This is a genomic window from Pseudomonas sp. H1_D05, assembly GCF_054682705.1.
In genome coordinates this window covers 1-57,671 of the sequence record NZ_CP162825.1, presented here as the reverse complement: position 1 = coordinate 57,671, position 57,671 = coordinate 1, and the positions used below count along the sequence as shown (strand labels likewise).

Sequence of the window (57,671 nt, the reverse complement as noted above, 5' to 3'; positions counted from 1 at the left end):
AGGTGCGGCACGAGTCGACCATGCAGCCGACGCCGACCAGATCGCCTACTTTGTGTCGGGTGACGTTCGCACCAACGGCGGTGACTTTTCCGACGATCTCGTGGCCGGGCATCAACGGGTAAACGGCGATACCCCATTCGTTGCGCGCCTGGTGGATGTCGGAGTGGCAGACGCCGCAATAGAGGATCTCGATCGCTACGTCGTCGGCACGAGGGCTGCGGCGTTCGAATTTCATCGGGGCGAGGGGGGTGGTGGCCGATTGGGCGGCATAACCGATGGCGGTATACATGTGAAACCTCGCAAAAGCAGGAACAAGTGAGGCGGCGCATTCTGGGCGCCGACTGTCGGTCCGGCCATGACGATTCCTCCGGGTCTCATGCCTAATCCTCCGGCATGCGGGTTTGATCGGTCGCATTGGCAAAAGGATCTGCGATGATGCTTTCATCCCTTATTTTCGTGATTTTTTGTGAAGAACAATTCGATGCAGTTGACCCGTCATCTTGATGCCAATGCCCGGCTGGTTTCGCTGATTGAACCGCTGGCGCTGCGCGATGGTTACAGCCAGACCGGGCTGCCGGGTGTGCAGGTGTTGCGTGCCAGTTGCGACGTTGCCCGTGGCCCGCACATTTACGAGCCGAGCCTGATGATCATCGCCCAGGGCAGCAAACTTGCGTTTCTCGGGCCGCGCACCATGGAGTACGGCGCCGGGCACTATCTGATTCAGGCGCTGCCGGTGCCGTTCGAATGCGAGACGTTTGCCTTGCCGGATGCGCCGTTGCTCGGTGTTTCGGTGGCGATCGACCGGGTCTTGCTCGGTGAGCTGGTGCTGGCCATGGGGCTGGCGCCGGGCCGGCATATCCCGGCGCAGACGCCGGAGTCGATGACCTCGGTGGTGCTCGACGATGACATGCGCGGCTGTGTCGAGCGTTTGCTCAGTTGCCTGCACGATCCGCTGGAATGCCAGATTCTCGGGCCGGCACGGGTGCGTGAGTTGTTGTTCGTGGCGTTGCGCGGGCCGCAGGCCGATGTGTTGCGGGCATTGGTCGAGCAGCAAGGGCAATTCGCGCGGGTGGCGGCGTCGATCAGTCATCTGCATGCGCATTACACCGAGCCGTTGAACGTTGAAACGCTGGCCGGTTGCGCGAACATGAGCGTGTCGACCTTTCATGAGCATTTCAAACGCAGCACGTTGTTGTCGCCGGTGCAGTATCTGAAGCGCCTGCGGTTACTGAAGGCGCAGACGTTGTTGGTCGCCGAAGGCCTGGGTGTGGCGCAGGTGGCGCATCGGGTGGGGTATCAGAGTACGTCGCAATTCAGCCGCGAGTACAAGCGCTACTTTGAGCGTAGTCCGGGTGACGAACGCGCTGCCTGATTAGACGATAATCCCCTGTGGGAGCGAGCCTGCTCGCGAATGCGGTGCATCAGTCGACATCATTTTTATATGACACACCGCTTTCGCGAGCAGGCTCGCTCCCACAGTTGTTTTGTGGTGTCAGAGGAGTTTTGGGCAACAAAAAGGCCCCCGATTCGGGAGCCTTGATGTTCAGCGGTTCGACTTACATATTTGGGTAAGTCGGGCCGCCAGCGCCTTCCGGCGTGACCCAGGTGATGTTCTGCGAAGGGTCCTTGATGTCACAGGTCTTGCAGTGCACGCAGTTCTGCGCGTTGATCTGGAAGCGCTTCTCGCCGTCTTCCTTGGTGATCACTTCGTACACACCGGCCGGGCAGTAGCGCTGCGCCGGCTCGTCGTACAGCGGCAAGTTCTTGCTGATCGGGATGCTCGGGTCGGTCAGCTTCAGGTGGCACGGCTGCTCTTCTTCGTGGTTGGTACCGGAGATGAACACCGAGCTCAGTTTGTCGAAGCTGAGTTTGCCGTCGGGTTTCGGGTAGTCGATCTTCTTGCAGTCGGCGGCGAGCTTGAGGCAAGCGTAATCCGGCTTGGTGTCGTGCAGGGTGAACGGCAGTTTGCCGCCGAAGATGTTCTGGTCCAGCCAGTTGAAACCGCCGCCGACGATGGCGCCGAACTTGTGGATCGCCGGGCCGAAGTTACGGCTGGCGAACAGTTCGTCGTAGAGCCAGCTCTTCTTGAACGCGTCGACGTAAGTGGTCAGCTCTTCAGTGCCGTCCTTTTCCGCGAACAGCGCGTCAGCCACCGATTCAGCGGCGAGCATGCCGGACTTCATCGCGGTGTGGCTGCCCTTGATCTTGGCGAAGTTCAGGGTGCCGAGGTCGCAACCGATCAACGCGCCGCCCTTGAAGACCATTTTCGGCAGCGAGTTCAGGCCACCTTTGCAGATCGCGCGCGCGCCGTAGCTGATGCGCTTGCCGCCTTCCAGGTACTGCGCCAGCACCGGGTGATGCTTGAGGCGCTGGAACTCGTCGAACGGCGACAGGTAAGTGTTGCTGTAGGACAGGTCAACGATCAGACCAACCACCACCTGGTTGTTTTCCAGGTGATAGAGGAACGAGCCACCGGTGTTTTCGGTGCCCATGATGTCCAGCGGCCAACCGGCGGTATGCACCACCAGGCCTGGCTGATGTTTGGCCGGGTCGATTTCCCAGATTTCTTTCAGGCCGATGCCGTAGTGCTGGGCGTCGGCATCGCTGTCGAGGTTGTAGCGCTTGATCAGTTGCTTGCCGATGTGGCCACGGCAGCCTTCGGCGAACAGCGTGTACTTGCCACGCAGTTCCATGCCTGGGGTGTACAGGCCTTCTTTCGGGTTGCCTTCGCGGTCGACGCCCAGATCACCAGTGATGATCCCGCGCACCACGCCTTGTTCGTCGATCAGCGCTTCCTGAGCGGCGAAACCCGGGTAGATTTCCACGCCAAGGTTCTCGGCCTGCTGGGCGAGCCAGCGGCACAGGTTGCCGAGGGAAATAATGTAGTTGCCTTCGTTGTGCATGGTCTTGGGCACAAAGAAGTCTGGAATCTTCTGCGCGTTTTCGGCGTTTTTCAGCACGAAAATATCGTCGCGGGTCACTGGCGTGTTCAGCGGCGCGCCAAGTTCTTTCCAGTCCGGGAACAGTTCGTTCAGAGCGCGTGGTTCGAATACGGCACCGGACAGGATGTGTGCGCCGACTTCGGAGCCTTTTTCGACCACGCAGACGCTGATTTCCTTACCGGCTTCGGCGGCCTTCTGCTTCAGACGGCAGGCGGCGGACAGGCCAGCGGGGCCGGCACCGACGATGACCACGTCGAATTCCATGTATTCGCGTTCCACAGGCTATCTCCTACTCAAGGCTCAACAGTTTTTTTTCTAATTTGGAGGTTTGATGTCGCATCCGCTATTCCTTTACGTTAACGTCAAGGGGAATATTGGAGACCGACCTTTCTCTCTAGGCGGCGCATTATATCTACACCACTCCGAGCGTCCAATACAAACGTTTGTTTGAATCGGCTCCAGCCCAGAGAAATCAAAGAAGCGCGGCTTATGAATGGTCATTTTGCTGTATTGACCGGAATAGGCGTTCCGGTCAAGATACGGGCGGTTTTGCGCTCGTCGTAGGCAGACTGGCGGTTTCAAGAGCACGTCTAAAGACAGGGCACAGGCAGTAGAAGGTGATGCGCAGCGCAGTCCGGCGCGCAGTTTACACAGCGTGAAGATCAATGACTCGTCGGTCACCCCTGACGAACGGTCGCAGGTCCTCACACTGTGCAGCCACCAGACACCCAAGTCGGCGTTTTTAGAGGTGCCCTTTAGCCTGATGAGCATCAACCGCCAGGTTCGCCTAGGCGACTTTCTTTTCACCGGAGAGTAACGAGGAATCCATGAAGGTTCTTGTAGCTGTCAAACGCGTTGTGGATTACAACGTCAAGGTTCGCGTCAAGGCGGACAATTCCGGCGTCGATCTCGCCAACGTCAAGATGTCGATGAACCCGTTCTGCGAAATCGCAGTGGAAGAAGCCGTACGCCTGAAAGAGAAAGGTGTTGCGACTGAAATCGTCGTCGTCTCCATCGGCCCGACCACCGCTCAGGAGCAACTGCGTACCGCACTGGCTCTGGGTGCCGACCGTGCCATCCTCGTCGAATCCGCTGAAGATCTGACCTCGCTCGCCGTGGCCAAGCTGCTCAAGGCTGTGGTCGACAAGGAACAGCCGCAACTGGTTATCCTCGGCAAACAGGCGATCGATAGCGACAACAACCAGACCGGCCAGATGCTTGCTGCACTGAGCGGCTACGGTCAGGGCACGTTCGCCTCGAAAGTCGAAGTCTCCGGCGACAGCGTTGCCGTGACCCGTGAAATCGACGGCGGCGCGCAGACGGTTTCCCTGAAACTGCCGGCAATCGTCACTACCGACCTGCGTTTGAACGAGCCGCGCTACGCGTCCCTGCCAAACATCATGAAAGCCAAGAAGAAGCCTCTCGAAGTGCTGACTCCGGACGCTTTGGGCGTTTCCACCGCCTCCACCAACAAGACCCTGAAAGTCGAAGCGCCGGCTGCACGCAGCGCGGGCATCAAGGTTAAGTCGGTAGCTGAATTGGTCGAGAAACTGAAAAACGAAGCGAAGGTAATCTAAATGACTATCTTGGTTATTGCTGAACACGACAACAAAGTGCTGGCCCCGGCCACACTGAACACCGTGGCTGCTGCGGTCAAAATCGGCGGCGACGTCCACGTTCTGGTTGCAGGTCAAGGCGCTGGCGCCGTGGCTGAAGCCGCAGCGAAAATCGCTGGCGTGAGCAAAGTCCTGAATGCTGACAACGCGGCTTACGCGCATCAGCTGCCGGAAAACGTTGCTCCGTTGGTAGCTGAGCTGGGCGCTGGTTACAGCCACATCCTGGCTGCCGCCACCTCCAACGGCAAAAACATCCTGCCGCGCGTTGCTGCGCAGTTGGACGTTGACCAGATCTCCGAGATCATCTCGGTCGAAAGCGCTGACACGTTCAAGCGTCCGATCTACGCCGGTAACGCTATCGCTACCGTGCAGTCGACCGCTGCGATCAAAGTGATCACCGTGCGTGCCACCGGTTTCGACCCGGTTGCCGCTGAAGGTGGTTCGGCTGCTGTTGAAGCCGTTGCTGCTGCGCACAACGCCGGCACTTCCAGCTTCGTCAACGAAGAACTGGCCAAGTCCGATCGTCCTGAGCTGACCGCTGCCAAGATCGTCGTTTCCGGCGGCCGCGGCATGCAGAACGGCGACAACTTCAAGCATCTGTACGCTCTGGCCGACAAGCTGGGCGCTGCGGTGGGGGCTTCGCGCGCCGCCGTCGACGCAGGTTTCGTACCGAACGACATGCAGGTCGGTCAGACCGGCAAGATCGTTGCGCCACAGCTGTACATCGCCGTCGGTATCTCCGGCGCGATCCAGCACTTGGCCGGTATGAAAGACTCCAAAGTGATCGTTGCGATCAACAAGGACGAAGAAGCGCCGATCTTCCAGGTGGCCGATTACGGTCTCGTGGCGGATCTGTTCGAAGCCGTCCCTGAGCTGGAGAAGCTGGTCTAATCCAGCGGCTTCACTTATAAAGAGCCCGGCCTTTTGGTCGGGCTTTTTTTTGTCTCGGATTTGAGTGGGAGCGTTTTGCCATGGATCTGCGTTGCGGATGGTTGTTGGGGTTGGCCCTGTTGCCGGGGTTGGCGATGGCCGCGGGCAAATGCGAGCGCCTCGTCGTCACCGGTAGCCCGGATGCGCCGCCGTACCTGTGGCAGGACCCGCAGAATCCCAAGCAGTTGATCGGTGCCAGCGCTGATCTGCTGCAACAAGTCGCCAAAGACCTCGGCATCAAAGTCGAATTGCTCTACGCCGGCAAACGTTCGCAAGCCCTCGATGAAGTGCGCAGCGGGCGCATGGACATGCTCGCCGACGCGCCGCTGACCCTCAATGAGCTGGAAAACCTCGACTACATCCATCCGCCGTTGCTGGAAAACGACTATCTGGTGTGGACCCGCAAAGGCTCGACGCTGGTCTACAGCGAGGCCAAAGACCTGCACGGTCACGTCGGTGCGTTGTCGGAAAAGTCTCGTATGACCCAGGCATTTGGCACTTTCGCCGAGCAGAATCTGACCCTGACCCGGACAGCCAACCTCACTCAGGCGCTACAGAAATTGCTCTTGGGCGAAGTGGAATATGTACTCGCCGGCCGCTACTCGGGCATGGCCGCCGCGCAGGCATTGGGTATGGCCAATGACCTGTTGGTGTTCGAGCAACCGGTCGACCGGCCGGGGCTGTTCCTCGCGGTTTCGCATAACTCGGCATGCAACGATCCGTGGTTGCGCGGACAGTTGGCCAAAAAGATGACAGAATTGCCCGCGTCCGGACTGACGGAAGCCGCGCTGCAACGCAACATCGAGCGCTGGAAGGCGCAGCAGCAACAGCCGCCACAACCCGTCAGTGCCCCAAAACAGTAGGGATTCTTAGTGAGTATTCGACCTCTTTTCGCGGCTGTGGCCGTTCTGGCCCTGGCCGGTTGCGCGACCGATCCGGCACCCAATGAACAAATGCGCCTGACCGAGCAAGCCATCACCCAGGCCAAGGCTGTTGGCGCCACCGCCGACGAAGTGCCGGAAATGAAACTGGCCGAAACCAAGTACAACCGCGCCAAAGGCAACATGGCTGACCAGTCCTATCGGAACGCGCGTATGCGTTCGGAGCAGGCTGAACTGGATGCACGTCTGGCCGAAGCCAAAGTGCTGACGCAAAAAAGTCAAGAACAGGTGAATGTGCTTAACACCCGCATCGTCCGTCTGCGCAAGCAACTGGGAGATGCCCAATGAGTCTCAAGTCGAAAGTTGTAGGCGGCCTGATCCTCGCCGGTTGCGTCAGCCTGTACGGCTGCGCCGGTCAACACAGCGAATCCGCTCTGCAAGAAGCCAGCGCCGACTTCCAGAAGGTCAAGGAAGACTCCAACGTGCTGCGCATCGCGCCGAAAGATGTGATCCGCGCCGGTGAGTCGCTGGCCCGTGCCGATCGCCTGTCGACCTATTGGGGCAGCGGTTCCGATGTTGTGCACTACGCCTACCTGAGCCAGCGTTACAGCGAAATTGCCCGCGAGCACACCAATCAGGTGCTCAACGAAGAGCGCGCTGCGAAACTGGAACTGGAGCGTCAGCGCTTGCAACTGGCCCTGCGTGAATCGAAGTTGCTCAGCGTGCAGCAACAGGGCAAGTGGCTGGAAGAACAGATCGTTGCACTGGCCACCACGCAGACCGACCGTGGTCTGGTGATGACCCTCGGCGATGTGCTGTTCGACACCGGTGAAGCGGAGCTAAAAAACTCGGCCAATCGCATCGTGCTGAAGATTGTGCAGTTCCTGCAACTGAACCCCAAACGTGTAGTGCGCATCGAGGGCTACACCGACAGCACCGGCGGCAAGCAGGAAAACCTCAAGCTATCCCGTGATCGCGCGCAAGCGGTGGCGGACGTGCTGATGGACCTGGGCATCGACGACAAACGCATTCAGGTCGAAGGCTACGGCGACGAATACCCAGTGGACGCCAACGCTTCCGAGCGTGGGCGGGCACAGAATCGTCGGGTTGAAATTGTCTTCTCCGATGAAAAAGGCCAGCTCGGCGCCGCCCGCTGAGGGTTGCGTCTCTGGAAAGCCCGGGCTGTCATGCAGTGCCGGGCTTTTTTACGTCTGTCGATTGGCTCGCAATCCGTACAGTAGGGGGCAGACACCGCACTGTATGGTCGAGTAATGTGGCAACTGTCCCAGTACACTTCTAAACTGTTCCGGTATTGTTTCACACAAGAATAAAATGCCCGTGAAATCGAGTGCTGCGTCATGACCAATCTCTTGCTCTACCAACGTATTGCTCAGCAACTGGCCGAAGACATCCGCCGTGGGGTCTATCAACCGGGGGAGCGCGTGCCTTCGGTGCGCAAGATGAGTTCGCAGCTCAACGTCAGCCATGCGACGGTGTTGCAGGCTTACGCCAATCTCGAAGATCAGGGGCTGATTCGGGCGCGCCCGCAGTCCGGTTATTACGTGCACCAGACGCCGGCACTGACGGCGCCGACACCGGACATCGCCCGTGTCGAGCGGCCGGGGCTGGTTACCCGCAGCAGCATCATTCAACAGGTTCTGGTCGAATCACGCCGCGAAGGTGTGTTCCCGCTCGGTGCGGCCGTGCCGAGTGTCGATTACCTGCCAGTGCGCGCACTGCATCAGCAACTGGCCAAGGTCACCCGCTTCCATAGTCCGCGTGCTTTCAGCTACATGTTCAGCCCCGGTTTTGAGCCGCTGCGCCGGCAAGTGGCGATCCGCATGCGCGACGCCGGTGTGGTGGTCGATCCGTCGGAAGTGGTCATCACCCACGGTTGTGTCGATGCCTTGCAGATGTCGTTGCGTGTGCTGACCCGGCCGGGCGATCTGATCGCCGCCGAATCACCGACCTATTACGGTTTGCTGCAATTGGCCGATCTGCTCGGCTTGAAGGTCATCGAAATCCCTAGCGATCCGGCCACTGGCATGAGCCTCGAAGCGCTGCAACTGGCCGCCAACCAATGGTCGATCAAAGCGCTGGTGCTGACCACGCGCCTGAGCAATCCACTGGGCGGCACCATGCCCGAAGAGCGGCAGAAACAGTTGCTGCGTCTGGCCTCGGACTTCGACATCCAGATTGTCGAAGACGACATCTACGGCGAGTTGATGTTCGAGCAGGGCAAAACCAAAGCGCTCAAGGCTTATGACCGACTGGATCGGGTGATCTACTGTTCGAGCTTCTCCAAAACCTTGTCACCTGGTGTGCGCATCGGCTGGATGATCGCTGGCAAATATCAGCAGGAAATCCAGCGCCTGCAGACCTTCAGCACCCACTCGGCGTGCAGCGTGACGCAGATGGCGATTGCCGCTTATCTGGAAAACGGCGGTTATGACCGGCATTTACGGTACATCCGCCAGGAATACCGAAAAAACCTCAGCGCGTTCCAGTTGGCGGTGCAGCAGTACTTCCCCGAAGGCACGCAAATGACCCGGCCTACGGGCGGTTTCATCCTCTGGGTGAGCTTGCCGGGTAGGGTGAATACTCAGGAATTGCATGTGCGCGCCCTGCAGCAGGGCATCAGCATTGCGCCGGGACTGATCTTCAGTAATACCGAGCAGTTCAACCACTGTATTCGCCTGAACTGCGGGATTCCGTGGAACCGCGAGGCGGAGCGGGCGTTGATGACCCTTGGCTTGCTGGCGACGCAACTGTGTCAGGAAACCGCTGGCGGATTCTGAACGAGCGGTGGCTGATGCTTGTCTTGTGGCGCCCAACAAGCGAGCATATGGCCATCTGCCGTTTGCCACTGTTGGGTTCATGAAAGCGATTGCTCCTGCCGCTTGGGTTTTGCTGGGTTTGCTGATGATCGGTCATGCGCCTGGCGTCGTGGCCGCTGCGGCTCAGGAAAAACCGGCGGCGATGAGCCCGGCGAAAAAAAACACGCCAGCGCAGAAGGCAACTCCGGCGAAGAAACCTCAGCAAAAAATCATCAAGAAGCGCAAGCCAGTCGCCTCGAAATCGAAACCCGCCAGTGAAGTGGTAAAAACCAAGTTGCCGTCGGCCAAACTCGATTTGAGCCTGCCCAAAGACATGGTCGAGGAATTGAAGCCCAAGGGCACGGTTGAATTGCCCAAGCGCGAGCCGATCCTGCCGCAGATGTTTGGCGAGAAGAACAACGGCTTCCAGCTCAACGGACGTTTGCTCAGCAACGAAATGCAGTTGCAACTGCGCAACGAAGAGCGCCGTGAAGTCGAAGGTGCGGCGCTGGATTTTGAATTCAAGCAGTGACTGCAGGCCATCTGTGACCCGCAGACCAGACGCTTTGTCGGAGACTGGTCAGTCACATTCAGTTATCGGTAAAAACCCCGGTTCAGGGAATTTAAAACAGCCGTTTTAGCGGTTACTCTGTTCCGCGTCCCTTTTACACATCGCCCGTCGCGAGGAATTGTTCGTCATGAAATGCCGTGAAGGCTGTGGCGCTTGCTGCATTGCCCCTTCCATCAGTTCGCCAATTCCCGGCATGCCTGATGGCAAACCTGCCGGCGAACGTTGCGTGCAACTCTCGGTCGAAAACCTGTGCAGCATTTTCGGCCGCCCCGAGCGCCCGGCAGTCTGTTCCGGCTTTGCGGCGGATGTCGAAGTCTGTGGCAGCAGCTCGGAAGAAGCGATCAGGCTGATTGGCTGGTGGGAGCAGATGACGGCGGCGTGATGTGTCAAACGAACGGAACTTCAACAATAAGGAATAAGACTATGGGTTCGCTGCATCGTATCGCTGTGTTGTGTGGTTTGACCGCTGTGCTGGCTACCTCCGTCGCTCAGGCTGAAGACTGGAAAGTCGCCAAGAACGAGGACGGCATCAAGGTGTCCCTGAGTGAAGTGCCAGGTTCGGACTACAAGTCCTACCAGGGCGTTGCGCTGATGAAAACCACCGTCGCCAAACTGCGCGCACTGCAGGAAGACGTCTCCGGCGCGTGCGCCTGGATTCACGAATGCAAGACCCAGAAACTGCTCAAGCACGAGGGCGATCAGAGCTGGACCTACACCCAGTTCAACACGCCTTGGCCGGTGACCCCGCGTGATTCGGTGCTGCACATCACCACCGTTGAAGGCGCCGATGGCAGCCTGACCCGTAACCTCGAAGGTCTGCCCAAGTACATTCCGGAAGAGAAAGGCTTTGTCCGTGTAGCGCAGGTCAAAGGCTTCTGGAAATTCGTACCCAAAGGTGATCAGGTTGAAGTGACCTATCAGGTGCATACCGAGCCGGGTGGTAGCGTGCCGTCGATGATTGCCAACAAGTTTGTCGTCGATGCACCGTTCAATACCCTCAAAGCCTTGAAAGAACGCGCCGAGAAGTAATCTCGCGTTGCAACAAAACGCCCCGATCGATTCGGGGCGTTTTGTTTTGTATCTATATTGTGTTTCCAGATATGCGTTGCACGAAATTTTCACAAAGTGTTCCTGACAATTCGCCCGCGCTGTTTGCACGCTGCCCCGGTTCGCGGCTGCACTAAATGAAAGTGTCGGGCGGCAGGGCAGTAATCAATGGCAATGGTGCGGGTGATCGTGCAACATTTGCGCACCGCGCAAGCCCCGGGGTCTGGAATGACCAATAGAGGGCCTGGCGCCGCTGTATTTTTGCAACTTCAACTTCCAATGGGTCCTAAAACGACATGGCAAACCCGGACGCCCTGAATCAGCAGCGATCTTCTGCTCGCCTGCTGCAACCGACCGTCAAATCGCATCTGGCCTACACGCTGCTTTGCGCGCTGGTCATGATGGTGATGTTTTCCGTGCTGCGCCTCGCGCTGCTGGTCTACAACCGCGAGATGATCCTCGACACCCCGGCTTCGACCTTCCTCGAAGCCTTCGCCAACGGCCTGCGTTTCGACCTGCGCCTGGTGGTTTACGTGTGCATTCCGCTGGTACTGGCGCTGTTCAGTGCCCGCGCCATGGCCGCACGCGGCTTCTTCCGCTTGTGGCTGACCATCGCCTCAAGCATCGCGCTGTTCCTCGGCCTGATGGAGATGGACTTCTACCGCGAGTTCCACCAGCGCCTCAACGGCCTGGTGTTCCAGTACGTGAAAGAAGACCCGAAAACCGTGATGAGCATGCTCTGGTACGGTTTTCCGGTGGTGCGCTACCTGCTCGCGTGGGTGATCGGCACCGTCATTCTGACCCTCGCGTTCAAAGGCGCCGACCGTGCCACGCGTCCGCGCGGCCCGTTCAGCGGTGGCAGTGTCGGTACCCGTCAAGTTGCGCCGTGGTACACCCGTCTGGCGGTGTTCGTGGTCTGCCTGTTGATCTGTGTAGTTGCCGCCCGCGGCACCTTGCGTCAAGGCCCGCCACTGCGCTGGGGTGACGTGTACACCACCGACTCCAACTTCGCCAACCAGCTCGGCCTCAACGGCACGCTGTCGCTGATCGCGGCCGCCAAGGACCGTATGGGCGAAGACCGCAACAACATCTGGAAAGCTACACTGCCGCAGGAGCAAGCGCAGAAGGTCGTGCGCGATATGCTGCTGATGCCGGACGACAAACTGGTCGATGCCGATATCGCCGCCGTACGCCGTGAATACACGCCACCGGCCGACAAGACCCTGCCGATCAAGAACGTTGTCGTGATCCTGATGGAAAGCATGGCCGGTCACTCGGTCGGTGCGCTGGGTGCGCCGGGCAACATCACGCCATACCTGGACAAACTGTCAAAGGAAGGCTTGCTGTTCGACCGCTTCTTCTCCAACGGTACGCACACCCACCAGGGCATGTTCGCGACGATGGCCTGCTTCCCGAATCTGCCAGGTTTCGAATACCTGATGCAGACCCCGGAAGGCAGCCACAAGCTCTCCGGCCTGCCGCAGCTGCTCAGCGCGCGCAAGTATGACGACGTCTACGTGTACAACGGCGACTTCGCCTGGGACAACCAGTCGGGCTTCTTCAGCAACCAGGGCATGACCAACTTCGTTGGTCGTAACGACTTCGTCAACCCGGTCTTCTCCGACCCGACCTGGGGCGTGTCCGATCAGGACATGTTCGATCGTGGTCTGATCGAGTTGAAGAAGCGTGAAAACGGCAAGCCGTTCTATGCCTTGCTGCAAACGCTGTCCAACCACACGCCATACGCCTTGCCGACGCCATTGCCGGTCGAGCGTGTGACCGATCGCGGCAGCCTCAACGAACACTTGACCGCCATGCGCTACTCCGACTGGGCGCTGGGTCAGTTCTTCGAGAAGGCGCGCAAAGAGCCGTACTTCAAGGAAACCCTGTTCGTCATCGTCGGCGACCACGGCTTCGGCAACGAGCGCCAGATCACCGAAATGGACTTGGGCCGCTTCAACGTGCCGATGCTGATGATCGCGCCTGGTATTCAGGAGAAGTTCGGCACCCGTGACCACACCGTGGGGACGCAGATCGACATTGTGCCGACCATCATGGGCCGTCTCGGTGGCGAAGTGCGTCATCAGTGCTGGGGCCGTGACCTGCTCAATCTGCCGGAAGGCGACACCGGTTTCGGGGTGATCAAGCCGTCGGGCAGCGAGCAGACCACTGCCATCGTCACCGCCGACCAGATTCTGGTCCTGCCGAAGGACAAGGAAATGGGGCCGAAGATCTGGCAATACCAGTTGGGTGCCAATCCACATGCCGAGATCGTTCCGAATGCACCGCGCACTGCCGAGTTGAAACTCAAACTCGAAGCGTTCCTGCAAACGGCGACCAAAAGCCTGATGGACAACACTGCCGGTGTCATCAACGGCAAGCCTGATTGATCGCTTGCCGACAGTAAAATCCACGCAATAAAAAAGAGGCCCTGAACAGGGCCTCTTTTTTTTGCGCTTGAAGCGTTATATCCGACCGAGTAACAGCAGCACCAACAGCACCACCAACACCACGCCGATAATGCCCGAAGGACCATAACCCCAACTTCTGGAGTGCGGGAAGACCGGCAGACCACCGATCAGCAACAGGATCAGGATAATGATTAGAATTGTGCCCATGTCGATTTCCTTGTTGATAGCGTTCGAGAAGTCTTGGTATTCAAGGGCGACTGGAGACTAAGTAATTCCAGACGGCTTACAAATTCCGACCGGTGTGCATGAAAGAAAATTCAATGTTTTTTTAATGTATTTGGATCGCTCGCTTATTTCCTTTACAGCGAAAAGTTCGCCGCTTCGTTTCACTCGACAGCGCCTGCAGGAACCCATGTAGGAGCTGCCGAAGGCTGCGATCTTTTGATCCTCCATTCAGCAACTTGATGGAGCGTGGGCGCGCGCCGATCCTTCGCTACACTCCGCGCATCTTCCCCGGAACAACAAGGCTGTCTGCTATGCAAAATCGCATGATGATCACTGGTGCGGGCTCGGGCCTGGGTCGCGAAATCGCGCTGCGCTGGGCCCGTGAAGGCTGGCAACTGGCCTTGTCCGACGTCAGCGAACCCGGTCTGCAGGAAACCCTGAAAATGGTCCGCGAGGCCGGTGGCGACGGTTTTACCCAGCGCTGCGATGTACGTGATTACAGCCAGCTCACCGCGTTCGCTCAGGCCTGTGAAGAAAAGCTCGGCGGCATCGACATCATCGTCAACAACGCCGGCGTGGCCTCGGGTGGCTTTTTCAGCGAACTGTCGCTGGAAGACTGGGACTGGCAGATCGCGATCAACCTGATGGGCGTGGTCAAGGGCTGCAAGGCGTTCCTGCCACTGCTTGAACAAAGCAAAGGCAAAATCATCAACATCGCCTCCATGGCGGCACTGATGCAAGGCCCGGCGATGAGCAACTACAACGTGGCCAAGGCCGGCGTGGTAGCACTGTCGGAAAGTCTGCTGATCGAACTGGCGCAGCAGGAAGTCGGCGTGCACGTGGTCTGCCCCTCGTTCTTCCAGACCAACTTGCTCGATTCGTTCCGTGGGCCGACCCCGGCGATGAAAGCGCAGGTCGGCAAGTTGCTGGAAAGTTCGCCAATTACGGCGGCGGATATCGCTGACTACATCTATCAGCAAGTCGCCGCTGGCGAGTTCATGATCCTGCCCCACGAACAAGGGCGCATGGCCTGGGCGCTGAAGCAGAAGAACCCGCAACTGCTCTACAACGAAATGACTTCAATGGCGGAGAAGATGCGCGCCAAAGCCAAACAGAACAACGGCTGACCTTGCCCGTTGCAGACAGCGTCGTTAGGGTGGCCGCACTGGTCACCTTGTCGAGACGCATCAATGCTCAATTACCTGTGGTTCTTTCTCGCGGCGCTGTTTGAAATCGCCGGATGTTTCACCTTCTTCATGTGGCTGCGTCAGGGCAAAAGTGCCTTGTGGGTGATTCCTGCGCTGCTCAGCCTGACCCTGTTCGCACTGTTGCTGACCCGTGTTGAAGCCAACTATGCCGGTCGTGCCTACGCCGCTTATGGCGGCATCTACATTGTCACTTCGATTGGCTGGCTGATGGTGGTCGAGCGCGTGCGTCCCTTGGGTTCGGACTGGATCGGCGTGGCGCTGTGCGTGATCGGCGCCAGCGTGATTCTGTTCGGGCCACGCTTTTCTGCTGCCTGAAGGTCTTTTGTGGGAAGCGTCTGACAGCTCAGAGCGAGCATGGGTGTAAGGCAAAACTGATTTGCTCGCCGTGCATTGAAGAGGCGCGGCAAGCCGCGCATCTTCAGGGTTCGCTAACCCTGAAGGACGAATCTCATGCTTGTACTCAGCCGTGTCGTTGGTGAGTTGATTTCAATCGGTGATGACATCACCTTGCGCGTTCTGTCAGTGAACGGTGCCAGTGTGCGATTTGGCGTCGAGGCGCCACAAAAGGTCAACGTGCACCGCGCGGAGGTCTATGAGCGGATTCAGCGCAAGCAAGCCACGCAGAAAGTTCGCTGAGGATTTCAGTCGAACAGGTGCTTGGGCACGTCGTGCTTGAGCATCAACTGGCACTGCTCGCTTTCCGGGTCGAAGACGATCAGCGCCTGGCCTTTGGTCAATGCCTGACGCACGCGCAGCACGCGGGTTTCCAGCGGCGTGTCATCACCGTTGTCGGTGCCGTCGCGGGTGACGAAATCCTCGATGAGGCGGGTGAGGGTGTCGACTTCAAGTTGATCGTGGGGAATAAGCATGGGCACCTCGGCTGAATCAATGGCGGGATGCTACGGCGATTGCGGTTTGCCTGCCAGTTTTGTGTTGCCTGTACCGACCTCATCGCGAGCAGGCTCACTCCTGCAGGGGAACGCATTCCAAAGGTAGGCCTTCGCCTGCTCGCGATAGCGGTATTCCAAACAACGATGATCTAACTATCGTTACGCTGGCCCACCAGACTGTCCACCGACGGCACTCGCGTATCGCTCTCCATCTGCGTGTCATGTTCAATCTGATGACTGAAGCGATCGAGCGAGGCATTGGCCGGCGCCGCATCGCTGGCGAATACCGGCGGGCTCAGAATATAAGCGCCCAGCAAACGACTCAACGCCGCCAGACTGTCGATGTGCGTGCGCTCATACCCATGGGTCGCATCGCAGCCAAACGCGAGCAGGGCGGTGCGGATGTCGTGGCCGGCGGTCACCGCCGAGTGCGCATCGCTGAAGTAATAGCGGAACAGGTCGCGGCGCACCGGCAGTTCGTTTTCACCGGCCAGACGCAGCAAATGTCGCGACAGGTGATAATCGTACGGGCCGCCAGAATCCTGCATCGCCACACTCACCGCATGCTCGCTGGAGTGCTGTCCGGGAGCGACCGGCGCGATGTCGATGCCGACGAATTCGCTGACGTCCCACGGCAGCGCCGCCGCCGCGCCGCTGCCGGTTTCCTCGGTGATGGTGAACAGCGGGTGGCAGTCGATCATCAGCTCCTGGCCGCTGTCGACGATGGCTTTGAGTGCCGCGAGCAGCGCCGCAACGCCGGCCTTGTCATCGAGGTGACGGGCGCTGATGTGACCGCTTTCGGTGAATTCCGGCAGCGGATCGAATGCCACCACGTCGCCGATGCTGATGCCCAGCGAATCGCAGTCAGCCTTGGTCGCACAGTAGGCATCCAGACGCAGTTCGACGTGATCCCAACTGATCGGCATTTCATCAACGGCAGTGTTGAAGGCATGCCCGGACGCCATCAACGGCAAGACACTGCCGCGAATCACGCCGTTGTCGGTAAACAGGCTGACGCGGCTGCCCTCGGCAAAGCGGCTCGACCAGCAGCCGACCGGGGCGAGGGTCAAGCGGCCGTTGTCCTTGATCGCACGAACGGCGGCGCCGATGGTGTCCAGGTGCGCGGAAACGGCGCGGTCGGGGCTGTTCTTCTTGCCTTTGAGCGTGGCGCGAATGGTACCGCGTCGAGTCATTTCAAAGGGAATGCCGAGCTCTTCCAGACGCTCGGCGACGTAACGCACGATGGTGTCGGTAAACCCGGTGGGGCTGGGAATGGCGAGCATTTCCAGCAGGACTTTTTGCAGGTAGTTGAGATCCGGTTCGGGGATTTGCGTGGTCATGGAAACTCCTGATGGGTTGAGCGCTGATCGTTCCCACGCTCTGCGTGGGAATGCAGCCGGGGACGCTCTGCGTCCCAAGAGTGGACGCAGAGCGTCCGGTGAGGCGTTCCCACGCAGACGGTTCGACGCCTCGACGTGGGAACGATCAGGAAAGGGTTAAATAGCCGGCTGACTGTGCGGAAACAACAAATCGACAAAGCGCTCCGCCGTCGGCTGCGGCTCATGGTTGGCCAGACCGGCACGTTCGTTGGCCTCGATAAACACGTACTCGGGTTGATCCGCCGCCGGCACCATCAAGTCGAGGCCGACCATCGGAATGTCCAGCGCCCGCGCCGCCCGTACCGCTGCATCGACCAGCGTCGGGTGCAGGATTGCGGTGACATCTTCCAGCGTGCCGCCGGTGTGCAGATTCGCCGTACGCCGCACAAACAGGTGCTCGCCGGCCGGCAGAATGCTGCTGTAGTCATAACCGGCCGCATGCAGGGTGCGCTGGGTTTCGTGATCCAGCGGGATCTTGCTTTCGCCACTGGTCGCCGCTTGCCGACGACGGCTCTGCGCCTCGATCAACGCGCCCACCGAATGCTGGCCATCGCCGACCACTTCCGCCGGCTTGCGAATCGCCGCCGCCACCACTTCAAAGCCAATCACCAGAATCCGCAGATCAAGCCCTTCGTGGAAGCTTTCGAGCAGCACGCGGCTGTCAAATTGCTTCGCCGCTTCGATGGCTTGCTGCACCTCTTCGATGCTCTGCAAATCCACCGCCACGCCTTGGCCCTGTTCACCGTCGAGCGGTTTGACCACCACCCGTTGATGCTCATCGAGGAAGGCCAGATTGTCGTCGGCATTACCGGCCAGTTGCTGCGAGGGCAGGTTCAGTCCGGCGCCTTTGAGCACTTTGTGGGTCAGGCTTTTGTCTTGGCACAGGCTCATGCTGATCGCGCTGGTCAGGTCGCTCAACGATTCGCGGCAACGTACGCGACGCCCGCCGTGGCTGAGGGTGAACAGCCCGGCATCGGCGTCATCCACCTGCACGTCGATACCGCGTCGATGAGCTTCTTCAACGATGATCCGCGCATACGGGTTGAACTGCGCCTCCGGCCCCGGGCCGAGAAACAGCGGCTGGTTGATGCCGTTTTTGCGCTTGATGGCGAAGGTCGACAGATTGCGAAAGCCGAGCTTGGCGTAGAGGTTTTTCGCCTGCCGGTTGTCATGCAGAACCGACAGATCCAGATAGCTCAAGCCGCGACTCATGAAGTGCTCGATCAGGTGCCGCACCAGCACTTCACCAACACCCGGCCGCGAGCATTGCGGATCAACCGCCAAGCACCACAGGCTGCTGCCGTTTTCCGGGTCGTTGAAAGCCTTTTGATGGTTCAGGCCCATGACGCTGCCGATCACCGCGCCGCTGTCTTCATCCTCGGCCAGCCAGTACACCGGGCCGCCCTGATGATGCGGAGTGAGCCGCGTGGCATCGATCGGCAACATGCCGCGCGCCTGATACAACAGATTGATCGCCTGCCAGTCCGCCTCACTCTGCGCGCGGCGAATACGAAAGCCGCGAAACACACGGGTGGCCTGGCGGTAATCGCTGAACCACAGGCGCAAGGTGTCCGACGGGTCGAGAAACAGTTGCGTCGGTTCCAGGCCGAGGATCTGCTGCGGCGCCGCGACGTACAACGCGATATCACGCTCGCCGGGCTGTTCTTTGAGCAGCTCCTGTGCCAGCGATGCCGGGTCGGGAAACGTGTGGCCGATCAGCAACCGGCCCCAGCCGCAATGGACGGCGATAGGGTCGGCGGCCAACGTGCTGCCGTCTTCGGCCAGACGCGCCTGCAAGCGTTCATAGGACGGCGTCTGACCGCGTAGCAGCCGTTGGTTGATGGCTGTGGCGTGGGGTTTCATCGATCAGATTCCTTGTTCACTGAGCCACAGGTTCAGGGCAGCCAGTTGCCACAACTTCGAACCGCGCAACGGCGTCAGTTGGCCTTGCGGATCGGTCAGCAATTTGTCGAGCATGGCCGGATTGAACAGACCGCGATCCTGACTCGGATCGAGCAGCAACTCGCGCACCCAGTTCAGCGTGTCGCCCTGCAAGTGCTTGAGGCCCGGCACCGGGAAGTAACCTTTTTTACGGTCGATCACCTCACTCGGGATGACTCGGCGCGCGGCTTCTTTGAGCACTTGTTTACCGCCGTCAGGCAGCTTGAATTGGCCAGGCACTCGGGCCGAGAGTTCCACCAGCCGATAGTCGAGAAACGGCGTACGCGCCTCCAGACCCCAAGCCATGGTCATGTTGTCGACGCGTTTAACCGGGTCGTCGACCAGCATCACCGTGCTGTCCAGACGCAGGGCTTTGTCCACCGCCGCCTCGGCGCCGGGCTGGGCGAAATGTTCTTTCACAAAGTCGCCGGCAGCATCGTTCGCGGTCAGCCATTTCGGCTGCACGGTGGCGGCGTAGTCGTCGTAGCTGCGGTCGAAAAATGCGTTGCGATACGCCGCGTACGGATCGGCCGCGCCGTCGACTTGCGGGTACCAGTGATAACCGGCGAACAACTCGTCAGCACCCTGGCCGCTCTGCACCACTTTGCAATGCTTGGCCACTTCGCGCGACAGCAGATAGAAGGCGATGCAGTCATGGCTGACCATCGGCTCGCTCATCGCGCGGAACGCGGCGGGCAATTGCTCGATGATCTCTTTCTCGTCGATGCGCAGTTGATGATGCTGAGTGCCGTAGTGTTTGGCGATCAGATCCGAGTACTGGAATTCGTCACCGCGTTCGCCGCCGGCATCCTGGAAACCGATGGAAAAGGTCGAAAGGTTGTCGACGCCGACTTCACGCAACAGGCCGACGAGCATGCTCGAATCGACGCCGCCGGACAGCAGCACACCGACATCCACTGCCGCGCGTTGACGAATCGCCACCGCTTCGCGGGTGCTGTCGAGGACGCGATCAACCCAATCTTCGAGGGTCAGATTTTTCTCATCATCGTGTGGGCCGTAAGGCAGCGTCCACCAGGTTTTCTGTTCGGTGCGGCCATCGGCTTCAACGCGCATCCAGGTCGCCGGTGGCAGTTTTTCAATGCCGGCCAGCAAGGTGCGCGGCGCCGGAACCACGGCATGGAAGTTCAGGTAATGATTGAGCGCCACCGGATCGAGGATCGGGTTGATGTCGCCGCCCTTGAGCAACGCTGGCAACGCCGAGGCAAAGCGCAGACGCTGGCCAGTACGCGACAGGTACAAAGGCTTCACGCCGAGACGGTCGCGGGCGATGAACAGGCGTTTGGCGTCGCGTTCCCAAATGGCAAACGCGAACATGCCATTGAGCTTCGGCAGCAGCGCTTCGCCCCAGGCGTGGTAGCCCTTGAGCAGCACTTCGGTGTCGCCACCGGAGTAGAACGCGTAACCCAGCGCTTCAAGTTCGGCGCGCAATTCCGGGAAGTTGTAGATCGCGCCGTTGAAGGCCAGGGACAAGCCCAGCTGGCTGTCGATCATCGGCTGCGCCGAGCCGTCCGACAGGTCCATGATTTTCAGGCGACGGTGACCCAGGGCAATCGGCCCTTGGGCATGGAAGCCCCACGCGTCGGGGCCGCGAGGGGCCAGGTGATGGGTAATTCTCTCGATCGCTGCAAGGTCTGCAGGTTGTTGATCAAAACGTAACTCGCCAGCTAATCCGCACATATAGTCCTTACCGGTTTTTCCGTTGGGGAGGGTGTTTCTTCAGCGGCCGAAATGGCCGGTACTCAGAAACTGACCCGGTGCGGTTGTGGGAGTTTTAGAACGATAAGTTATAAGAGGCACCGTCAGACCAGTGGGCCACCGTCATGGCCCGTGGTCTTCAGTTCATTTGCCGCGAATCAACCGACGTAACGCAAAGCGGTTGGGGTGACAGGCTTCCGCGACACTGCGTGGCAGCGGCAGAGGTTCATTGTCCAGCCATGCGGCGAGCAGTTCGCCGGACAATGGCGCGGTGATCAGCCCGCGAGAGCCGTGGCCGCTGTTGACGTATAAACCGTCCAGCCAAGGGCAGGCGATGTCCGGCACTTGGCGGGCGTCTTTGCTCAGCGCCGAGTAGGTGTCGAGGAACGCTTCGCGGTCGGCGAGGGGGCCGACAATCGGCAAATAGTCAGGGCTGGTGCAGCGAAAGGCTGCGCGGCCCTGAAGATTTTCGACCGGCTGTTCACTGATGTGCAGACGCGTAACCAGATCGCTTGAGATCTCTTCGAGCATCGCCAGATTGCCCACGTGTTCGGCGGTGGTCGGCGTCAGGTCATCGCTGTTGAAGTCGAAACTGGCGCCGAGCGTGTGTTCGCCCAGACGGGCGGGAGCGACGTAGCCTTCGGCGCAGACCACAGTGGCCAGTGCCTGGCTTTCTGCGGTTTGGGCGAGACGGGTGATCTGCCCGCGAATGCGCTTGAGCGGTAACTCGGCGCTCTGCGCAAAACATTTGATGTCGGCGGCACCGGCCAACACCACGACCGGCGCGCTGGCGAGCAAGCGGTCACCGTCGCGGGCTTGCCACTGGTCATCGACCCTGCGCAGTTGCAGTGCTTGGCAATGATTGAGCAGTTCGATGTTCGCCTGCGCCGCTTGCGCCTGACACAACGCCGGCGGATGCACCCAACCGCCTTCGGGATAGTACAAGCCGCCATGGGCCAGACCGACCCCGGCACGGGCCTGCGCCTCGGGCTGATCCAGCCACTGCAACAGGTCTTCCGGGAAGGCTTCGGCCAACTGGGCGTGACGCTCGGCTTCCTTGGCATTGAACGCCAGTTGCAGCACGCCGCAAGCGTCCCAGTCGGTGCCGCGTTGCAGGGTTTCCAGCAGGCGTCGGGTGTAACCGAAACCGCTGACGATCAGTTGCGACAGTGCCGTGCCGTGGGCGGACAATTTCAGGTACAGCACGCCCTGCGGATTGCCCGAGGCTTCTTGCGCCACCGCCGCATGGCGTTCGAGCAACGTCACCTGCCAGCCACGTGCGGCCAGGCTGGACGCCGTGGCGCAGCCGGCGAGACCGGCGCCAATCACCAGCGCTCGACGTTCAGCCGCGATCGGTGCAGGACGAGCGAACCAGGGTTTTTCCGGTGTCGGCGGCGTCACTTCCGCCGGCCAGCCGAGAAACTCGCCACGGAGGATTTCCCACTTGTGACCGATGCCCGGCGTGCGCTTCATTTTGAACCCGGCGGCGTTGAGCAAACGGCGGACCCAACCGGTACTGGTGAAGGTGCTGATGGTTGAGCCGGGCGCTGCCAGTCGCGCCAGCTCGACAAACAGTTCGGCAGTCCACATGTCGGGGTTTTTCGCCGGGGCGAAACCGTCGAGAAACCACGCATCAATCTGCGCGTCGAGTTGCGGCAGTTGTTCCAGGGCATCGCCGATCAACAGCGTCAGCGTCACGCGGCCGTGGGCCAGGGTGATGCGCTGAAAGCCGGCATGGATCGCCACGTAATGCCGTAGTAACTGATCGGCCAGTGGCTTGAGTTCCGGCCATAGGGCAAGCGCACGTTTCAGGTCGGCAGGGCTTAGCGGGTATTTTTCGACGCTGACGAAATGCAGGCGCGCACCCGCCATGGCGTGCTGCTCGAACAACTGCCAGGCGCAAAGAAAATTCAGCCCGGTGCCAAACCCGGTTTCGCCGATGACCAGTCGCCCACCCGCCGGCAGCGCGGCAAAACGCTCGGCCAGGCGGTTCTGTTCGAGGAACACGTAACGGGTTTCTTCCAGCCCTGACTGGTCGGAAAAGTACACGTCATCGAATACCCGCGAACGCGGGCGTCCGTGGTCATCCCAATCGAGTTGGGCGTGGGGCAATACAGGTTTCATGGCAGGCTCGGCAACGACAAGGCGGCCATTCTAGCCGATCGCGCAGGGGCTGCTTGATCCATGGCAAGGCTTGCGCCCGTTGACTCACGGACAATCCGCCAGCCGTGGGAATTTCTGCGCCGCTGCTGTGCCCAATCCGCTAGTCTTGCTGAATCCTGGAAGGAGCCGTCCCATGTTTGAATCCGCTGAAATCGGTCACGCCATCGACAAAGACACCTTTGATGCGGCCGTCCCGGCATTGCGTGAAGCCTTGCTCGAAGCTCAGTTCGAACTGCAGCAGCAGAAGCGTTTTCCGGTGATCATCCTGATCAACGGCATTGAAGGCGCGGGCAAGGGCGAGACGGTCAAGTTGCTCAACGAGTGGATGGACCCGCGCCTGATCGAAGTGCGCACGTTCGATCAGCAGACCGATGAAGAGTTGTCGCGGCCACCGGCGTGGCGCTACTGGCGAATGCTCCCGGCCAAGGGGCGCATGGGCATCTTTTTCGGCAACTGGTACAGCCAGATGCTGCAGGGGCGGGTGCATGGCTTGTTCAAGGATCCGCGTCTGGATCAGGCGATCGCCGGCGCCGAGCGTCTGGAAAAGATGCTCTGCGATGAAGGCGCGCTGATCTTCAAGTTCTGGTTTCACCTGTCCAAGAAACAGATGAAGGCCCGGCTCAAAGCATTGGCCGATGATCCGCTGCACAGCTGGCGCATCAGCCCGCTGGACTGGCAGCAATCGGAAACCTACGACAAGTTCGTCAAATACGGCGAGCGCGTGCTGCGCCGTACCAGTCGCGATTACGCGCCGTGGCATGTGATCGAAGGCGCCGACGCCAACTATCGCAGCCTGGCGGTCGGCAAGATTCTCCTCGAAGGTTTGCAAAATGCGCTGAAGCGTCCGGACGTGCATCCGCACGATGTCAGCGCCGCGCCGTTGGGCACGCCGGTCGATCAGTTGAACCTGCTCGACAGCCTCGACCTGACCCAGCGTCTGGAGAAGAAAGACTACGAAGAACAACTGATCACCGAGCAGGCGCGCTTGTCTGGGCTGATGCGCGACAAACGCATGCGCCGCCACGCGCTGGTGGCGGTGTTCGAAGGCAACGATGCCGCCGGCAAGGGCGGGGCGATCCGTCGGGTCGCGGCGGCGCTCGATCCACGGCAATACAACATCGTGCCGATCGCCGCACCGACTGAGGAGGAGCGCGCTCAGCCGTACTTGTGGCGCTTCTGGCGGCACATTCCGGCGCGCGGCAAGTTCACCGTGTTCGACCGCTCTTGGTACGGCCGGGTGCTGGTAGAGCGGATTGAGGGTTTCTGCACGCCGGCCGACTGGTTGCGTGCCTACGGCGAAATCAACGATTTCGAAGAGCAGCTGTCCGACGCCGGAGTGATCGTCGTCAAGTTCTGGCTGGCGATTGATAAAGACACGCAGATGGAGCGTTTCCAGGCGCGCGAAGCGATCCCCTTCAAACGCTTCAAGATCACCGAAGACGACTGGCGCAACCGCGACAAGTGGGACGCCTATCGCGCTGCCGTCGGCGATATGGTCGACCGCACCAGCTCGGAGATCTCGCCATGGACGCTGATCGAGGCCAATGACAAGCGCTGGGCCCGGGTGAAGGTGTTGCGCACGATCAACCGTGCACTGGAAGAGGCCTTCGAGAAATCCGACAAGCACGCGAAGAAACACAAGGACTGAGCCGATAGACGCGCATACGCGGGGTGAATGATTGTCGCGGTGGTTGATGCGGTGGACTTATGCTCGGTCCACTCTCAACCGACTACAACAATGAGGTATGCCATGCGTGAAGTGGTGATCGTCGACAGCGTGCGGACTGGCCTGGCCAAGTCCTTTCGCGGCAAGTTCAACCAGACCCGTCCCGATGACATGGCGGCCCATTGCGTCAACGCGCTGCTTGAGCGCAACGACATCGATCCGGCCAGCGTCGAGGACTGCATTGTCGGCGCCGGCTCCAACGAAGGCGCGCAGGGCTACAACATCGGTCGTAACGTCGCGGTGCTGTCGCGTTTGGGCACCGGCACCGCCGGCATGACCCTCAACCGTTTCTGTTCGTCGGGCTTGCAGGCGATTGCGATTGCTGCCAACCAGATCGCTTCGGGTTGCAGCGACATCATCGTGGCCGGCGGCGTCGAGTCGATCAGCCTGACGATGAAAAGCGTCAACACCGATCACCTGATCAACCCGCTGCTCAAGCAGCAAACGCCGGGCATCTACTACACGATGGGCCAGACCGCCGAAGTGGTCGCGCGGCGTTATGGCGTCAGCCGTGAAGCGCAGGATCGCTATTCATTGCAGAGCCAGATCCGCACCGCTCAGGCGCAGGCTGCGGGACTGTTCAACGATGAAATCGTGCCGATGGCGGTGAAGTATCGCGTCGAGGACAAAAACACCGGTGCAGTGCAGATTCTCGACGGTGTGGTTGATCGCGACGACTGCAATCGCCCGGACACCACCTATGAAAGTCTCGCCGGATTGAAACCGGTGTTCGCCGAGGATGGTTCGGTGACGGCGGGCAACTCCTCGCAGCTGTCCGACGGTGCGTCGATGACGCTGGTGATGAGCCTGGAGAAAGCCTTGCAGTTGGGCCTCAAGCCGAAAGCATTTTTCCGCGGCTTCACCGTGGCCGGTTGCGAGCCGGACGAAATGGGTATCGGCCCGGTGTTCTCGGTGCCGAAGCTGCTCAAGGCCAAAGGCTTGCAGGTGGCGGATATCGATCTGTGGGAACTGAACGAGGCGTTTGCTTCGCAGTGCCTGTACAGCCGGGACCGGCTGGAGATCGATAATCAGAAATACAACGTCAATGGCGGCTCGATTTCCATTGGTCACCCGTTTGGCATGACCGGGTCGCGGCAGGTCGGGCATCTGGTGCGGGAGTTGCAGCGGCGTAATCTGCGTTACGGCATCGTCACCATGTGCGTGGGCGGCGGGATGGGCGCGACGGGGCTGTTTGAGGCGGTGCGTTAATCCTCAATTCACTAGTTGTCTGTTCAGCCCTCTTCGCGAGCAAGCTCGCTCCCACAGTAGATCTTCAGTGAACACTGATTTTGTGTACACCAGAGATCCAATGTGGGAGCGAGCTTGCTCGCGAAGGGATCTACCGGGTTTACCGGTTGGAATCCTGTAGCTGCATCCGCGCGATATACGCCTTTATTTCCTGCTCAGCCTTCTCGGGACTGTCGAACGGCCCCTCAAGGGTATTTTCCCGAGTGCTGAAAAACAGTTCGCCATTGACCCGGCACAAGCGATCACTGCGAAAGTGCGTGGCGGGGGCGCTGTCCTGCGCGCGCATTGCTAACATGATCGGTCTCCTTGGCTGGTGCGCTGAAAGGGATCCATTGAGCTTATGCCTGAAGCATTTGGCGCGCCTGTACAGCCGATCAACGGCGCGACGTCAATTTAATGCTGCGACCTGAACAGTTTCATTCGCGTCCTGGCCTTAACTGTCCCTGTGTGTCGGTTCATGGCGCGCCTAGAATGAGCGCACTTGTCAGCAGGCTTTGGGGTTTCCATGCACATTTCATCGGGTCGCTGGGTGTACGGCTTGTTCCTGGCGCTGCTGACCGCGTTTCTGTGGGGCATCCTGCCGATCAAACTCAAACAGGTGCTGCTGGTGATGGACCCGGTCACGGTGACCTGGTTTCGTCTGCTGGTGTCCGGTGGCTGTCTGTTCATCTATCTGGCGGCGGTGAAACGTCTGCCCAGTCGCAAAGTGCTGGGTCCCAGGGGTGGTTGGCTGGTGCTGATGGCGGTGCTCGGGCTGGTCGGCAACTATGTGTTGTACCTGATGGGGCTCAATCTGCTCAGCCCCGGCACCGCGCAACTGGTGGTGCAGATGGGCCCGATCATGTTGTTGATCGCCAGTCTGTTTGTGTTCAAGGAGCGTTTCAGTATTGGTCAGGGAATCGGGTTGGCGGTGCTGTTGATCGGTTTCGTGCTGTTTTTCAATCAACGACTGGCAGAGCTGCTGACCTCGTTGTCGGATTACACCGCCGGGGTGTTGCTGGTGCTGTTGGCGTCGACGGTGTGGACCTTCTATGCGCTGGGTCAGAAGCAATTGCTGACGGTATGGAATTCGTTGCAAGTGATGATGGTGATCTACCTGTTCTGCGCACTGTTGCTGACGCCGTGGGTGCATCCGCTCGAAGCGCTGAACCTCAGCCCGTTGCAGGGCTGGCTGCTGCTGGCGTGCTGTATGAACACGTTGATTGCCTATGGCGCGTTCGCTGAAGCGCTGGCGCATTGGGAAGCGTCGCGGGTCAGTGCGACGTTGGCGATCACGCCGTTGGTGACGTTTGGCGCGGTGGCGATCGCTGCGCGAATTTGGCCGGACTATGTGCATGCCGAGCAGATCAACGGGTTGGGTTATGGCGGCGCGGTGCTGGTGGTGCTGGGGTCGGCGCTGGTGGCGTTGGGGCCTTCGTTGATTGCCGGGTTGAAGGCGCGGCGGTTGAAGATGGCAGCCAGTTAAACCGCGTCGCCCCCATTCGCGAGCAAGCTCGCTCCCACATTCGACTGCATTCTCATGTTGGAAATGCGCCCAAATGTGGGAGCGAGCTTGCTCGCGAAGACGGACTTTCAGGCTCTACAAAACTTAACCCTTGGCGCCTGCCTCGATCATATTCTCCGGCCGCACCCACGCATCAAACTCTTCATCCGTCAGATAGCCCAACGCCAACGCCGCCTCACGCAAGGTCAGCCCTTCGCTGTAAGCCTTCTTGGCGATCTCCGCTGATTTGTCATAACCAATGTGCGGATTCAGTGCCGTCACCAGCATCAGCCCGCGCTCCAGGTGTCGGGCCATGACTTCGGCGTCCGGCTCCAGCCCGGCAATGCAGTGCTGCTGGAAGTTGCTGCAACCATCGGCAAGCAGGCGGATCGATTGCAGCAGGTTGTGGATGATCACCGGTTTGAACACGTTCAACTGCAAGTGACCCTGACTCGCGGCAATGCCGATGGTCACGTCGTTGCCTAGCACCTGACAGGCGAGCATCGACAGCGCTTCGCACTGGGTCGGGTTGACCTTGCCCGGCATGATCGAGCTGCCCGGCTCATTTGCCGGCAGCCGCACTTCGGCAAAACCTGCGCGGGGACCGGAGCCGAGCAGGCGCAGGTCATTGGCGATTTTCATCAGCGCCACGGCGAGGGTTTTCAGCGCGCCGGACAGGCTGGTCAGCGGTTCGTGGCCGGCGAGGGCGGCGAACTTGTTCGGCGCGGTGACGAAGGGCAGGCCGGACAGCGCCGCCAGTTCTGCAGCAATCGCCTCACCAAAACCATGCGGCGAATTCAGCCCGGTGCCGACCGCGGTGCCGCCCTGGGCCAGTTCACACACCGCTGGCAGCGCGGCGCGGATTGCGCGTTCGGCGTAATCCAGTTGCGCGATGAACCCGGACAACTCCTGACCGAAGGTGATCGGCGTCGCATCCATCATGTGCGTGCGCCCGGTTTTCACCAGTTTCATGTGCCGCGCCGCCAGTTCGGCGAGACCACCGGACAGCTCGGCGATCGCCGGCAGCAGTTGTTCCTGCACGGCCTGGGCGGTGGCAATGCTCATGGCGGTGGGGAAGCAGTCGTTGGAACTTTGCGAGCGGTTGACGTGATCGTTCGGGTGCACCGGCGTCTTGCCGCCGCGCGGGTTGCCGGCCAGTTCGTTGGCGCGCCCGGCGATGACTTCGTTGACGTTCATGTTGCTCTGCGTGCCGCTGCCGGTCTGCCAGACCACCAGCGGAAACTGGTCGTCGTGCTGGCCGTCGAGCACTTCGTCGGCAGCCTGTTCGATCAGGCGGGCGATGTCGGCGGGCAAATCGCCGTTACGGTCGTTGACCCGTGCAGCGGCTTTCTTGATCAGGGCCAGAGCGTGCAGTACCGGCAGCGGCATGCGTTCCTGACCAATGGCGAAGTTGATCAGCGAGCGTTGCGTCTGAGCACCCCAATAGGCGTCGTCCGGGACTTCGATCTGGCCCAGGCTGTCGGTTTCGATACGGCTCATCGTGCACACTCCTGTTGGTCTGTTTGCGCAGTTTAGGCCGGCATCGGCCGTGGTGGTTCCCTCGAACCGATTGTTGACCGGTAAAACCCGGCCAATCAAGCACGGCAAGGCTCGGGGGTTGAGCCACGAGGTTTTTTAGGCGCAGAATGGTCGCCCTTGGGGTTTTACCTCGCCTAGCTGAAAAGGAAACTCGATGACTCGTCTTCGTGCCATCTGCACCGCGGTTGCACTGGTTTGCGCCAGCGGCCAGGTGCTTGCCGATACCGCCAGCCACAACGCCAGTGCTGAAGCTTTCCTGACCCTGGCGCACGCTGACAAGCTGGGCACTCCGGTGTACATGCAAGTGCAGCAAATGTTCGCTCAGCGTTTTGAACAGACCAAAGCCCCGGAAGCCAAGAAAGCCGTACTGGAAACCTACCAGGCCAAGGCCAACGCCGCCCTGGACCAGGCCATCGGCTGGAACAAGCTCAAGCCTGACATGGTCAAGCTTTACACCAGCAACTTCAGCGAATCCGAGCTGAAAGACCTGGTCGCGTTCTACCAGTCGCCACTGGGCAAGAAAGTCCTGGAAAAAATGCCGCAGCTGACCCAGCAATCGGCCCAGATGACCCAGGCCAAACTGGAAAGCGCCGTGCCTGTCGTCAACAAGCTGCTCGACGACATGACCAAAGAGCTGGACCCGAAAGGCGCTGCTGCGCCGGCCAAGAAGAAGTAAGCGGAGTTCGTGATGACCATGCAACAACGCATCGAATCGACGCTGGCCCTGCTTCAGCCTGAGCACCTGCAAGTGCTGGACGAAAGCCACATGCACAGTCGCGGGTTGCAGACGCACTACAAGGCCGTGGTGGTCAGCGCGCAGTTCGACGGCCTGAACCGGGTCAAGCGCCACCAGAAAGTCTACGGCACGCTCGGTGAGCTGATGGGCGAGTTCCATGCGTTGGCGCTGCACACCTACACCCCGCAGGAATGGGCAGAGATCGGCGCCGCTCCGGCATCGCCAACCTGTGCTGGCGGCAGTAAGCATTAAGCTTCGGTTTTTTGCTAGAATCCGCAACGCGCCGCTTACCCGGCGCGTTTTTTTTTGAATCCGGTTCACCCTTTGCGAGGGTAGCCACCTGGAGAAATACCCATGACACAACCGATTGTCGTGGCGGCACTGTATAAGTTCGTCACCCTCGAAGATTACGTCAACCTGCGCGAGCCGCTGCTGCAAGCGATGGTCGACAACCAGATCAAAGGCACCCTGCTGATCGCCGAAGAAGGCATCAATGGCACGGTGTCCGGCACTCGCGAAGGCATCGACGGTCTGCTCGCCTGGCTGAAGAACGACCCACGCATGATCGACATCGATCACAAAGAGTCGTACTGCGACGAGCAGCCGTTCTATCGCACCAAGGTCAAACTGAAGAAAGAGATCGTCACCCTCGGTGTCGAAGGCGTCGACCCGAACAAAAAGGTCGGCACCTACGTTGATCCGCAAGACTGGAACGCGTTGATCAGTGACCCGGAAGTGCTGTTGATCGACACCCGTAACGATTACGAAGTATCGATCGGCACTTTCGAAGGCGCCATCGATCCGAAAACCACCAGTTTTCGCGAATTCCCCGACTACATCAAAGAACACTTCGACCCGGCCGTGCACAAGAAGGTCGCAATGTTCTGCACCGGTGGCATTCGCTGCGAGAAAGCTTCGAGCTACATGCTCGGCGAGGGTTTCGAAGAGGTTTACCACCTCAAGGGTGGCATCCTGAAGTACCTCGAAGAGGTGCCGCAGGAAGAAACCAAGTGGCAGGGCGACTGCTTCGTGTTCGACAACCGCGTGACCGTGCGTCACGACCTCAGCGAAGGCGACTACGATCAATGTCATGCCTGTCGCACACCGGTCAGTGTTGAAGATCGCACCAGCGAGCATTACGTTGCCGGCATCAGTTGCCCGCATTGCTGGGACACGTTGAGCGAGAAAACCCGCCGCAGCGCCATCGACCGGCAGAAGCAGATCGAACTGGCCAAGGCGCGCAACATGCCGCACCCGATCGGCTACAACTACAAGCAAGCATCCACCGAGGCTTAATCATGTCTGCGCGCCTGCTCTATGTGATGGATCCGATGTGTTCGTGGTGCTGGGGTTTTGCTCCGGTGGCCAAGGCATTGGTTGAGCAGGCGCAAGCAGCCGGGGTGGAGTTGCATCTGGTGGTCGGTGGTTTGCGCACCGGCAGCGGCTCGGCGCTGGAGCCGACCACGCGTCGCTACATTCTTGAACACTGGCAAGCGGTCACCGAGGCCACCGGTCAACCGTTCAAGTTTGAAGGTGCGTTACCTGACGGTTTTGTCTACGACACCGAGCCTGCCTGCCGCGCGATCGTCACGGCGCGCAGTCTGGCGCCGGATTGCGCGTGGACATTGGTCGGACTGATCCAGCAGGCGTTTTACGCTGAAGGCCGCGATGTCACCCAGGCCAGTGTATTGGTCGAGTTGGCGGAGAAGGCCGGTGTGCCGCGCATCGAGTTCGCGGCGTTGTTCGATCATGCCGATCAGCACAAAGCCACTCAGGCCGATTTCAGTTGGGTGCAGGATCTGGGCATCGCCGGTTTCCCGACCCTGCTCGCCGAACGCAATGGCCAACTGGCGCTGCTGACCAATGGCTATCAACCGCTCAGCGAACTGTCGCCATTGCTCGGCCGCTGGCTGGAGCGCGCCGCCTGTGCCTGACCTGGCCAATGACACGCCAGCCGTAAAGCGTGTCGACCGGCTGAGCTGGGCAGAAGTCCGGCGACTGGCACTCACTCACAAAAAATCCCTATGGATTGCCAACGGCGTGGCTGTGCTGGCGACGCTGTGCAGCGTGCCGATCCCATTGCTGCTGCCATTGCTGGTGGATGAAGTCCTGCTCGGCCATGGCGATGCCGCGCTGAAAGTCATGAACCATGTGCTGCCGACGATGTGGCAGCAAGCGGCCGGCTATATCGGCCTGATGTTGCTGGTGACCCTTACCCTGCGTTGCAGTTCGCTGTGCTTTGGTGTGTTGCAGTCGCGGCTGTTTGCACGGCTGGCCAAGGACATCGTCTATCGTATTCGCGTGCGTCTGATCGAACGCCTCAAGCGGATTTCCCTCGGCGAATACGAAAGCCTCGGTAGCGGCACAGTAACGACGCACCTGGTCACCGATCTGGATACCCTCGACAAATTCGTCGGCGAAACCCTCAGTCGCTTTCTGGTGGCGATGCTGACGCTGGTCGGCACCGCGAGCATCCTGATGTGGATGCACTGGAAACTGGCGCTGCTGATTCTGCTGTTCAACCCGCTGGTGATCTACGCCACGGTGCAGTTGGGCAAACGCGTCAAACACCTGAAGAAACTCGAGAACGACAGCACCTCGCGCTTCACCCAGGCGTTGAGCGAAACCCTTGATGCGATTCAGGAGATCCGTGCCGGCAACCGTCAGGGTTTCTTCCTCGGGCGGCTCGGTCTGCGGGCGCAGGAAGTGCGTAACTACGCGGTCAACTCGCAGTGGAAAACCGACGCGTCCAACCGTGCCAGCGGTTTGTTGTTCCAGTTCGGCATCGACATTTTCCGCGCGGCGGCGATGCTCACGGTGTTGTTCTCCGACCTGTCGATCGGCCAGATGCTCGCGGTGTTCAGCTACCTGTGGTTCATGATCGGTCCGGTTGAACAACTGCTCAATCTGCAATATGCCTATTACGCGGCGGGCGGGGCGCTGGCGCGGATCAACGAACTGCTGGCGCGCGCCGATGAGCCGCAATATCCCGGCGGTGTCGATCCGTTCAAGGGCCGGGACACCGTAGGTATTCAGGTACAGGGCCTGAGCTTCGGCTACGACGATGAACTGGTGCTGGATCAGCTGAATCTGTCGATTGCTCCCGGTGAAAAAGTCGCGATTGTCGGCGCCAGTGGCGGCGGCAAAAGTACCCTCGTGCAATTGCTGCTCGGGCTCTATACGCCACTGTCCGGCACCATCCGCTTCGGCGGTTCGACCCAGCAGGAAATCGGTCTGGACACGGTTCGCGAAAACGTCGCGGTGGTGTTGCAGCACCCGGCGCTGTTCAACGACACCGTGCGCGCCAACCTGACCATGGGCCGCACCCGCAGTGACGAGGCGTGCTGGCAGGCGCTGGAAATCGCTCAGCTCGAAGCGACCATCCGCGCCTTGCCCAATGGTCTGGACAGTATCGTCGGCCGCTCCGGCGTGCGCCTGTCCGGCGGGCAGCGGCAACGTCTGGCCATCGCGCGGATGATCCTCGCCGAACCGAAAGTCGTGATCCTCGACGAAGCCACCTCGGCCCTCGACGCCGCCACCGAGTACAACCTGCATCAGGCCATGGCGCGCTTCCTCAATGGCCGCACCACGCTGATCATTGCCCACCGACTGTCGGCGGTGAAACAGGCTGATCGCGTGCTGGTGTTCGATGGCGGTCAGGTCGCTGAAGATGGCGATCATCAGCAGTTGATTGCCGACGGTGGCCTGTATGCCAAGCTCTATGGTCATCTGCAGCAGATCCAGCGCCCTTGAGTTTCGTGCCGGTTTCTGTGCTTAGTGCTTGAATTGCATTAAGTAAAATCACTCGGAACGCCCGTACAGTCCCGCCATTTGCACAATCGACCTAGAGGACGGCAGAGCTGTCCCTTTGACTTGGCGAAAATTAGCCTAGGCTGAGCTGTCAGGAGCGGGATTTTCCGGTGTTCATCTGGCAGTGCTTGCGCAAGGGATCTCATGAAGCAAAAGCGGACTCTCGGAACGCCACGGTTGTTGGGCATCGTCTGGCCATTTATTGCCGTCGTGTTGTTTCAAGCGTTATTGGGCGGCGTGAGTCTTTACGTGCTCTCGGCGGTTCGCGGTTACGTCGCTGGTGAAAGCCTCTGGTCCAAGGGCCAGAAAGACGCGATTTACTATCTCAATCTCTACGCCGACAGCCGTGACGAGGCGATTTTCCTCAAGTACCGCACTGCGATCGCTGTGCCGCAAGGCGGGCATCAGTTGCGCCTGGCGCTGGATCATCAACCGCCGGATCTGGCCGCGGCGCGCGAAGGCATTCTCAAGGGTGGCAACCACCCGGACGATGTTTCCAGCCTGATCTGGCTGTACCTCAACTTCCGCCATTTCAGTTATCTGGAAACCGCAATTGACCGCTGGACGGTCGGTGACGCCTATCTGGTCGAGCTGGATGACGTGGCGCAGGAGATGCACCGCAGCATTTCGCAAAACACCGCCAGCAGCGCCGATATCCAGGGTTGGAAGGCACGCATTTTTGCCATCAACGATGGCGTGACCCCGGCCGCGAAAGCCTTCAGTGATGCCTTGGGCGAAGGCTCGCGGATGATCCTGCGGCTGCTGCTGTTGACCAATCTCGCCACGGCGCTGGGGCTGATCGTGTTGGCCCTGTGGCGCACGCACAAGTTGCTCAAACAGCGCCATGCCTTTGCCGAGGCGCTGCAACTGGAGAAGGATCGGGCGCACGTTACCTTGCATTCGATCGGTGATGGCGTCATTACCACCGACGTCAGCGGCGCTATCGATTACATGAACCCGGCCGCTGAAGCCATGACCCACTGGAAAGCCGAACAGGCGGCGGGTTTGCCGCTGGCGGCATTGTTCAATCTGCTCGACGACAACGCCCAGTCCGAAGGGCTGACCCTGATCGAGCACATTCTCAGCGGCAAGCTCAGTGGCGGCAGCGAACACTCGAAGCTGATCCAGCGCCTTGATGGCACGACATTGTCGGTGACCCTGGTCGGCGCGCCGATCCGTAATGCCGGAAAGGTCAGTGGCACGGTGCTGGTGTTGCACGACATGACCCAGGAACGGCAATACATCGCCAATCTGTCGTGGCAGGCCACCCATGACGCGCTGACCGGGCTGGCTAACCGTCGCGAGTTCGAATATCGCCTGGAGCAGGCGCTGCACAATCTCACCCGCCATACCGGGCGGCATGCGCTGATGTTCCTCGATCTTGATCAATTCAAACTGGTCAACGACACCTGCGGCCATGCCGCCGGCGATGAGTTGTTGCGGCACATATGTACGCTGCTGCAGTCCGGACTGCGCGAGGGCGATACGCTGGCGCGACTGGGTGGTGATGAGTTCGGCATTTTGCTGGAGAACTGCGCGCCGGACGCGGCGGAAAAGATTGCCGAGGCGCTGCGTCAGACTGTGCAGAATCTGCACTTTGTCTGGAAGGGGCGGCCGTTCCTGACCACCGTGAGCATTGGCCTGGTGCATATCGCACAAATCCCGACGACCCTCGAAGCCTCATTGCGTGCCGCAGATATGGCCTGTTACATGGCCAAGGAAAAGGGCCGCAACCGCGTGCAGGTTTATCACGCTGACGATTCCGAACTGTCCCTGCGCTTTGGTGAGATGGCTTGGGTGCAACGCTTGCACATGGCCCTGGAAGAAAACCGTTTTTGTCTGTACGCCCAGGAAATCGCTCCGCTCAAGTCGGGTGACAACAACGGTGGGCATATCGAGATTCTGCTGCGTCTGCACGATGAAGCCGGGCGGATGATTCTGCCGGACAGTTTCATTCCCGCCGCCGAGCGCTATGGTTTGATGAGTCAACTGGATCGTTGGGTAGTTCAGAATGTATTTAAGGTTATTGCTCAATGTATTGCCCAAGAACATCAACAACCTTTAGCAATGTGTGCGATTAATCTGTCAGGCATTACTATAGGAGATGACGCGTTTTTGCACTTTCTGCGGGAACAGTTTGTTAACTATGCAATACCGCCTGAAATGATTTGTTTTGAAATTACAGAAACCAGTGCAATTTCAAATCTGGGCAGTGCAATAAGATTTATTAATGAACTCAAAGGCTTAGGTTGCTATTTTTCGTTAGATGATTTTTGCGCCGGAATGTCTTCATTCGCTTATCTGAAACATTTGCCTGTAGACTTCCTGAAGATCGACGGGAGTTTCGTAAAGGATATGCTGGACGACCCGATTAACCGCGCAATGGTCGAAGTGATCAATCACATCGGGCATGTCATGGGTAAAAAGACAATTGCCGAGTTTGTTGAAACAACCCAGATCGAGCAGGCCCTGCTTGAAATTGGTGTGGATTACGCTCAGGGTTATGTTATAGAACGCCCACAGTTGTTTACCTGCGACAGTTTGCAAAGTCGGCCCGCCAGACCGCAACCGCTGTTATTCAAAGCGCCTGGCACGTTCCGTTGAAGTCTCTCGCCGATCCTTACAATCACAAATCAAAAGGAGCCGAACAGTGATCGACACATTCAACCGAACCGGACCACTCATGGAAGCTGCAAGTTATCCTGCCTGGGCACAACAGCTCATTGCGGATTGCAGCGAGAGCAAGCGCCGGGTTGTCGAGCATGAACTTTACCTGCGCATGCGTGATAACAAGCTCAGCGCCAGAACCATGCGTCAGTACCTGATCGGGGGCTGGCCGGTGGTTGAGCAGTTTGCGCTGTACATGGCGCAGAATCTCACCAAAACCAGGTTTGCCCGGCATCCGGGCGAAGACATGGCGCGGCGCTGGCTGATGCGCAATATCCGCGTTGAACTCAATCATGCGGATTATTGGGTGCACTGGAGTCGTGCACATGGCGTCAGTCTGGAAGACCTTCAGGCCCAACATGTGCCGCCCGAACTGCATGCCTTGAGTCATTGGTGCTGGCACACCAGCTCAGCCGATTCGTTGATTGTGGCCATCGCGGCCACCAACTATGCCATCGAAGGCGCGACCGGGGAGTGGTCGGCGCTGGTCTGCTCCTCCGGCGTGTATGCCGCAGCGTTTCCCGAAGAGGATCGCAAGCGCGCGATGAAGTGGTTGAAGATGCATGCCCAGTACGACGATGCCCATCCGTGGGAGGCGCTGGAAATCATCTGCACCCTGGCCGGGATGAACCCGAGCAAGGCCTTGCAGGCCGAGTTGCGTCAGGCCGTCTGCAAGAGCTATGACTACATGTATCTGTTTCTGGAGCGTTGCATGCAACTGGAGACGTCGGAACGCTTGCTGGTCAACCGAGAGCGCAGGGCGGTAGTCGAGAGCTGATTCAAGCCTCACGCAATACCAATGTGGGAGCGAGCCTGCTCGCGAAGGGGTCATGTCAGTCAGCACTGCGTTGACTGATTCACCGCTTTCGCGAGCAAGCTCGCTCCCACACTGTTTTGTGTTGCCTGAAAGGCTTAGCCCGCCATCGCCAGGCGGTTGCGACCTTCACGCTTGGCCACATACAACGCACTGTCAGCGCGGCGCAGCAAGCTGTCAGCCGATTCGCCCGGCAACAACGTCGAACATCCCAGGCTCACCGTCAATTCAATCAACTGCCCATCGGCATAGTATTCGGCCGCCTGCGTCGCATAGCGCAGTCGTTCGCCGACCATCGCTGCCGCTTCCCGGCTGGTATTGGACAGCAGCACCAGAAACTCCTCACCACCGTAACGGAACACCATGTCGACGTTGCGCAGTTGCGCCTTGATTGTCGCGGCGATGGCTTTAAGCACGTCATCGCCGGCGCTGTGGCCATGGCTGTCGTTGACCCGTTTGAAGTGGTCGATATCGAGCATCAGCAGCGACAACGGTTGTTGATGTCGGCGAGACATATCGATCTCCCGCTGCAGGGTTTGCTCCATGGCGATGCGGTTACCGGCGCCGGTCAGCGGATCGCGCAGGGCACTCTGAGTCGCCTCGCGATAAAGCAGCGCGTTGCGCATCGGGTACAGCAAGGATGACAGTAACGACTCCAGCTGACCTTGTTCCTTGTCGTTGAAGCGCTGATTGCGACGGAACACCAGTTCGCCCATATGCTCGCCTTCGTGGCTCAGGGTATAGCTGATCGAGTGGTGGCCGCGGGCACCGAACTCCAGACGCAGGTCACTGCCCTGATGCACGTAGCTAAGCGCGTCCAGGGGCACGAGACGCTGAACTTCGCGGAAAAACAGACCGAGGATGCGTTGCGGCTCGAGGCTGGTTTGCAGTTGCAGGCTCATTTGCTGGCGCAATTGCGCAAGACTGGCCGGTCGCTCCAGAAGGGGAGGCAGCTGACCAAAGCCCAGGCGTTGCAATTTGGCACTGTCAAAGTCAATTGCATTGGTCTGGGAGGGTGATTTCATATGGCGTGAGCCCCTAAAGCAGTAAGTCTGTCTTACAGGCTGGGTGAGAGCGGCTATGGGCTGCGCGTCATACTGATCCATCAGTCCCGTAGGACATTTGGCGTAAGTTTAGTCTGCCTGAAGACGATTAGTCAGCTATCGAAATCGGCCTTGCCCCATTGCCTTCACACGGCATGCTTTGAGGATATTTAGAGCGAAAGTCGTGCCATTCGGTTCGGTTTTATTTAAACCGTTTGGAATCAATAAGTTGGCTGATCAAGGGAGGGGTGCGGTGGAAAATTGACTGAAATATGACAGTCGCCAGCGGCAAATGCGTGCCGCGGCAGGAATCTGCCGCGGCAACAAAAGCGACGTATGGCAGTTATTGCGCGTTGAACGCCTGTCCATTGATGCCGGTGCTGTCCGGGCCCATCAGGTACAGGTAGACCGGCATGATTTCTTCCGGTGTCGGGTTGTTCAGCGGGTTTTCCCCCGGATACGCCTGGGCGCGCATGCTGGTGCGCGTGCCGCCCGGGTTGATGCTGTTGGAGCGTACCGGCGCGACACCGTCGACTTCATCGGCCAGGGTTTGCATCAAGCCTTCGGTGGCGAACTTCGATACGCCATAAGCGCCCCAGTACGCACGGCCCTTGCGCCCGACGCTGCTGGAGGTGAACACCACCGAGGCATCCTGCGACAGCTTGAGCAGCGGCAGCAGGGTGCTGGTCAGCATGAACATGGCGTTGACGTTGACTTGCATGACGCGCATGAAGTTTTCACCGGACAACTGTTCGATCGGCGTGCGCGGGCCGATGATCGAAGCGTTGTGCAGCAGGCCGTCGAGGTGGCCGAACTCGGTCTCGATCATCGCGGCCAGCTCATCATACTGATGGGGCAGGGCGGTTTCGAGATTGAACGGAATCACGGCGGGTTGCGGATGCCCGGCAGCCTCGATCTCGTCATACACCTGCGTCAGGTTCGCTTCGGTTTTGCCCAGCAGCAATACCGTAGCGCCATGGGCGGCGTAGGTTTTTGCGGCTGCCGCGCCGATCCCGCGACCGGCACCGGTGACCAGAATGACCCGATCCTTGAGCAATTCGGGGCGAGCGGAATAATCAAACATAAAAACCTCATCAAGTCAGATCGTTCCCACGCTCTGCGTGGGAATGCAGCCAATGACGCTCTGCGTCAGGTCTCAGCAACTGCAAAGCGCGCTATCGAGCACCTTGCGCAGCTCCGACGGATGATCCACCACCACGTCCGCCCCCCAATGCCGCGGGTTGTCGTCCGGGTGGATGTAGCCGAACGTCACCGCTGCCGTTTTCGTACCGGCATCGCGCCCCGATTCGATATCACGCAGATCATCGCCGACAAACAGCACCGTCGCCGGATCCAGATCAAGCATCTTGCACGCGAGGATCAATGGCTCCGGATCCGGCTTGCTGTTCTTCACGTGATCCGGGCAGATCAGCAGCGCCGAACGCTCAGCCAATCCCAGTTGCTGCATGATCGGCTCGGCAAAGCGCAGTGGTTTGTTGGTGACCACGCCCCAGATCAGCTTGGCCTTTTCGATATCTGCCAGCAGTTCACCCATGCCGTCAAACAGTTTGCTGTGCACGGCGCAGCCAACCAGATAGCGCTCAAGGAACTCCAGACGCAGTTCTTCGAAGCCCGGCGATTCCGGGTCCATCGAAAACGTCACCGCGACCATGGCTTTGGCGCCACCGGAAATCTCGTCGCGGATGTGCTTGTCGTTGATCGGCGGCAAGCCGCGATCTGCACGCATGGCCTGGCAGATGGCGATGAAGTCCGGCGCCGTGTCGAGCAGGGTGCCGTCCATGTCGAAAAGAACTGCTCTGATCGCCATCGGCTTACTCCTCGCGCAGGGTCTGGATCATGTAGTTGACGTCAACGTCGCTGGCCAGTTTGTAGTGCTTGGTCAGCGGGTTGTAGGTCAGGCCGATGATGTCTTTGACGGTCAGGCCGGCCATGCGGCTCCAGGCACCCAGCTCGGACGGGCGGATGAATTTCTTGAAATCGTGGGTGCCGCGCGGCAGCAGCTTCATGATGTATTCAGCGCCGATGATGGCGAACAGGTAGGCCTTCGGGTTGCGGTTGATGGTCGAGAAGAACACCTGACCGCCCGGCTTGACCATGCGGAAGCAGGCGCGGATCACTGACGACGGATCCGGCACGTGCTCGAGCATTTCCAGGCACGTGACCACGTCAAACTGCTCCGGCATTTCTTCGGCCAGGGCTTCGGCGGTGATCTGGCGGTACTCAACGCTGACGCCGGATTCCAGTTGATGCAGTTGCGCGACCGCCAGCGGCGCTTCGCCCATGTCGATGCCCATCACCGTGGCACCGCGTTGCGCCATGGCTTCGCTGAGGATGCCGCCGCCGCAACCGACGTCGAGGACTTTCTTGCCGGCCAGATTGACCCGCTCGTCAATCCAGTTGACCCGCAGCGGGTTGATGTCGTGCAGTGGTTTGAACTCGCTTTCGCGGTCCCACCAGCGATGGGCCAAGGCTTCGAATTTGGCGATTTCAGCGTGGTCGACGTTGCTCATGTTTAATCCTCTAAAACTTTAAAAGTGCTGTAGCCCTGGCGTTTGCGCCAAGGTGTTTACGATTCGGTGTGGCCGCTGATGCGCTGGCCCCAGGTCCGGGCGGTGGCGCCCAGTTGCTCTTCGTCCATGCGCGTCAGGCGGCGGTCGTCGAGCAGTTGCTTGCCGGCGACCCACAGGTGTTTCACGCAATCGCGACCGGTGGCATATATAAGCTGCGAGACCGGGTCATATACCGGTTGCTGGGCCAGGCCGGACAGGTCGAAAGCGACGATGTCGGCAGCTTTGCCAATTTCCAGCGAGCCGACTTGCGCCTCGATCCCCAGTGCGCGCGCGCCGTTGAGTGTGGCCATGCGCAGCGCTCGATGGGCGTCGAGTGCGGTGGCGGAACCGGCGACGGCTTTGGCCAGCAGCGCAGCGGTACGGGTTTCGCCGAGCAGATCCAGATCGTTATTGCTGGCGGCGCCATCGGTGCCAACGGCCACGTTGACGCCAGCCTGCCACAAACGCTCGACCGGGCAGAAGCCGCTGGCGAGTTTCAGGTTCGATTCCGGGCAGTGGATCACGCTGGTGTTGCTTTCTACCAGTAACGCCAGGTCGTCATCGCTGATCTGGGTCATGTGCACGGCCTGGAAGCGCGGGCCGAGCAGGCCGAGACGGCCGAGGCGCGCGAGCGGACGTTCACCGCGCTGCTCCAGCGCTTGCTGAACTTCGAAAGCGGTTTCGTGCACGTGCATATGGATCGAGGCGTCCAGCTCCTCGGCAATCACGCGGATTTTCTCGAGGTTTTCGTCACCGACGGTGTACGGTGCATGGGGGCCGAAGGTGATCTTGATCCGTTCATGGTGCCTGAGATCGCCGAACAACTCGACGCCCTGACGAATGGCTTCATCGGCGCTGCTGGCGCCCGGAATCGGGAAATCAAGGATTGGAATGGCGATCTGCGCGCGAATGCCGCTGTTGTGCACGCGCTCGCTGGCGACTTTCGGGTAGAAATACATGTCCGAGAAACAGGTGATGCCGCCCTTGATCTGCTCGGCGATAGCCAAATCAGTCCCATCGCGAACGAAATCTTCATCGACCCACTTGGCCTCGGCCGGCCAGATGTGATTTTCCAGCCAGGTCATCAGCGGCAAATCATCGGCCAGGCCACGAAACAGCGTCATCGCCGCGTGACCGTGCGCGTTGATCAGGCCGGGGGCGAGCAGCACATCCGGCAATTCCCGGGTTTCTGTGGCGTTACACTTCAATGCTTCGGCGCGCGGGCCGATAAACACGATGCGACCGTCGCGAATGCCCAGGCCGTGCTCCTTGAGCACAACGCCTGCAGGTTCGACGGGTACCAGCCAGGTCGGCAGCAATAATAAGTCGAGCGCAATGGCAGGTTTCGGCATCGAGGGGCGGTTCCAGTGCTTTTGTAAAGGATGGCGAAGTATACCCGAGCGTCTTCGCGGGGGGATCGCTATAATCGGCGGCTTTTGTTCATGAGTACGGGGTGAGGGATGCGCGATCGACTGTTGGCTGCGGAGAAAGTAAAGGCCATCGATTGGCGAGATGGCGCGCTCCACCTGCTGGATCAGCGTATTTTGCCGTTCGAGGAAACCTGGATTGCCTACACCAGCGCCGCCGGCGTGGCCGAGGCGATTCGTTCGATGGTGGTGCGCGGTGCGCCGGCCATCGGCATCAGCGCAGCCTATGGCATTGTGCTGGCGGCCCGTGCCCGTCTGACCGAAGGTGGCGACTGGGCTGCGGCGCTGGAAGAAGATTTCGCCTTGCTGGCCGATTCTCGTCCGACCGCAGTCAATCTGTTCTGGGCGTTGGGCCGGATGCACGATCGACTGGATCGTCTGAAAGGCAACGCCGACCCGTTGGCGGCGCTGGAAGCCGAAGCCATTGCCATTCATGAAAGCGACCGCGAAGCCAACCTGACCATGGCCCAGCTCGGCGTTGACCTGATCCGCAAGCACCAGGGCAATGCGCAGGCGATTCTGACTCACTGCAACACCGGTGCGCTGGCTACCGGCGGGTTCGGTACGGCGCTGGGGGTGATTCGCGCGGCTTATCTGGAAGGCATGGTCGAGCGCGTTTATGCCGATGAAACCCGTCCGTGGCTGCAGGGTTCGCGCCTGACCGCTTGGGAACTGGCCAACGAAGGCATTCCGGTCACCCTGAATGCCGACTCCGCCGCTGCGCACATCATGAAAACCAAAGGCGTGACCTGGGTGATCGTCGGTGCGGACCGCATCACCGCCAACGGTGACGTGGCCAACAAGATCGGCACCTACCAACTGGCGGTCAACGCCATGCACCACGGCGTGCGTTTCATGGTGGTGGCGCCAAGTTCGACCATCGACATGAATCTGGCCAGCGGTGACGACATCCCGATCGAGGAGCGTGATGGCGCCGAGTTGCTCGAAGTGGGTGGCAAGCGCGTCGGCGCGGACGTTGAAGCGTTCAACCCGGTATTTGACGTGACGCCGGCCGACCTGATCGATGCGATCGTCACCGAAAAAGGCATCGTCGAGCGCCCGGATACCGCGAAAATGGCCCAGTTGATGTGCCGCAAACGCCTGCATTGATTGGCTTGATGTCTGAATTGTCCTCTTCGCGAGCAGGCTCGCTCCCACAGGTTTTGTGAGCGCCACAGAACCCTGTGGGAGCGAGCTTGCTCGCGAAGGGGCCCTAAATGTCAATAAACATCGCTAAACCAAGCCCCAATTCTGCATTCAAAGAAGCTCTGAGCCTCTCTCGTCCCCGTTAAGCCTGTCACCGGTCAACTAACTATGCTCCATGCGCATCAGGGGGATAGGTGCGTGGCGGCTCTTGTGATAACATCCGGCGTTTTCCGAGGCAGCTCCACGGAGCTGTCTTTACTGCGCAAATCCGCGATCCAATGTTGATTTGTCGTAAGTCGGTGCATGGCACTCGGTCTGCCCCGACGAGCTTCGTTGGTCCCATATGGATATGACGAAGTTTCACCAGAAAAAGGAATCAGGCTTCTCATGGGCGAACTGGCCAAAGAAATCCTCCCGGTCAATATCGAAGACGAGCTGAAACAGTCCTACCTCGACTACGCGATGAGCGTGATCGTCGGCCGTGCACTGCCGGATGCGCGCGATGGCCTCAAGCCCGTGCACCGTCGCGTACTGTTCGCGATGAGCGAGCTGGGCAACGACTTCAACAAGCCGTACAAGAAATCTGCCCGTGTTGTCGGCGACGTGATCGGTAAGTATCACCCGCACGGTGATACCGCGGTGTACGACACCATCGTTCGTATGGCCCAGCCTTTCTCCCTGCGCTACCTGCTGGTAGACGGTCAGGGCAACTTCGGTTCGGTCGACGGCGACAACGCTGCGGCCATGCGATACACCGAAGTGCGCATGACCAAGCTGGCGCACGAGCTGCTGGCTGACCTGCATAAAGAAACCGTGGATTGGGTGCCGAACTACGACGGCACCGAAATGATCCCGGCGGTCATGCCGACCCGTATCCCCAACCTGCTGGTCAACGGCTCCAGCGGTATCGCCGTGGGCATGGCGACCAACATTCCGCCGCACAACCTCGGTGAAGTCATCGACGGTTGCCTGGCGCTCATCGACAACCCTGAGCTGACCGTCGATGAACTGATGCAATACATCCCCGGTCCGGACTTCCCGACCGCCGCGATCATCAACGGTCGCGCCGGCATCATCGAAGCCTACCGTACCGGTCGTGGCCGTATTTACATGCGCGCCCGCTCGATCATCGAAGACATCGACAAGGTCGGTGGCCGTCAGCAGATCGTCATCACCGAGCTGCCGTACCAACTGAACAAGGCGCGTCTGATCGAGAAGATCGCCGAGCTGGTCAAAGAGAAGAAGCTGGAAGGCATCACCGAACTGCGCGACGAGTCCGACAAGGACGGTATGCGCGTCGTGATCGAACTGCGTCGCGGCGAAGTACCTGAGGTGATCCTCAACAACCTCTACGCCCAGACCCAGCTGCAATCGGTATTCGGCATCAACATCGTTGCGCTGATCGACGGCCGTCCACGCATCCTTAACCTCAAGGATCTGCTGGAAGCCTTCGTCCGTCACCGTCGCGAAGTGGTCACCCGCCGTACCGTGTTCGAACTGCGCAAGGCGCGCGAGCGTGGTCATATCCTCGAAGGCCAGGCCGTTGCCCTGTCGAACATCGACCCGGTCATCGCCCTGATCAAGGCTTCGCCGACGCCGTCGGAAGCCAAAGAAGCGCTGGTCAGCACGCCGTGGGAATCCTCGGCAGTGGTGGCGATGGTTGAGCGTGCCGGTGCCGACTCGTGCCGTCCGGAAAACCTCGATCCGCAATACGGTCTGCGCGAAGGCAAGTACTTCCTGTCGCCAGAACAGGCGCAAGCCATTCTGGAACTGCGTCTGCACCGTCTGACCGGTCTGGAACACGAAAAACTGCTGGCCGAGTATCAAGAGATTCTCAACCAGATCGGCGAGCTGATCCGCATCCTCAACAGCGCCGTGCGCCTGATGGAAGTGATCCGCGAAGAGCTGGAAGTGATCCGCGCCGAATACGGCGACCAGCGCCGCACCGAAATTCTCGATGCCCGTCTCGACCTGACCCTGGGTGACATGATCCCGGAAGAAGAGCGCGTCGTGACCATCTCCCACGGTGGCTACGCCAAGACCCAGCCACTGGCTGCGTACCGGGCTCAGCGTCGTGGCGGTAAAGGCAAGTCGGCCACCGGCGTCAAGGATGAGGACTACATCGCTCACCTGCTGGTTGCCAACAGCCACACCACGCTGCTGCTGTTCTCCAGCAAAGGCAAGGTTTACTGGCTCAAGACCTACGAAATTCCGGAAGCGTCCCGCGCCGCCCGTGGTCGTCCGCTGGTCAACCTTCTGCCATTGAGCGAAGGTGAATACATCACCACCATGCTGCCGGTCGATCTCGAAGCCATGAAGCGTCAGGCCGATGAAGAAGAAGCCGAAGGCGCCGAGGCTGATGTAGAAGAAATCGAAAACAGCAACGAGACCGATGAAGAACGTCGTGCTCGCATCAAGGCTGCCGACCGCAAGAAAGCCCCGTTCATCTTCATGTCGACCGCCAACGGTACCGTGAAGAAGACTCCGCTGGTGGCCTTCAGCCGTCAGCGCAGCGTTGGTCTGATCGCACTGGAGCTGGACGAAGGTGACATCCTGATCTCCGCCGCCATTACCGATGGCGAGCAGGAAATCATGCTGTTCTCCGACGGCGGCAAAGTGACTCGCTTCAAGGAATCCGAAGTTCGCGCCATGGGCCGTACCGCCCGCGGTGTGCGTGGTATGCGTCTGCCAGAAGGGCAGAAGCTGATCTCCATGCTGATTCCAGAAGAAGGCAGCGAGATTCTCACTGCTTCCGAGCGCGGCTACGGCAAGCGTACGGCGATCACCGAGTTCCCTGAATACAAGCGTGGCGGTCAGGGCGTTATCGCCATGGTCAGCAACGAGCGTAACGGCCGTCTGGTCGGCGCGGTTCAGGTGCAGGACGGTGAAGAAATCATGTTGATCTCCGATCAGGGCACTCTGGTGCGTACCCGTGTCGACGAAGTGTCGAGCCTGGGTCGTAACACACAGGGCGTCACGCTGATCAAGCTGGCCAAGGATGAAACCCTGGTCGGGCTGGAGCGGGTTCAGGAGCCTTCGGAAGTTGAAGGTGAAGAGCTTGAGGGTGAAGAGGGCGAGGAATTCGAAGGCAATGTCGTGATCGACGATGCTGCCGAAGACCAGCAACTCGACGCCGCAGCAGACGAAGAACCGCAAGAATAAGCGGACAAACAAGGGGGCGGATGAGAATTCGCCCCCTTGTTATTTGTCCGGTATGAAATTTCGGCGCCCATGAAGATCCATGTGGGAGCGAGCTTGCTCGCGAAGGCGGAGTATCAGGCGACATCGTTGTTGAATGTCAGTCCGCCTTCGCGAGCAAGCTCGCTCCCACATAAAATCAGCGCCGACTGATATGTGATACCACCAAATCAGAGCGAGATTGGATGTGAGCAAGCGAGCCTATAACTTCTGCGCCGGTCCTGCGGCGCTTCCTGAAGCTGTCCTGCAACGTGCCCAGGGTGAACTCCTTGATTGGCACGGCAAGGGTCTGTCGGTCATGGAAATGAGCCATCGCAGTGATGAGTTCGTGTCCATCGCCACCCAGGCCGAGCAGGATCTGCGTGACCTGCTGAATATCCCGTCGAACTACAAAGTGCTGTTTCTGCAAGGTGGCGCCAGCCAGCAATTCGCGCAGATTCCACTGAACCTGCTGCCGGAAAACGGCTCGGCCGACTATATCGACACCGGTATCTGGTCACAGAAAGCCATCGAAGAAGCCTCGCGCTACGGCCACGTCAACGTTGCCGCCACCGCCAAGCCTTACGACTATTTCGCCATTCCGGGCCAGAACGAGTGGAACCTGTCGAAAGACGCCGCTTACGTTCACTACGCGCCGAACGAAACCATCGGCGGTCTGGAGTTTCAGTGGATCCCCGAAACCGGTGACGTGCCGTTGGTAGCGGACATGTCTTCGGACATCCTCTCGCGTCCGGTCGACATCTCGCGTTTCGGCATGATCTACGCCGGCGCACAGAAAAACATCGGCCCAAGCGGTATCGTCGTCAACATCATCCGCGAAGACTTGCTCGGCAAGGCGCGCTCGCTGTGCCCGACGATGCTCGACTACAAAGTCGCGGCCGATAACGGCTCGATGTACAACACCCCGCCGACACTGGCCTGGTACCTGTCTGGTCTGGTGTTCCAGTGGTTGAAAGAGCAGGGTGGTGTCGAAGCGATCGCCAAACTGAATGACGTCAAACAGCGCACGCTGTACGACTTCATCGACGCCAGCGGCCTCTACAGCAACCCGATCAACAAGTCGGATCGCTCGTGGATGAACGTGCCGTTCCGTCTGGCTGATGATCGTCTGGACAAGCCGTTCCTGGTCGGTGCCGAAGAGCGCGGCTTGCTCAATCTGAAGGGCCACCGCTCCGTGGGCGGCATGCGCGCCTCCATCTACAACGCCGTCGACATCACCGCCGTTAACGCGCTGGTGGCGTACATGGCTGAATTCGAGAAGGAACACGGCTGATGTCCGAGCAAGAACTCAAGGCACTGCGCGTTCGTATTGACGCTCTGGACACCAAAGTCCTTGAGCTGATCAGTGAGCGTGCGCGTTGCGCCCAGGAAGTCGCGCGAGTAAAGATGGCCTCGCTGGCCGAAGGCGAAGTGCCGGTGTTCTATCGTCCTGAGCGCGAAGCTCAGGTGCTCAAGCGTGTGATGGAGCGCAATCAGGGACCGCTGGGCAACGAAGAGATGGCGCGGTTGTTCCGCGAAATCATGTCCTCGTGCCTGGCGCTGGAGCAGCCGCTGAAAGTGGCTTACCTCGGTCCTGAAGGTACCTTCACCCAGGCTGCAGCCATGAAGCACTTCGGTCACGCGGTGATCAGCAAGCCGATGGCGGCGATCGACGAAGTGTTCCGTGAAGTGGCAGCCGGTGCGGTGAATTTTGGCGTGGTGCCGGTGGAAAACTCCACCGAAGGCGCGGTCAACCACACGCTGGACAGCTTCCTCGAGCACGACATGGTTATCTGTGGCGAAGTCGAGCTGCGCATTCACCATCACCTGTTGGTTGGTGAAAACACCAAGACCGACAGTATCAGTCGTATCTATTCCCACGCGCAGTCGCTGGCCCAGTGCCGCAAGTGGCTGGACGCGCATTACCCGAATGTCGAGCGCGTTGCGGTATCGAGCAACGCCGAAGCGGCCAAGCGCGTCAAAGGCGAGTGGAACTCGGCAGCGATTGCCGGTGATATGGCGGCCGGTCTGTATGGCCTGACCCGTCTGGCCGAGAAGATCGAAGACCGTCCGGACAACTCGACGCGCTTCCTGATGATCGGTAATCAGGAAGTACCGCCGACCGGTGACGACAAGACTTCGATCATCGTTTCGATGAGCAACAAGCCGGGTGCGCTCCACGAGCTGCTGGTGCCGTTCCATGACAACGGGATCGACCTGACCCGGATCGAAACCCGTCCGTCGCGCAGCGGCAAATGGACCTACGTGTTCTTCATCGACTTCGTCGGCCACCACCGTGATCCGTTGATCAAAGGTGTGCTGGAAAAGATCAGTCAGGAAGCAGTAGCACTCAAAGTGCTGGGTTCCTACCCGAAAGCAGTTCTCTAAGGGCGGTAGCAAATGAGTGGCAATTTCCTCGCTCTGGCACAGCCGGGCGTGCAACAACTTTCGCCGTACGTTCCGGGCAAGCCTGTGGACGAACTGGCGCGCGAGCTGGACCTGGATCCGGCCAAAATCGTCAAACTGGCGAGCAACGAAAACCCGCTAGGCGCCAGTCCGAAAGCCTTGGCGGCCATCCGCGAAGAGCTGGCCGAGCTGACGCGTTACCCGGATGGCAACGGTTTTGCGCTGAAATCCCTGCTGGCCGAGCAATGCCGTGTCGAGCTGAGCCAGGTCACTCTGGGTAACGGCTCCAACGACATTCTTGAGCTGGTCGCGCGTGCCTATCTGGCGCCGGGCCTGAACGCTGTTTTCAGCGAACATGCTTTTGCGGTGTATCCGATTGCCACTCAGGCGGTCGGTGCTCAGGCCAAAGTGGTGCCGGCCAAGGATTGGGGGCATGATCTGCCTGCGATGCTCGCGGCCATCGATGGCAATACCCGCGTCGTATTTATCGCCAACCCGAACAACCCGACCGGTACCTGGTTCGGCGCAGAAGCGCTGGACGAGTTCCTGCAGGATGTTCCGGAGCACGTGTTGGTGGTGCTCGACGAGGCGTACATTGAGTACGCCGAAGGCAGTGATCTGCCGGACGGACTGGATTTCCTTGCCGCTTACCCGAATCTGTTGGTCTCGCGTACCTTCTCCAAGGCCTATGGTCTGGCGGCATTGCGTGTTGGCTACGGTCTGTCGACCCCGGTTGTGGCTGATGTACTGAACCGTGTTCGCCAGCCATTCAACGTCAACAGCCTCGCCTTGGCGGCAGCCTGTGCGGCGTTGAAGGATGAGGAATATCTGGCGCAAAGCCGTCAACTCAACGAGGCAGGCATGCAGCAGTTGCAGGCCGGTTTCCGTGAGCTGGGCCTGAGCTGGATCGAATCCAAAGGCAACTTTATCTGCGTCGATCTCGCTCAAGTCGCAGCCCCGGTGTTTCAGGGCTTGCTGCGCGAAGGCGTGATCGTGCGTCCGGTGGCCAACTACGGCATGCCGAACCACCTGCGGGTGACCATTGGTCTGCCTGCGGAAAACAGCCGCTTCCTCGAAGCGCTGCGCAAGGTTCTGGCTCGTGGGTGATGTCACTGCACTGCAATCTGCTGCACCTATGATCGGGCGCCTTGTGGTGGTCGGTCTGGGGTTGATCGGTGGTTCGTTTGCCAAAGGCTTGCGTGAAAGTGGCATCTGCCGCGAAGTGGTCGGGGTCGATCTCGATCCGCAATCGCGCAAGCTGGCGGTCGAGTTGGGTGTGGTCGATCGTTGTGAAGATGATCTGGTGGTGGCCTGTCAGGGCGCTGACGTAATTCAGTTGGCGGTGCCGATTCTGGCCATGGAAAAAGTGCTCGCGCGTTTGGCGAGTATTGATCTGGGGGCGGCGATTCTGACTGATGTTGGCAGCGCCAAAGGCAATGTGGTGCGCGCGGCGACCGAGGCGTTTGTCGGCATGCCGGCGCGTTTCGTGCCGGGCCATCCGATTGCCGGCTCCGAGCAGAGCGGGGTGGAAGCCTCCAATGCCGAACTGTTCCGTCGCCACAAAGTGATCCTCACGCCGCTTGAGCAAACCGATCCGGCGGCGTTGGCTGTGGTCGATCGTCTGTGGCGCGAATTGGGCGCCGACGTCGAGCATATGCAGGTCGAGCGTCATGATGAAGTGCTGGCCGCGACCAGTCATCTGCCGCACCTGCTGGCCTTTGGTCTGGTCGATTCATTGGCCAAGCGCAATGAAAATCTTGAGATCTTCCGTTACGCTGCGGGCGGTTTCCGCGATTTCACAAGAATCGCCGGAAGCGACCCGGTGATGTGGCACGACATCTTCCTCGCCAACCGCGAGGCTGTCCTGCGCACACTCGATACATTTCGCAGCGACCTCGACGCTTTGCGCGACGCGGTCGATGCAGGGGATGGGCACCAATTGTTGGGCGTCTTCACGCGCGCCCGGGTTGCCCGCGAGCATTTCAGTAAAATCCTGGCCCGCAGGGCCTATGTGGACGCTATGAATTCCAACGATCTGATCTTCCTGGCTCAACCTGGTGGCCGCCTGTCCGGTCGGATTCGCGTACCGGGTGACAAATCCATTTCCCACCGTTCGATCATGCTCGGCTCGCTGGCCGAAGGCGTCACCGAAGTCGAAGGTTTCCTTGAGGGCGAAGACGCCCTGGCGACCTTGCAGGCATTCCGCGACATGGGCGTAGTCATCGAAGGCCCGCACCACGGACGCGTGACCATTCACGGTGTCGGCCTGCACGGCCTGAAACCGGCGCCGGGCCCGATCTATCTGGGCAACTCCGGCACGTCGATGCGTCTGCTGTCCGGCCTGTTGGCTGCACAGAGCTTCGACAGCGTTTTGACTGGCGATGCCTCGCTGTCCAAGCGTCCGATGAACCGCGTGGCCAATCCGCTGCGCGAAATGGGCGCGGTCATCGAAACTGCTGCCGAAGGTCGTCCACCAATGACCATTCGTGGCGGGCATAAACTCAAAGGCCTGACTTACACCATGCCGATGGCTAGCGCACAGGTGAAATCCTGCCTGCTGCTCGCCGGTCTGTACGCTGAGGGCAAGACCACCGTGACCGAGCCGGCACCTACCCGTGACCATACCGAACGCATGCTGCGTGGTTTTGGTTATTCGGTAAGCGTTGATGGAGCCACGGCATCGGTTGAGTCCGGTGGCAAACTGACTGCGACCCATATTGAAGTGCCGGGCGACATCTCGTCGTCGGCGTTCTTCCTGGTCGCAGCGTCGATCGCTGAAGGTTCGGAACTGGTGCTTGAGCACGTCGGCATCAACCCGACCCGTACCGGCGTGATCGACATCCTGCGCCTGATGGGTGCGGACATCACTCTGGAAAACCAGCGTGAAGTCGGCGGCGAGCCTGTGGCTGACCTGCGCGTACGGGCAGCTAAACTCAAAGGTATCGAGATTCCCGAAGAGCTGGTTCCGCTGGCCATCGACGAATTCCCGGTGCTGTTCGTGGCGGCGGCCTGTGCCGAAGGGCGCACTGTGCTGACCGGCGCTGAAGAGTTGCGGGTCAAGGAGTCGGATCGCATCCAGGTGATGGCGGACGGTCTGTTGGCGCTGGGCGTCAAATGCCAGCCAACCCCGGATGGTATCATTATCGACGGCGGCCAGATCGGCGGCGGCGAAGTGCATGGTCACGGCGATCACCGTATCGCGATGGCTTTCAGTGTGGCCTCCCTGCGCGCCACCGCACCGATCCGCATCCATGATTGCGCTAACGTCGCGACGTCGTTCCCCAACTTCCTCGCGCTGTGCGGGCAGGTCGGTATTCGTGTGGCACAAGAGGCTCAGTCGTGAAAAACATTGCACCGGTCATCACCATTGATGGGCCAAGCGGCTCGGGCAAAGGCACCGTAGCCGGAATTCTGGCCAAGCGTCTGGGCTGGAACCTGCTGGATTCCGGTGCGTTGTACCGCTTGCTGGCATTTGCTGCGCACAACCATGGTGTCGACCTGACCAATGAAGAGCTGCTGAAGAAGCTTGCCGCTCATCTGGATGTTCAGTTCATTGCGGCGACCGAAGGTCAGTTGCAACGGATCATTCTGGAAGGTGACGAAGTCAGCGATGTGATCCGCACCGAAAGCGTCGGCTCCGGCGCTTCGCAAGTGGCTGCATTGCCGGCCGTACGTGAGGCGCTGCTGCAGCGCCAGCGTGCTTTTCAGGAAGCGCCGGGTCTGGTGGCCGATGGTCGCGACATGGGCACGGTGGTTTTTCCGGATGCACCGCTGAAGATTTTCCTGACCGCCAGTGCTGAGGAGAGGGCGCGCCGTCGATATTTGCAGTTGAAGGGCAAAGTCGAGGGTGTTAGTCTGTCGAGTCTGCTAGATGAGATCCGTGCACGCGACGAGCGTGACACCCAGCGAGCGGTAGCCCCGCTTAAGCCGGCGGCTGACGCCATACAGCTGGATTCCACGGAGTTGTCCATCGATCAGGTGCTTGAACGCATCATGAGCGAGATCGCCATTCGCGATATCGCCGGGTGACCAAGAAGGCCGCAGGGGACCAGTCATAGTCCTGCGACGCTTCTTCTATATGAAACTAACCCACACCGTCTGGGGTGTGGAGATGGGCGTATCCTTCGCCCTCATTTACAGGAATTAAAATGAGCGAAAGCTTTGCGGAACTCTTTGAAGAAAGCCTAAAAACCCTGAACCTTCAGGCAGGCTCCATCATCACCGGTGTTATCGTTGATATCGATTACCAAGCTCGCTGGGTAACCGTTCACGCTGGCCTGAAGTCTGAAGCACTCATCCCGCTTGAGCAGTTCTACAACGACGCTGGCGATCTGACTATCAATGTCGGTGACGAAGTTCACGTTGCGCTGGACTCGGTTGAAGACGGTTTCGGTGAAACCAAGCTGTCCCGTGAAAAAGCCAAGCGCGCTGAATGCTGGATCGTTCTGGAAGCAGCCTTCGCAGCCGAGGAAGTGGTCAAGGGCGTTATCAACGGTAAGGTTAAAGGCGGCTTCACTGTCGACGTTAACGGCATCCGTGCGTTCCTGCCAGGTTCCCTGGTTGACGTCCGTCCAGTGCGCGACACCACGCACCTGGAAGGCAAAGAGCTGGAATTCAAGGTCATCAAGCTGGACCAGAAGCGCAACAACGTTGTCGTTTCCCGTCGCAGCGTCCTGGAAGCCGAGAACTCCGCCGAGCGTGAAGCTCTGCTGGAATCCCTGCAGGAAGGCCAGCAAGTCAAAGGTATCGTCAAAAACCTCACCGATTACGGCGCATTCGTCGATCTGGGTGGCGTGGACGGCCTGCTGCACATCACCGACATGGCCTGGAAGCGCATCAAGCATCCTTCCGAGATCGTCAACGTTGGTGACGAAATCGACGTTAAGGTTCTGAAATACGATCGCGAACGCAACCGTGTTTCCCTGGGCCTGAAGCAACTGGGCGAAGATCCATGGGTTGCTATCAAAGCCCGTTACCCAGAAAGCACTCGCGTTACCGCTCGTGTAACCAACCTGACCGACTACGGCTGCTTCGCTGAGCTGGAAGAAGGCGTTGAAGGTCTGGTACACGTTTCGGAAATGGACTGGACCAACAAGAACATCCACCCTTCGAAAGTCGTACAAGTCGGCGACGAAGTGGAAGTTATGGTTCTGGACATCGACGAAGAGCGTCGTCGTATCTCCCTGGGCATCAAGCAGTGCAAATCTAACCCATGGGAAGATTTCTCTGGCCAGTTCAACAAGGGCGATAAAATCTCCGGCACCATCAAGTCGATCACCGATTTCGGTATCTTCATTGGTCTGGACGGCGGCATCGACGGTCTGGTTCACCTGTCCGATATCTCCTGGAACGAAGTGGGCGAAGAAGCCGTACGTCGTTTCAAGAAGGGCGACGAGCTGGACACCGTTATCCTGTCGGTTGACCCAGAGCGCGAGCGTATCTCCCTGGGTATCAAGCAACTGGAAAGCGATCCGTTCTCCGAGTACGTCTCGGTTAACGACAAAGGCGCAATCGTTACTGGCACCGTGAAAGAAGTTGACGCCAAAGGCGCCATCATCGTTCTGGCCGACGATATCGAAGCGACTCTGAAAGCCTCCGAAATCAGCCGTGACCGCGTTGAAGACGCGCGCAACGTTCTGAAAGAAGGCCAGGAAGTAGAAGCCAAGATCATCAGCGTTGATCGTAAGAGCCGTGTAATTCAGCTGTCGATCAAATCGAAAGACGATGCTGAAGAGAAAGAAGCTATCCAGAGCCTGAAAGAAACCGCTCCGGAAGACAAAACCGATACCACTATGGCTGCGCTGCTGAAGCAAGCAATGGCCAAACAGAACTAAGTTCTGCTTGATCGTGAAAAAGGGCGACTTCGGTCGCCCTTTTTTGTGTCTGCGATTTGGTGCTCCGTGGCTTGTGTGAGGATTTTGGTGAAACCAATCTCGCTTCTGGGTGGTCTGTTTCTTTAATCGGATCAATCGCCTATTCACGACTAAGCTTGGTCTTAAGCGTGTAGTCGTCGGGCAGTTGCCTGGCATAAGGAAGTGGATGAACAAGTTTATTGTCCTCATTGCTGTCTTGGTTTTGGCTGGCTGTACGACCAGTGCCAAAACCCATGCGGTGCGTGGCGTCAGTGGTATAGAGGTCGATTGCTCCGGGTTGGGCTCTGGCTGGGAGAAATGCCAGAAGCGCGCGGCTAAGGAGTGTAAGGGCGCGGGCTACAAAGTGATCACGCGATCAGATGATGCCAAGGATGATGATGAGTTTCCTTTTGGCTTCAACCCGGCAGGCTACGTGACACGCACCATGCTGGTGATATGTCGTTAAGCATGCTGTGCCCTGTTTGTTGCTGTAATGCCCTGAAAACGGGCGTTTCGATGCGTAGGAAGATATGTCAATCCCTGGGCTGTTCAAAATCTTCCGGGCGTGCTAAAACCTTTCAAGCGCTGATCTAGCTGCTTGAAAAAGAAGGGAAAAATATGACGAAGTCGGAGTTGATCGAACGAATTGTCACCCATCAAGGGCTGCTCTCATCCAAGGATGTGGAGCTGGCCATCAAGACCATGCTTGAGCAAATGTCCCAATGTCTGGCTACCGGTGATCGTATCGAGATCCGTGGGTTTGGCAGCTTCTCTCTGCACTACCGTGCGCCTCGTGTTGGCCGCAATCCAAAGACTGGCCAGTCTGTCAGCCTTGACGGTAAATTCGTACCGCACTTCAAGCCGGGTAAGGAGTTGCGTGATCGGGTGAATGAGGAAGAGGAGGAGGGGGTTTGATCTTCGCTATTCAAATTCGAGGGGGCGTGAATGCGTAACCTGAAACGCATACTGCTTGGCGTATTTCTTCTGCTGATGGTTCTGATTGTTCTGGCGTTTGTGCTTGAGAATCAGCAGTCGGTTTCGCTTTTGTTTCTAGGTTTTTCCGGCCCGCAGTTGCCAGTGTCGCTAGTTGCAGTGTTAGCACTGTTGATCGGCATGTTGATCGGCCCTGTATTGGGCTGGTTTCTGGGGCGTTCGTCCAGAGCCGCACGCAAGCGACTGGTCTGAAAACGACAGGCGCAGGGCATCTGTCGAAATTGCGCCTCAGCCTGTCTTTATCCATTAGTAAAACCATCATTAAGCTGTAAAATGCTCCCCTTGTTCGATCGTGCCTTATTGCATGACGATTCAGACTGACTCTGATGGATGCCAATTGCGACTGGCCTCTGCATTCATGGATTAGATGGCGCTCAGTGGCAGCGCTATCCGCAGCTCAAGGGTATCGTTTCGCGTGAAAATTCTAGTTACCGGCGGCGCCGGGTTCATCGGCTCGGCAGTCATCCGTCACATAATCTCCAATACGTCCGATGCTGTCGTTAACGTCGATAAGCTGACTTACGCCGGTAATCTGGAGTCGCTGGCAGAAGTCAGCCAGAATTCGCGCTATGCATTTGAACGCGTCGATATCTGTGATCGTGATCAGATCGACCGTGTCCTGCGTGAACACCAACCAGATGCAATCATGCACCTGGCCGCAGAATCCCACGTCGATCGCTCGATCTCTGGTCCGTCCGAGTTTATCCAGACCAACATCATCGGTACTTACACGCTGCTCGAGGCCGCCCGCCACTACTGGGCCGCGCTGGATGATGCGCGTAAAGCCAGTTTCCGCTTCCACCATATTTCGACTGACGAAGTTTACGGAGACCTCGAAGGTCCGGAAGACCTCTTCACCGAAACCACGCCATACCAGCCAAGTTCGCCTTACTCGGCCAGCAAGGCTAGCTCCGATCACTTGGTTCGCGCTTGGGCCCGTACTTACGGCCTGCCTACCTTGGTGACTAACTGCTCGAACAACTACGGTCCATGCCATTTCCCTGAGAAACTGATCCCGCTGATCATTCTCAATGCGCTGGAAGGCAAGCCTCTGCCGGTTTACGGCAAAGGCAACCAGGTTCGTGACTGGCTGTATGTCGAAGATCACGCGCGCGCGTTGTACAAAGTCGTCACCGAAGGCGTGATCGGTGAGACTTACAATATCGGCGGTCATAACGAAAAACAAAACATCGAAGTGGTGCACACCCTCTGTGCGTTGCTCGATGAGTTGCGTCCTGATTCAGCTCACCGTCCGCATGCCAGCCTGATTACTTATGTACAGGATCGTCCTGGCCACGACGTACGTTATGCAATCGACGCTAGCAAGATTCAGCGAGAACTGGGCTGGACACCGGAAGAGACTTTTGAAACCGGTATTCGCAAAACCGTCGAGTGGTACCTCACCAACACTGAATGGGTTGAGCACGTGAAGAGCGGTAGCTACCAGCAGTGGATTGACCAGAACTACGCAGATCGATCGACTAAAGCATGAGAACTTTATTGCTGGGTATGAATGGGCAGGTGGGATGGGAGCTACAACGCGCCCTTGCACCACTTGGAGAATTAATTGCCCTTGATCGCAATACCGGTGGTGACTTATCTGATCTGGACGCCCTGCGCACGACGATTCGCAAGGTTGGACCTGACGTAATCGTCAATGCCGCGGCCTATACCGCTGTCGATAAGGCTGAGTCGGAAACCGAACTGTCAGACCGTGTGAACTCTCGGGCGAGTCAGGTCATGGCTGAAGAGGCTGCGTCCTTGGGTAGCTGGCTTGTTCATTACTCGACCGACTATGTGTTCAGCGGGCAGGGTACGCAGCCTTGGCAAGAAACTGATGCAGCCGCCCCGGTGAATCACTATGGCGCCAGTAAGCTGGCCGGTGAGCAAGCGATTATTGCGTCAGGTTGCAAGTACCTGATCTTCCGCACCAGTTGGGTTTACGGCGCGCGTGGCAACAATTTTGCCAAAACCATGCTGCGTTTAGCCAAGGATCGCGAAACGCTTAACGTTATTGCCGACCAGATCGGGGCTCCGACAGGTGCTGATCTGATTGCCGACGTGACGGTTTTGGCTATTCAACAAGTGATACAGCGCCCTGAACTGGCGGGTCTTTATCACCTGACAGCAGGCGGTGAGGTTTCCTGGCACGGCTATGCCAGCCATGTCATCGAATTTGCTCAAACCAATGGCGAGCAGCTTGCGGTTAAAACGGTAGATCCGATCGAATCCAGCGCTTATCCAACACCTGCACGGCGTCCTCTGAATTCACGTTTGAATACGCAGAAACTACGTGAC

The 57,671-nt window shown here is 59.2% G+C and carries 52 protein-coding genes (1 of these 52 running past the window's edge); 37 read left to right on the top strand and 15 right to left on the bottom strand.

Going from position 1 to position 57,671, the window contains the following annotated elements; all coding sequences use genetic code 11:
* Positions 1-289, bottom strand: the 5' portion of a protein-coding gene (locus AB4O11_RS00260) for an NAD(P)-dependent alcohol dehydrogenase (protein ID WP_093435364.1). 764 nt of this gene lie to the left of the window's left edge; only the first 289 of its 1,053 coding nucleotides appear in the window; the start codon lies at positions 287-289; its stop codon lies beyond the left edge, outside the window.
* A gap of 192 nt (positions 290-481) precedes the next feature.
* Between AB4O11_RS00260 and AB4O11_RS00255 the strand changes: the two genes are divergently transcribed.
* Positions 482-1,372: an AraC family transcriptional regulator gene (locus tag AB4O11_RS00255; protein WP_093435363.1), complete on the top strand. Its 891-nt coding sequence runs from the start codon at positions 482-484 to the stop codon at positions 1,370-1,372.
* 184 nt (positions 1,373-1,556) lie between these two features.
* Here AB4O11_RS00255 and AB4O11_RS00250 read toward each other — a convergent pair whose 3' ends face one another.
* On the bottom strand, positions 1,557-3,221 hold the full coding sequence (locus AB4O11_RS00250; RefSeq protein WP_016985998.1) for an electron transfer flavoprotein-ubiquinone oxidoreductase: 1,665 nt from the start codon (positions 3,219-3,221) through the stop codon (positions 1,557-1,559).
* Between the two features lie 548 nt (positions 3,222-3,769).
* Here AB4O11_RS00250 and AB4O11_RS00245 point away from each other — a divergent pair.
* The 10 genes from AB4O11_RS00245 to AB4O11_RS00200 all read left to right on the top strand — a co-directional run bounded on the left by AB4O11_RS00245 (position 3,770) and on the right by AB4O11_RS00200 (position 13,193).
* Positions 3,770-4,519 (top strand): electron transfer flavoprotein subunit beta/FixA family protein, encoded by a 750-nt coding sequence (locus tag AB4O11_RS00245; protein WP_007908338.1) that lies wholly within the window; start codon positions 3,770-3,772, stop codon positions 4,517-4,519.
* Positions 4,520-5,449 carry an electron transfer flavoprotein subunit alpha/FixB family protein gene (locus AB4O11_RS00240; protein WP_093435361.1) on the top strand — a complete coding sequence of 310 codons (930 nt, stop codon included), beginning with the start codon at positions 4,520-4,522 and terminating at the stop codon, positions 5,447-5,449. It begins immediately after the preceding gene.
* Positions 5,450-5,529: 80 nt separating this feature from the next.
* Entirely contained in the window at positions 5,530-6,351 is an 822-nt protein-coding gene (locus AB4O11_RS00235) for a substrate-binding periplasmic protein (protein ID WP_095048587.1), read from the top strand.
* A gap of 9 nt (positions 6,352-6,360) precedes the next feature.
* A complete protein-coding gene (locus tag AB4O11_RS00230) occupies positions 6,361-6,717 on the top strand; it encodes a DUF4398 domain-containing protein (RefSeq protein WP_093435356.1) in 357 nt (118 codons plus the stop codon).
* On the top strand, positions 6,714-7,526 hold the full coding sequence (locus tag AB4O11_RS00225) for an OmpA family protein (RefSeq protein WP_460129755.1): 813 nt from the start codon (positions 6,714-6,716) through the stop codon (positions 7,524-7,526). The genes AB4O11_RS00230 and AB4O11_RS00225 overlap by 4 nt, the downstream gene beginning before the upstream one ends.
* A gap of 201 nt (positions 7,527-7,727) precedes the next feature.
* Entirely contained in the window at positions 7,728-9,167 is a 1,440-nt protein-coding gene (locus AB4O11_RS00220) for an aminotransferase-like domain-containing protein (protein WP_016985994.1), read from the top strand.
* A 79-nt stretch (positions 9,168-9,246) separates the two neighbouring features.
* Positions 9,247-9,717, top strand: a complete 471-nt coding sequence (locus AB4O11_RS00215; protein ID WP_093435540.1) for a translation initiation factor 2 — start codon at positions 9,247-9,249, stop codon at positions 9,715-9,717.
* Positions 9,718-9,883: 166 nt separating this feature from the next.
* Positions 9,884-10,138: a YkgJ family cysteine cluster protein gene (locus tag AB4O11_RS00210; protein WP_007908349.1), complete on the top strand. Its 255-nt coding sequence runs from the start codon at positions 9,884-9,886 to the stop codon at positions 10,136-10,138.
* Between the two features lie 41 nt (positions 10,139-10,179).
* On the top strand, positions 10,180-10,785 hold the full coding sequence (locus AB4O11_RS00205; protein WP_016985992.1) for an START domain-containing protein: 606 nt from the start codon (positions 10,180-10,182) through the stop codon (positions 10,783-10,785).
* A 314-nt stretch (positions 10,786-11,099) separates the two neighbouring features.
* Positions 11,100-13,193, top strand: a complete 2,094-nt coding sequence (locus AB4O11_RS00200; RefSeq protein ID WP_093435350.1) for an LTA synthase family protein — start codon at positions 11,100-11,102, stop codon at positions 13,191-13,193.
* Between the two features lie 75 nt (positions 13,194-13,268).
* Here AB4O11_RS00200 and AB4O11_RS00195 read toward each other — a convergent pair whose 3' ends face one another.
* Positions 13,269-13,427: a DUF3309 family protein gene (locus AB4O11_RS00195; protein ID WP_169432680.1), complete on the bottom strand. Its 159-nt coding sequence runs from the start codon at positions 13,425-13,427 to the stop codon at positions 13,269-13,271.
* Between the two features lie 323 nt (positions 13,428-13,750).
* Here AB4O11_RS00195 and AB4O11_RS00190 point away from each other — a divergent pair, with 323 nt between their 5' ends.
* The 3 genes from AB4O11_RS00190 to csrA all read left to right on the top strand — a co-directional run bounded on the left by AB4O11_RS00190 (position 13,751) and on the right by csrA (position 15,283).
* Positions 13,751-14,566, top strand: a complete 816-nt coding sequence (locus tag AB4O11_RS00190; RefSeq protein WP_093435347.1) for an SDR family oxidoreductase — start codon at positions 13,751-13,753, stop codon at positions 14,564-14,566.
* 63 nt (positions 14,567-14,629) lie between these two features.
* The gene (locus tag AB4O11_RS00185) at positions 14,630-14,962 is read left to right on the top strand and encodes a YnfA family protein (protein ID WP_460129752.1); all 333 of its coding nucleotides are present in this window, start codon (positions 14,630-14,632) and stop codon (positions 14,960-14,962) included.
* Between the two features lie 135 nt (positions 14,963-15,097).
* Positions 15,098-15,283: a carbon storage regulator CsrA gene (gene csrA, locus AB4O11_RS00180; protein WP_016985988.1), complete on the top strand. Its 186-nt coding sequence runs from the start codon at positions 15,098-15,100 to the stop codon at positions 15,281-15,283.
* Between the two features lie 5 nt (positions 15,284-15,288).
* Here the strand turns inward: csrA and AB4O11_RS00175 are convergent, their stop codons facing one another.
* From AB4O11_RS00175 to mnmC, 5 genes are all read right to left on the bottom strand, one after another.
* Positions 15,289-15,516, bottom strand: coding sequence for a YheU family protein (locus AB4O11_RS00175; RefSeq protein WP_003199186.1), 228 nt, complete (start codon positions 15,514-15,516; stop codon positions 15,289-15,291).
* Between the two features lie 170 nt (positions 15,517-15,686).
* Positions 15,687-16,877, bottom strand: a complete 1,191-nt coding sequence (locus AB4O11_RS00170; protein ID WP_016985987.1) for an osmoprotectant NAGGN system M42 family peptidase — start codon at positions 16,875-16,877, stop codon at positions 15,687-15,689.
* 156 nt (positions 16,878-17,033) lie between these two features.
* A complete protein-coding gene (gene ngg / locus AB4O11_RS00165; RefSeq protein ID WP_460091863.1) occupies positions 17,034-18,779 on the bottom strand; it encodes an N-acetylglutaminylglutamine synthetase in 1,746 nt (581 codons plus the stop codon).
* 3 nt (positions 18,780-18,782) lie between these two features.
* Positions 18,783-20,555, bottom strand: coding sequence for an N-acetylglutaminylglutamine amidotransferase (locus AB4O11_RS00160; protein WP_460129748.1), 1,773 nt, complete (start codon positions 20,553-20,555; stop codon positions 18,783-18,785).
* Positions 20,556-20,717: 162 nt separating this feature from the next.
* A complete protein-coding gene (mnmC, locus tag AB4O11_RS00155; protein ID WP_460129746.1) occupies positions 20,718-22,697 on the bottom strand; it encodes a bifunctional tRNA (5-methylaminomethyl-2-thiouridine)(34)-methyltransferase MnmD/FAD-dependent 5-carboxymethylaminomethyl-2-thiouridine(34) oxidoreductase MnmC in 1,980 nt (659 codons plus the stop codon).
* 172 nt (positions 22,698-22,869) lie between these two features.
* Between mnmC and pap the strand changes: the two genes are divergently transcribed.
* Both pap and AB4O11_RS00145 read left to right on the top strand, forming a co-directional pair.
* Positions 22,870-24,384, top strand: a complete 1,515-nt coding sequence (pap, locus tag AB4O11_RS00150) for a polyphosphate:AMP phosphotransferase (protein ID WP_095048579.1) — start codon at positions 22,870-22,872, stop codon at positions 24,382-24,384.
* Between the two features lie 102 nt (positions 24,385-24,486).
* Positions 24,487-25,671, top strand: a complete 1,185-nt coding sequence (locus AB4O11_RS00145) for a thiolase family protein (protein WP_427120430.1) — start codon at positions 24,487-24,489, stop codon at positions 25,669-25,671.
* Positions 25,672-25,810: 139 nt separating this feature from the next.
* On the opposite strand, the gene AB4O11_RS00140 is transcribed toward AB4O11_RS00145, so the two are convergent.
* Positions 25,811-26,005 carry a DUF6316 family protein gene (locus AB4O11_RS00140; RefSeq protein ID WP_093435328.1) on the bottom strand — a complete coding sequence of 65 codons (195 nt, stop codon included), beginning with the start codon at positions 26,003-26,005 and terminating at the stop codon, positions 25,811-25,813.
* 210 nt (positions 26,006-26,215) lie between these two features.
* Between AB4O11_RS00140 and AB4O11_RS00135 the strand changes: the two genes are divergently transcribed.
* Complete coding sequence (locus AB4O11_RS00135) at positions 26,216-27,175, top strand: DMT family transporter (protein WP_460129742.1); 960 nt, start codon at positions 26,216-26,218, stop codon at positions 27,173-27,175.
* A 123-nt stretch (positions 27,176-27,298) separates the two neighbouring features.
* Here the strand turns inward: AB4O11_RS00135 and AB4O11_RS00130 are convergent, their stop codons facing one another.
* Positions 27,299-28,693: a class II fumarate hydratase gene (locus AB4O11_RS00130; protein ID WP_007908383.1), complete on the bottom strand. Its 1,395-nt coding sequence runs from the start codon at positions 28,691-28,693 to the stop codon at positions 27,299-27,301.
* 193 nt (positions 28,694-28,886) lie between these two features.
* Between AB4O11_RS00130 and AB4O11_RS00125 the strand changes: the two genes are divergently transcribed.
* The 7 genes from AB4O11_RS00125 (at position 28,887) to AB4O11_RS00095 (ending at position 36,723) form a co-directional block, all read left to right on the top strand.
* Positions 28,887-29,408: a DUF2059 domain-containing protein gene (locus AB4O11_RS00125; RefSeq protein WP_034155305.1), complete on the top strand. Its 522-nt coding sequence runs from the start codon at positions 28,887-28,889 to the stop codon at positions 29,406-29,408.
* Between the two features lie 12 nt (positions 29,409-29,420).
* Positions 29,421-29,720, top strand: coding sequence for a BolA family protein (locus tag AB4O11_RS00120; protein ID WP_064391455.1), 300 nt, complete (start codon positions 29,421-29,423; stop codon positions 29,718-29,720).
* A gap of 102 nt (positions 29,721-29,822) precedes the next feature.
* The gene (gene trhO, locus AB4O11_RS00115) at positions 29,823-30,764 is read left to right on the top strand and encodes an oxygen-dependent tRNA uridine(34) hydroxylase TrhO (RefSeq protein ID WP_099756885.1); all 942 of its coding nucleotides are present in this window, start codon (positions 29,823-29,825) and stop codon (positions 30,762-30,764) included.
* A gap of 35 nt (positions 30,765-30,799) precedes the next feature.
* A complete protein-coding gene (locus AB4O11_RS00110; protein ID WP_175559631.1) occupies positions 30,800-31,402 on the top strand; it encodes a DsbA family protein in 603 nt (200 codons plus the stop codon).
* Positions 31,395-33,221: an ABC transporter ATP-binding protein gene (locus tag AB4O11_RS00105; protein ID WP_460129740.1), complete on the top strand. Its 1,827-nt coding sequence runs from the start codon at positions 31,395-31,397 to the stop codon at positions 33,219-33,221. Before AB4O11_RS00110 ends, AB4O11_RS00105 begins: the two co-directional genes overlap by 8 nt.
* A 201-nt stretch (positions 33,222-33,422) precedes the next feature.
* The gene (locus tag AB4O11_RS00100; protein ID WP_460129738.1) at positions 33,423-35,882 is read left to right on the top strand and encodes an EAL domain-containing protein; all 2,460 of its coding nucleotides are present in this window, start codon (positions 33,423-33,425) and stop codon (positions 35,880-35,882) included.
* 79 nt (positions 35,883-35,961) lie between these two features.
* Positions 35,962-36,723, top strand: a complete 762-nt coding sequence (locus tag AB4O11_RS00095; RefSeq protein WP_460091853.1) for a TenA family transcriptional regulator — start codon at positions 35,962-35,964, stop codon at positions 36,721-36,723.
* A gap of 134 nt (positions 36,724-36,857) precedes the next feature.
* Here the strand turns inward: AB4O11_RS00095 and AB4O11_RS00090 are convergent, their stop codons facing one another.
* The 5 genes from AB4O11_RS00090 to AB4O11_RS00070 form a co-directional block, all read right to left on the bottom strand.
* Positions 36,858-37,784, bottom strand: a complete 927-nt coding sequence (locus tag AB4O11_RS00090) for a GGDEF domain-containing protein (RefSeq protein ID WP_460091852.1) — start codon at positions 37,782-37,784, stop codon at positions 36,858-36,860.
* A gap of 361 nt (positions 37,785-38,145) precedes the next feature.
* On the bottom strand, positions 38,146-38,886 hold the full coding sequence (locus AB4O11_RS00085; protein WP_025113079.1) for a YciK family oxidoreductase: 741 nt from the start codon (positions 38,884-38,886) through the stop codon (positions 38,146-38,148).
* Positions 38,887-38,958: 72 nt separating this feature from the next.
* Entirely contained in the window at positions 38,959-39,630 is a 672-nt protein-coding gene (gene mupP / locus AB4O11_RS00080; RefSeq protein WP_093435311.1) for an N-acetylmuramic acid 6-phosphate phosphatase MupP, read from the bottom strand.
* A gap of 4 nt (positions 39,631-39,634) precedes the next feature.
* Positions 39,635-40,333 (bottom strand): bifunctional 2-polyprenyl-6-hydroxyphenol methylase/3-demethylubiquinol 3-O-methyltransferase UbiG, encoded by a 699-nt coding sequence (gene ubiG, locus AB4O11_RS00075; RefSeq protein ID WP_093435309.1) that lies wholly within the window; start codon positions 40,331-40,333, stop codon positions 39,635-39,637.
* Between the two features lie 56 nt (positions 40,334-40,389).
* On the bottom strand, positions 40,390-41,724 hold the full coding sequence (locus AB4O11_RS00070; RefSeq protein ID WP_460129735.1) for a TRZ/ATZ family hydrolase: 1,335 nt from the start codon (positions 41,722-41,724) through the stop codon (positions 40,390-40,392).
* A gap of 108 nt (positions 41,725-41,832) precedes the next feature.
* Between AB4O11_RS00070 and mtnA the strand changes: the two genes are divergently transcribed.
* The 13 genes from mtnA to rfbD all read left to right on the top strand — a co-directional run.
* Positions 41,833-42,909: an S-methyl-5-thioribose-1-phosphate isomerase gene (gene mtnA / locus AB4O11_RS00065; RefSeq protein WP_093435305.1), complete on the top strand. Its 1,077-nt coding sequence runs from the start codon at positions 41,833-41,835 to the stop codon at positions 42,907-42,909.
* Positions 42,910-43,332: 423 nt separating this feature from the next.
* The gene (gyrA, locus tag AB4O11_RS00060) at positions 43,333-46,107 is read left to right on the top strand and encodes a DNA gyrase subunit A (RefSeq protein ID WP_460129733.1); all 2,775 of its coding nucleotides are present in this window, start codon (positions 43,333-43,335) and stop codon (positions 46,105-46,107) included.
* Positions 46,108-46,330: 223 nt separating this feature from the next.
* Positions 46,331-47,416: a 3-phosphoserine/phosphohydroxythreonine transaminase gene (serC, locus tag AB4O11_RS00055; protein ID WP_194934042.1), complete on the top strand. Its 1,086-nt coding sequence runs from the start codon at positions 46,331-46,333 to the stop codon at positions 47,414-47,416.
* The gene (gene pheA, locus AB4O11_RS00050; protein ID WP_016770924.1) at positions 47,416-48,510 is read left to right on the top strand and encodes a prephenate dehydratase; all 1,095 of its coding nucleotides are present in this window, start codon (positions 47,416-47,418) and stop codon (positions 48,508-48,510) included. Before serC ends, pheA begins: the two co-directional genes overlap by 1 nt.
* A gap of 12 nt (positions 48,511-48,522) precedes the next feature.
* Positions 48,523-49,635: a histidinol-phosphate transaminase gene (hisC, locus tag AB4O11_RS00045; RefSeq protein ID WP_093435297.1), complete on the top strand. Its 1,113-nt coding sequence runs from the start codon at positions 48,523-48,525 to the stop codon at positions 49,633-49,635.
* A 28-nt stretch (positions 49,636-49,663) separates the two neighbouring features.
* The gene (locus AB4O11_RS00040) at positions 49,664-51,871 is read left to right on the top strand and encodes a bifunctional prephenate dehydrogenase/3-phosphoshikimate 1-carboxyvinyltransferase (protein WP_460129731.1); all 2,208 of its coding nucleotides are present in this window, start codon (positions 49,664-49,666) and stop codon (positions 51,869-51,871) included.
* Entirely contained in the window at positions 51,868-52,557 is a 690-nt protein-coding gene (gene cmk, locus AB4O11_RS00035) for a (d)CMP kinase (protein WP_064391442.1), read from the top strand. The genes AB4O11_RS00040 and cmk overlap by 4 nt, the downstream gene beginning before the upstream one ends.
* Positions 52,558-52,676: 119 nt before the next feature.
* On the top strand, positions 52,677-54,362 hold the full coding sequence (gene rpsA / locus AB4O11_RS00030; RefSeq protein WP_460129729.1) for a 30S ribosomal protein S1: 1,686 nt from the start codon (positions 52,677-52,679) through the stop codon (positions 54,360-54,362).
* A gap of 205 nt (positions 54,363-54,567) precedes the next feature.
* Positions 54,568-54,846, top strand: coding sequence for a hypothetical protein (locus tag AB4O11_RS00025; RefSeq protein WP_460129727.1), 279 nt, complete (start codon positions 54,568-54,570; stop codon positions 54,844-54,846).
* 152 nt (positions 54,847-54,998) lie between these two features.
* Entirely contained in the window at positions 54,999-55,295 is a 297-nt protein-coding gene (gene ihfB, locus AB4O11_RS00020; protein ID WP_003189779.1) for an integration host factor subunit beta, read from the top strand.
* A 30-nt stretch (positions 55,296-55,325) separates the two neighbouring features.
* Positions 55,326-55,565, top strand: a complete 240-nt coding sequence (locus AB4O11_RS00015; RefSeq protein WP_093435289.1) for a lipopolysaccharide assembly protein LapA domain-containing protein — start codon at positions 55,326-55,328, stop codon at positions 55,563-55,565.
* A gap of 223 nt (positions 55,566-55,788) precedes the next feature.
* Positions 55,789-56,865 carry a dTDP-glucose 4,6-dehydratase gene (gene rfbB / locus AB4O11_RS00010; protein WP_175559626.1) on the top strand — a complete coding sequence of 359 codons (1,077 nt, stop codon included), beginning with the start codon at positions 55,789-55,791 and terminating at the stop codon, positions 56,863-56,865.
* Positions 56,862-57,671 (top strand): dTDP-4-dehydrorhamnose reductase (rfbD, locus tag AB4O11_RS00005; protein WP_460129725.1); only part of this gene is annotated, 810 nt, incomplete at its 3' end. The genes rfbB and rfbD, both read left to right, overlap by 4 nt.

Coding starts and splice junctions, on each gene's coding strand:
- AB4O11_RS00255 (WP_093435363.1), top strand. CDS start 482: ATGCAGTTGACCCGTCATCTTGATGCCAATGCCCGGCTGGTTTCGCTG.
- AB4O11_RS00245 (WP_007908338.1), top strand. CDS start 3,770: ATGAAGGTTCTTGTAGCTGTCAAACGCGTTGTGGATTACAACGTCAAG.
- AB4O11_RS00240 (WP_093435361.1), top strand. CDS start 4,520: ATGACTATCTTGGTTATTGCTGAACACGACAACAAAGTGCTGGCCCCG.
- AB4O11_RS00235 (WP_095048587.1), top strand. CDS start 5,530: ATGGATCTGCGTTGCGGATGGTTGTTGGGGTTGGCCCTGTTGCCGGGG.
- AB4O11_RS00225 (WP_460129755.1), top strand. CDS start 6,714: ATGAGTCTCAAGTCGAAAGTTGTAGGCGGCCTGATCCTCGCCGGTTGC.
- AB4O11_RS00220 (WP_016985994.1), top strand. CDS start 7,728: ATGACCAATCTCTTGCTCTACCAACGTATTGCTCAGCAACTGGCCGAA.
- AB4O11_RS00215 (WP_093435540.1), top strand. CDS start 9,247: ATGAAAGCGATTGCTCCTGCCGCTTGGGTTTTGCTGGGTTTGCTGATG.
- AB4O11_RS00210 (WP_007908349.1), top strand. CDS start 9,884: ATGAAATGCCGTGAAGGCTGTGGCGCTTGCTGCATTGCCCCTTCCATC.
- AB4O11_RS00205 (WP_016985992.1), top strand. CDS start 10,180: ATGGGTTCGCTGCATCGTATCGCTGTGTTGTGTGGTTTGACCGCTGTG.
- AB4O11_RS00200 (WP_093435350.1), top strand. CDS start 11,100: ATGGCAAACCCGGACGCCCTGAATCAGCAGCGATCTTCTGCTCGCCTG.
- AB4O11_RS00190 (WP_093435347.1), top strand. CDS start 13,751: ATGCAAAATCGCATGATGATCACTGGTGCGGGCTCGGGCCTGGGTCGC.
- AB4O11_RS00185 (WP_460129752.1), top strand. CDS start 14,630: ATGCTCAATTACCTGTGGTTCTTTCTCGCGGCGCTGTTTGAAATCGCC.
- csrA (WP_016985988.1), top strand. CDS start 15,098: ATGCTTGTACTCAGCCGTGTCGTTGGTGAGTTGATTTCAATCGGTGAT.
- AB4O11_RS00175 (WP_003199186.1), bottom strand. CDS start 15,516: ATGCTTATTCCCCACGATCAACTTGAAGTCGACACCCTCACCCGCCTC.
- AB4O11_RS00170 (WP_016985987.1), bottom strand. CDS start 16,877: ATGACCACGCAAATCCCCGAACCGGATCTCAACTACCTGCAAAAAGTC.
- ngg (WP_460091863.1), bottom strand. CDS start 18,779: ATGAAACCCCACGCCACAGCCATCAACCAACGGCTGCTACGCGGTCAG.
- AB4O11_RS00160 (WP_460129748.1), bottom strand. CDS start 20,555: ATGTGCGGATTAGCTGGCGAGTTACGTTTTGATCAACAACCTGCAGAC.
- mnmC (WP_460129746.1), bottom strand. CDS start 22,697: ATGAAACCTGTATTGCCCCACGCCCAACTCGATTGGGATGACCACGGA.
- pap (WP_095048579.1), top strand. CDS start 22,870: ATGTTTGAATCCGCTGAAATCGGTCACGCCATCGACAAAGACACCTTT.
- AB4O11_RS00145 (WP_427120430.1), top strand. CDS start 24,487: ATGCGTGAAGTGGTGATCGTCGACAGCGTGCGGACTGGCCTGGCCAAG.
- AB4O11_RS00140 (WP_093435328.1), bottom strand. CDS start 26,005: ATGTTAGCAATGCGCGCGCAGGACAGCGCCCCCGCCACGCACTTTCGC.
- AB4O11_RS00135 (WP_460129742.1), top strand. CDS start 26,216: ATGCACATTTCATCGGGTCGCTGGGTGTACGGCTTGTTCCTGGCGCTG.
- AB4O11_RS00130 (WP_007908383.1), bottom strand. CDS start 28,693: ATGAGCCGTATCGAAACCGACAGCCTGGGCCAGATCGAAGTCCCGGAC.
- AB4O11_RS00125 (WP_034155305.1), top strand. CDS start 28,887: ATGACTCGTCTTCGTGCCATCTGCACCGCGGTTGCACTGGTTTGCGCC.
- AB4O11_RS00120 (WP_064391455.1), top strand. CDS start 29,421: ATGACCATGCAACAACGCATCGAATCGACGCTGGCCCTGCTTCAGCCT.
- trhO (WP_099756885.1), top strand. CDS start 29,823: ATGACACAACCGATTGTCGTGGCGGCACTGTATAAGTTCGTCACCCTC.
- AB4O11_RS00110 (WP_175559631.1), top strand. CDS start 30,800: ATGTGTTCGTGGTGCTGGGGTTTTGCTCCGGTGGCCAAGGCATTGGTT.
- AB4O11_RS00100 (WP_460129738.1), top strand. CDS start 33,423: ATGAAGCAAAAGCGGACTCTCGGAACGCCACGGTTGTTGGGCATCGTC.
- AB4O11_RS00095 (WP_460091853.1), top strand. CDS start 35,962: ATGGAAGCTGCAAGTTATCCTGCCTGGGCACAACAGCTCATTGCGGAT.
- AB4O11_RS00090 (WP_460091852.1), bottom strand. CDS start 37,784: ATGAAATCACCCTCCCAGACCAATGCAATTGACTTTGACAGTGCCAAA.
- AB4O11_RS00085 (WP_025113079.1), bottom strand. CDS start 38,886: ATGTTTGATTATTCCGCTCGCCCCGAATTGCTCAAGGATCGGGTCATT.
- mupP (WP_093435311.1), bottom strand. CDS start 39,630: ATGGCGATCAGAGCAGTTCTTTTCGACATGGACGGCACCCTGCTCGAC.
- ubiG (WP_093435309.1), bottom strand. CDS start 40,333: ATGAGCAACGTCGACCACGCTGAAATCGCCAAATTCGAAGCCTTGGCC.
- AB4O11_RS00070 (WP_460129735.1), bottom strand. CDS start 41,724: ATGCCGAAACCTGCCATTGCGCTCGACTTATTATTGCTGCCGACCTGG.
- mtnA (WP_093435305.1), top strand. CDS start 41,833: ATGCGCGATCGACTGTTGGCTGCGGAGAAAGTAAAGGCCATCGATTGG.
- gyrA (WP_460129733.1), top strand. CDS start 43,333: ATGGGCGAACTGGCCAAAGAAATCCTCCCGGTCAATATCGAAGACGAG.
- pheA (WP_016770924.1), top strand. CDS start 47,416: ATGTCCGAGCAAGAACTCAAGGCACTGCGCGTTCGTATTGACGCTCTG.
- hisC (WP_093435297.1), top strand. CDS start 48,523: ATGAGTGGCAATTTCCTCGCTCTGGCACAGCCGGGCGTGCAACAACTT.
- AB4O11_RS00040 (WP_460129731.1), top strand. CDS start 49,664: ATGATCGGGCGCCTTGTGGTGGTCGGTCTGGGGTTGATCGGTGGTTCG.
- rpsA (WP_460129729.1), top strand. CDS start 52,677: ATGAGCGAAAGCTTTGCGGAACTCTTTGAAGAAAGCCTAAAAACCCTG.
- AB4O11_RS00025 (WP_460129727.1), top strand. CDS start 54,568: ATGAACAAGTTTATTGTCCTCATTGCTGTCTTGGTTTTGGCTGGCTGT.
- ihfB (WP_003189779.1), top strand. CDS start 54,999: ATGACGAAGTCGGAGTTGATCGAACGAATTGTCACCCATCAAGGGCTG.
- AB4O11_RS00015 (WP_093435289.1), top strand. CDS start 55,326: ATGCGTAACCTGAAACGCATACTGCTTGGCGTATTTCTTCTGCTGATG.